Raw genomic sequence first — 54080 nt, 5'->3', positions numbered from 1 at the left:
CCCACCAACCAACATCGCGGCAACGCTGGAAAGCCTGCTACCCACAAGGTAGCAGGCTTTTTTCATGGTGCGTTCGCTTGTACGTTTGCCTGCGCCAACGCTTCCGTTCGCAAGCCTTCCCCGACATCCCGTGAAGAAATCCAAACCCGCGTCATCGCCGAAATCCTTCGACCTCAAGCAGCATTGGCATTGGGGCCGCGGCATGCGCCAGTTGCGCATTGCCGACTTCCTGAAAGACGGCCGCCTGCTCGTCCCCGGCGACCTCACGGGCGAAGGCCCGGCCACCGATGACGGCACGGGCGCGCTGCGCACCGTCGGCGGCGTGCAGGTCGGCAGCGCCGACTACGAAACCGGCCTGATGTGGGTCGGCCGCAAGCTGCGCGAAGGCGACCTGCCGAGCAAGCCCCAGGGCTGACGCGGCTACGGTGCCGTGACACGCCGGAGAAACTGCAGCGAGCGCTCCAGCGCCAGCCGCCCCGGCGCATCGTCGAGATTGAACTGGTACTCGTGCGGCAGTGCGGGCGTCTGGTCTGCGGGGAAGAACAGGCTGTCGACCTGCACGCCCTTCGCCATCAGCGTTTCAGCCATCGACCGCGACTGCCCTTCGAGCGGATCGCCGTTGCCCGCGGTGATGAACGACGGCGGAAAAGCTTCGGTCACATAACGACGCACCGACGCGGTCTCGAAGGCCGGCGCATGCTGGAAGTCCTTGCTGCCGCTATATGACCAGAACACGGTCCGCAGGAAGCTGCCGAACGCGCCGTCGAGCTTTGCCTGCGCCGCGTCGTACGCACCGCAATGCAGCAGCAAGCCGCGCAGTTGCTCGCGCGCGATGACCGGCGCAAGGCCGACGGCTTTCGCATAACTGGGCACGGCCACGGCATTCGCGACCTGCGCGACGATGTGCGCGCCCGCCGAGTCGCCGGCCAGCACGAGCCGCGTCGGGTCCACGCCGAGCCTCGCGGCCTCGCGCACGAGATAGCCCAGCGCCGAATTCACCTGCCGCACCGGCACCGGATAACCCTGGCCGGGCGCAATCGAATAACCGGCGGCCACCACGGTGAAGCCCTGCCCCGCCAGCACGCGCGCGTAGTTGGCGACGTCGCGCCGATGGCCCGAAACCCAGGCGCCGCCGTGCACCCACACGATGGTGGGCAACGGCCGGACGCCCGCCGAGGCCGGCCGGAACACATCGAGGTAGGCATCCGCATCGCCCTCGTCGTAGTGCTGGTCGAGCACCGCCGCGATACCGGGCGGCACGTGCTTTTGCAGCGACTGCGATGCGGCGTCCGAGCCCTTGCCGAAGGCGTAGCGGATCATCAGCGCCGACGGCCACGGGCTCCACTGGAACGCGGCGTAGCTCGCGACGATGAGGCCAGTGACAACGCCGAGGACCGACAGCAGGATGTTCTTGAGCTTCACGGTGCAGCGCCTGCGCCGGACGGCCCGGCGCTTCAGGGAGCGCCCCGCATTCTGCTTGCCCGCTGCAGCGTCCCGCTATGCTCGCCCCACATGCCGCCACCGCCCTGCGCTCACAGACACACGCTGCGTCGCGCCACGCGCACGTTGTGCGTGGTTCTGGCGTGGGTTGCAGCGCCCACCTTCGCATCGGCTGCCGCCGGCTGTCTTGCCACGGCCTCTCACATTCCGCCATCGCCGCGTGCCCTCGCGATGGCGGCGCTGGCCCGGCAAGAACACACCGCCTTCGGCAGCCAGACGATGGACGCCGAAGGCCGGCTCACCGAGTCCGGCTATTCGGAAGCGGAAGACACGCGCTATCCGGCCGGTGCGCTGCCCGCATGGCAACGCGTGCTGCGCTACTGGCGCGCGGTCGATCCGTCGAACGCGCGGCTGCCGTCGCTCGTGCGCTTCGGCGCGCTGCGCGCGGCCGACCGTACGTTGCTGACCGAGGCGCTGAACCAGGCCAGCGCGGCGCGCCTGCAAGGCCTGGGCGTCGGTCCGGACCAGGGGCTGGATTCGTCGGACCAGCGCGCCATCGAAACGGCCCTGCAGCGCGTCGCGGTGATCGACACGCCCTGGTCCGCTGCATTCATCAGCTGGGTCGCACGCGAGGCCGGGCTCGGCGCCGACGAGTTCGTCTTTTCCGAGGCCCACGTCGACTACGCCGGCGCCGCATGGAAGGCCGGCATCGACGAGGCGGCGGGCCGCGCAAACCCGCAGGCCCTGCGCGCCTGCGACCTGATGCGCACGTCGCCGCGCCCGGGCGATCTGGTCTGCCATGCACGCGGCGCGCGCAGTGCGTCGCTCGACCGTTTCGCCACGATCGGCGAGGCGCTCGCCGGCCGCCCCACGGGCGGCGCTGCGTTTCCGATGCACTGCGACGTGGTGGTGGGCGTGGACGATGCGGGCTTCGACGCCGTCGGCGGCAACGTGCTGCAGTCGGTCACGCTGCGGCGCCTGGCCTTCGCACCCGGCACGCGGCTGCTGGACCCGAGCTATCTGCTCGAAGGCTGCACGACGGGCAGCGCGGCGTGCGTCGATCGCCACATGAGCCGGCAGCCGTGGTCTCTGCTGCTTCAGTGGCGTTGAGAGAGGGCAAGGCGCCCCCAGGCGTCAGTCGCGGTAGTACACCTCGACAGCGCCCTTGAGCTTGATCAGCAGCGGATAGCCCTTGCGGTCCAGCGTGCGGCCGGCGGGCACCTTGATCCAGCCTTCGCTGATGCAGTATTCCTCGACGTCCAGGCGGTCCTTGCCGTTGAAGCGGATGCCGATCGGGTGCTCGAACACGGCGGGAATGTGGTGCGGGCTGCGCGGATCGGTCGAGAGGTGATCGGGCAATGCGGGCTTGGAGGTGGCTTCGTCGGTCATGGGCAAACGGGTTTCTGAATCGACCCGAATGATAGAACCTGCCGCCCTGCCCGACCCGGTGCTTCTAGCGCCGCTTCTTCCACGCCTTGGGCGGTGGCTTCGGCCCGAAGCCCAGCGCGGCCCGCGCGAGCGCGTCGGCCTCGGCGTTGCGATGGCGCGGAATCCATTGCACGCGCGCCTCGTCGAAGCCTTGCAGCAACGTGCGCGCCTCGTCGAAGAGCGGCGCCATGCGCACGATCGGCCGCACGTCGGCAGCGCCGCTCAACTGCTCGACCAGCGTACTGTTGTCGCTGTAGGCCTGCACCGCCGTAGCGCCGCGCGCCTGCAGCTCGCGCAGCGCGAGCGTCAGCGCCCGCAGCTCGGCTTCGTTGTTGCAGCCTGTCGTGTGCGTGGCCTGCGAGAAGGTGTGGCGTGTGCCGTCGGGCTGGGTGATGACGACGCCGATGCCCATGCGACCCGGGTTCGGCATGGCGCTGCCGTCGCAGTGGACGACCCACGGAAGAAGGCGCTCCGGCGCGGCAACGGTCATGAAAAAAAGAAGCGAAGGAAAGCGGCGAGCGCGCTCAGCAGTTGTTGCGCTTGATTCCCGCGAGATTGCACGGCCGCTGGCCGGGCGGCGGCCCGGGGTCGCGCGAAGGACGCGGCGGCCGGTGATGGCCGGGGCGCGGCGCACCGTAGTACGGGTCACCATCCCAGATGTAGGTCGGCCCCGGATCGATAGCAGGCGCCTCGCCCACTGGGTAGCGCGGAATGATGGCCGGCCCCGAGGGCGCAGGCGGCGGCGGTGCGGACGGCGCCGCGTAGGCGGGGCGGCGAGGCTCCGCCTCTTCGCCGGGCGCCCGTGCCGGTGCGGACGGCGGCTCGTCGATCCGCAGCTGGCGCGACTGCCTGGTGCCCGACGGGCAGGCGCCGTCGGTGTAGACGATGCGGCCGTCGGCGTCGGTGCAGCGCACCACCTCTGCCTGCACGGCCGGTGCCGCCGCGACGAGCCAGAGCAGCGAAACGAAAAGAAAAGTGGGCGAGCGCATGGAGACGCCGGTTGTAACAGTGCGCGGGCGCGCGAACAAGCGAAAGAAGAGCCGCCGCATCCGGCAGCCAGACGTTCCCTAGGCGACAGGCGCGCCCAGCGGACTTTGCCATCATCGTCCGTTCGATTGACGCCCGCCGCTGGACACACGGAGCCCCACCCATGACCTCGCCTTTCTCCACCACCGCCCTGGGCCTGTGCGGCCCGCTGCGCCAGCCGCGCCAGATGCTGGCCGACCAGACCTACGACGACCACAAGTCGATCCACGACGACGCCACGGCCGAAACCCTGGGCCTGCGCGCCGGCCCAATCGAGGGGCCGACGCACTTCAGCCAGTTCGACCCGCTGCTGTTCCACGTGTTCGGCCAGGCCTGGTTCGAGACCGGCTGCATCAGCGCCCACTACCAGAACATGGTGGTCGAGGGCGAATCGGTGCGCGCCTTTGTCGAGCTGCCCGCGCCCGGCGCCACCTTCGTTCGCCTGCGCGCCGAGAAGGCCGACGGCACGCCGGTGCTGACCGGCACCGCGTCGGTGGGCGATGCGTCGCAGCATCCGCACGAGCTGCCCCAGCGCATCGCGAAGCTGCGCCCGCCCCAGGGACCGGTCATCAACCGCGACCTGCGCGTGGGCCAGCGCGGCGCCGTCGTCGAGAATATCCGCATGGGCTTCGACCAGCACATGGGCGACCACTATCCCTTCACGCTGGCCGACAAGCTCAAGGTCATCACCGAGCCCTGCGACTGGTACACGCCCGAAGGCGGCCAGCGCTCGCCGTGGGGCCGCGCGATCATTCCGACCGAGATGATCAGCGTGCTGCTCGGCGCCACCAGCGCCGAGGCCCAACTGAGCGGCCGCAAGCCCGCGGTGGGCCTGTTCGCCGGGCAGGAGATTCGCCTCATCAAGGGCCCGCTCTTCGTCGACCAGGACTACGAGCTGGAGCGCGAGATCATCGCGCTGAGCGAGAGCGCGCGCACCGAGTCCGTGTGGATACGCACCCAGGTGTACGAGATGCCGTCGCGCACGCTCGTGGCCGAGATGATCCTCAACGGCGCGACGATGAAGGCCTCGTACCCGAACTACGAAGCTGAAGCCAAGGAACTCGGTCTGGCCTGAACGCGGTATCGGCCCGATCCGTCGGGGCAGAATCCGATCTTTTTCCGGGTGCCGTATGCCAGCTGTACTTGAAGGGGGTTGCCTCTGCGGCAAGGTCAGGTTCCGAACGACCCAGCCGCCGATGCGCACGTTCGCCTGCCATTGCACCTTCTGCCAGCGCATGACCGGCACGTCGTTCTATGCCGAGTCGCTCTTTCCGATGGACGCCGTGCAGTTCAACAACGGCGAACTGCGGCAGTACGCGCATCGCTCGGACGGCAGCCACAAGAGCGTCTTCGTTCATTTCTGCCCCTCGTGCGGCACGACGATGGGCCTGACCTTCGAACGCTGGCCCGAGGTCCGAGCCATCTCGCGCGGGTGCTACGACGATCCGAATGTGGTCGAACTCACGAGCCACATCTGGACGCGTTCTGCACAAAGCGGCGTGGCCCTGCCGGCCGATGTCGATTGCTTTGCCAGGGCGCGGGCCACGCCTGATGGTCAGCCGGAATTGGCTTCGCGGCATGGAACGCCTGTGCTGGCGCGGCACGACGATGGCGCCTGAACCTTCGCGGCGACCGGGATTCGATCACCCGCCACTCGCAGCGTTCCAGAACGCGTTCGCGGCCTTCCCCAAAAGCTCGCCATCGCGATAGAGCCTTACTTCCAGCGGCACTTCCCACTCGTTGCCCGCCGCGGCAACGAGTCGACCCTGGTTCATATCGTCGTCCACCAGCGTCTGCGGCAGCCACGCAATGCCCCTGCCGTCCAGCACCATCGTTCGAAGCACGGAAGCCAGATGCGCCGTGAAGACGGCCTGCGCGGGAACCGACTCCAGCCTGCGGCCGATCACGGCGCGCATGATGCGTCCCAGCCCTGACTCCTCCGTGTACTGGAGCATCGGGACTGCGGCGTCGCCCCGCCGCGCGAGCTGATGACGCGCGCGCCCCTCCCCGTCCGGCGCCGACACCGGAATCAGCAGATCCTCGCCGATGCGGGTCGACCTGTACGGCTCCGCATCCAGCGCCCCTTGCGCCTTGCCGTGCGCGTGGCTCAGCACGAACTGGACCTTGCTTTGCAGCATCAGTGCTTCGCAACGCTGAAGCACGTCGGACATCAGTTGCACCGGCCCGAGCGTCGTGTTCGATTCGAGGCTTCGCAACCATCGCGGCAAAAAAGTGAACGAGAGCGCATGCGTGGACGCGATGCGCAAGGTGACCGAACTGGCCTCTGCCACCTTCCTGGCGTCGCCCGGCACCCGCGCGACGCGGGCGATCAACTCCTGCGCCACGCCGGTGAACCATTCGCCGGCCTCGGTCAGCTGGGCGGGTTGCGAACGCCGGTCGAAAAGCTCGGCGCCGATCCACTCTTCCAGGGCACGAATGCGCCGGCTGAACGCGGGTTGGGAACTGTGGCGGTCCTCGGCGGCGCGCGAAAAATTTCCCGTGGCGGCCAGGGCCATGAAGTCTTCAAGCCAGATCAGATTCATGTGCGGTTCGTCCAGTGCATGAAAGCAGCGAAAAGGAGCATTGGCCCAAACATCCCGCGCGGCGGACCATCGCGGCTCTCAATCAGAAGTTCCCTGGAGCCAGTCATGAAGATCGTCGAAATCCGCGAGAAAACCATCCCCATCAGTTCGCCCATCCGCAACGCCTACATCGACTTTAGCAAGATGACGCTGAGCCTTGTCGCAGTGATCACCGACGTGGTCCGCGACGGCAAGCCGGTGGTCGGCTATGGCTTCAATTCGAACGGCCGCTACGGCCAGGGCAAGCTGATGCGCGAGCGGTTCATTCCGCGCATCCTCGAGGCCGACCCGTCTTCGCTCGTCGACGACACGGGCGACAACCTCGACCCGCACAAGATCTGGAACACCATGTTCACCAACGAGAAGCCCGGCGGCCATGGTGAACGCTCCGTGGCGATCGGCACCATCGACATGGCCGTGTGGGACGCCGTGGCAAAAATCGAAGGCAAGCCCCTCTTCCAGTTGCTGGCCGACCGCTACGGCGACGGCAAGCCGAACCGCAAGATTTTTGTCTACGCCGCGGGCGGCTACTACTACCCCGGGCAGGACCACCGGAAGCTGCAGGACGAGATGCGCAGCTACCTCGACCGCGGCTACACGGTCGTCAAGAAAAAGATCGGCGGTGCCTCGCTCGACGAAGACCTTCGGCGCATCGACTCCATCATGGAAGTGCTGCAGGACGGCCAGAAACTGTGCGTCGACGCGAACGGGCGCTTCGACCTGGAGACCGCCATCGCCTACGCCAAGGCACTGTCGCAATACGACCTGTTCTGGTACGAGGAGCCGGGCGACCCGCTGGACTTCGAACTCCAGGCGGCGCTGCGCAACTTCTACAAGAACCCGATGGCCACGGGCGAAGACCTCTTCTCGATGCAGGACGCGCGCAACCTCATCCGCTACGGCGGCATGCGCCCCGACCGCGACTGGCTGCAGTTCGACTGCGCGCTGAGCTACGGCCTCGTGGAGTACCTGCGCACGCTCGAGATGCTCAAGGAGCACGGCTGGTCGGCCAGCCGCTGCATCCCTCATGGCGGACACCAGATGTCATTGAACATCGCCGCGGGGCTCGGGCTGGGCGGCAACGAGTCCTACCCCGACCTGTTCCAGCCGTTCGGCGGATTCCCCGATGGCGTGAAGGTCGAGAACAGCCATGTGACGCTGCCTGACCTGCCCGGCATCGGCTTCGAAGGCAAGGCCGACCTGTACCGCGAGATGCAGGCGCTGTCGGCCTGACGTCCCAAAACCCAAGGAGACAAAACCATGACCCATCTTTGGCGCTGCGGCGCCGGCCTCGCCGTGCTCGGATTCGCTTCGCTGGCATGCGCCGAGTTTCCGGACAAACCCGTCACGCTGGTCGTGCCTTTTTCCGCCGGCGGGCCCAGCGACAAGATCGCCCGGGACCTGGCCGAGGCGCTTCGCAAGCCGCTGGGCCAGACCGTCATCATCGAAAACGCCGCTGGCGCGGGCGGCACGGTGGGCTCGGCCAAAGTGGCGCGCGCCGCACCGGACGGCTACACGCTGCTGGTGCATCACATCGGCATGGCCACCGCGCCGGCCCTGTACCGCAAGCTCAGCTACAAGGTGCCGGACGATTTCGAAACCCTGGGTGTCATCAACGAAGCACCTTCGGTGCTGATCGGCAAGCCGAGCCTCACTGCCAACAACTTCGCCGAGTTGCGCCAGTGGATCGCGTCGAACGGCGGCAAGGTGAACCTCGCCAACGCGGGGCTCGGTTCCGCATCGCACCTGTGCGGCCTGATGCTCCAGGGCGCACTGAAGACAAGCATGACGCCCGTGCCCTACAAAGGCACCGCGCCGGCGATGACCGACCTCATCGGCGGCCAGGTCGACGTGATGTGCGAACAGGCGACCAACGCGGTACCGCAGATCGAAGGCAAGAAGGTCAAGGTCTACGGCATCACCAGCTTGCAACGGCTGCCGCTCGCCGCGCTGAAGGACACACCGACCTTGTCGGAAGCCGGACTGAACGACTTCAACGTCCAGGTCTGGCACGGCGTGTACGCACCGCGCGGCACGCCTGCCGCCGTGCTCGCCAAGCTCAACGCCGCGCTGCGTGCCGCACTGAAAGACCCGGACCTGGTCAAGCGGGAGGAGGCGCTCGGCCTCACCGTCGTCAATGACGACCGGCTCGACCCCGGCGGCCACAGGAAGTACCTTGAAGCCGAGAAGGCCCGGTGGTCGAAGGTGATCAAGGACGCTGGCGAATACGCCGACTGATGCGACGACGCCGAGCGGGCACGTCAGGGCAAGGACATTGCGCGGAGATTCAACCAGCGCTTTTGAAAAGCATCGCGTCCGCGCAGGCCAGGCTCGACTCACATCGCTGTTGCCTGATCGCAGCGGGCCACCGCGGACGCTCTGCGAGCAGTGACAATCACCCCATGGCTCAAGGAAAACGCATTTCTTCCGACATCGGTGACGACGCGATCCACGCGATCAAGGCGTTCGGTGCTGCTGCCAAGATGGCGCGCACGACGGCTGGCGAGGGCCAGTCTGCCGCGGCCACCCGCCTGGGCGTTCACGTCCAGACGATCGCGCGCATCGAATCGGGGGAGCCGGGCGTCGCGATCGGGCACGTGCTCGGCATGCTGGCGCTCTACGGCATTTCGGCGACGCTGCAGCAACCACAGAAGCGGCCACCGGCAGACGGCAGCGAACCCGCATCCTGAATCGTCGGTTCAGTCCACGCGTTGCCGATGCCCGCATCGCGCCGCCTCACCGACCGGCCGACGCAGCGACAAAAACCGCCAGCTGCGCATCGAACGCGCGCTTGAATGCCGGCCGCGCTTCACCGCGTGCGACGTAAGCGAGCAGGTTCGGAAACTCGTTCAGCAATCTCGACGAGTTCAGCCGGCGCAGGACCATCACCATCATCAGATCGCCGGCGCTGAAGGCGCCGTCGAGCCAGTCGGCATCGCCCAGGCGGCTGGAGAGTTCGCGCAGTCGATGGCGCACGCGGTCGTCGAGGATCGGACGGCGCGCCTCGTGCCAGGGCTTGTCGCCCTCCACGTACCCGGCGCTCTCGCGCTCGACGATCGGCGGTTCCACGGTGTTGAGCGCGGCGAACAGCCAGGCGATTGCGCGGGCGCGGGCGTTCGCGTCTTTCGACAGCAAGCCGTCGTGATGCGTGGCGATGTGCAGCACGATGGCGCCCGACTCGAACAGCACCAGGTCGCCCTCTTCGTACGTGGGAATCTGGCCGAAGGGATGCAGCGCGCGGTGCGCGGGCTCCTTCATCTCGCGGAACGAGACGAGGCGAACGTTGCAGGGCTGCCCGGTTTCTTCGAGCGCCCAGCGCACGCGCATGTCGCGGGCCTGGCCCTTGCCGCGGTCGGGGGAGCTTTCAAACGCCGTGATCGTGGGAGTCATGCGAGGCCTCGGTGGGGTTGCCCGCGCATTCTCGGTGCGCCGCTCGCCGGCCGAACGGCCTGCGCGTTCTCAAGTTGCAACTTCGGTGACAACCTGCCAGGCATCACCCCCGGCAGTGCGCACCGGCTGGATGCCCCTACGACCCGTGCCCCCTCCCCCGATGCTGGAACAATGCGCCGATCTATGGATGGTCTCGATCTCATCAAAACGTTCCGCGAAGTCGCGTTCCGGCGCAGCTTCTCCCGCGCGGCCCTGTCGCTGGGCATGTCCAAGGCCACCGTCAGCCGCTATGTGGCCGAGCTCGAATCACGCAGCGGCGTGCGCCTGCTGAACCGCTCGACCCGCTCCCTGAGCCTCACCGACGCGGGCGAGGTGCTGCTGGAGCGCAGCACCGAGCTGGTGACGATGGCCGAGAACACGCTCAACGACCTGCAGGCGCACGGCTCGCATCCGCGTGGGCGCCTGCGCATGAGCGCGCCGCATGGTCTCATTGCGGGCTGGCTTTCGGACGTGATCGCGGAGTTCATCAAGCTCTACCCCGACGTGTACGTGAGCCTGAATTTCACCAACCACGACATCGACCTGATCGAGGCGGGCATCGACATCCACCTGACGGGTGGGCGCATCGACGACATGAACCTGATCGTGCGCCGGCTGGTGCGCTTCGACATGGTGGTGTGCGCGTCGCCCGCCTACTGGGCGCAGCGCGGCATTCCGCAGGTGCCCGAGGACATGGCGCGGCACGACGTGCTGAGCTATTCGCCGATGCCGACCACGCAGCTGCCTTTCGAAACCAACGGCGAGCCGCGCGAGGTGGCGGTGCACAGCCGCATGGAGGCCAACGACGCGGTCGCGCTGATCGAGCTGGCGCTGCGCGGCGTGGGCGTGGCCTACGTGCCCGAGCCACTGGCGCAGTCGCACCTGGAGCGCGGCGCGCTGGTGCCGGTGCTGCGCGACCACATGCCGCACGAGCACTGGCTGTACGCCGCCTACTCGCAGCGCCGCCACAACAGCGCGGCGATGCGCGCGATGCTCGACTTTCTCGAGAAATCGATGGGCCCCGTGCCCGAGCCCCTGCCCGCCGCCGTGCCGGTGGCGCTGCCGCCTTGCGGCACCACGGCCGCCGCCATCGCTGTACGCAGCGCACTCGTTCCCAACGGAAAGGCTCCGCCCACCCCATGACCTCGCCCGCGCTCCTGATCCGTCCACCGACACCCGAGGACTTCGCCGCCTGGAAGCCGCTCTGGGACGGCTACAACGCCTTCTACGGCCGCGAAGGGCCGACGGCTTTGCCCGACGCGATCACGCAGGCCACCTGGCAGCGCTTCTTCGATGCGTACGAGCCGGTGCATGCGCTGGTCGCCGAGCGCGACGGGCAGCTGGTGGGACTGGTGCATTACCTGTTCCACCGCAGCACGACGCGCATCGAGCCCAACTGCTACCTGCAGGACCTGTTCACGCAGTCGTCCGAACGCGGCCGTGGCGTGGGCCGCCAGCTCATCCAGGGCGTGTATGACGAGGTGCGGCGCGCGGGCACGCACCGCGTGTACTGGCAGACGCACACGACCAATGCAGCAGGCCGGATGCTCTACGACAAGGTCGCTAAGCACGAAGGCTTCATCGTCTACGCGACGATGGTCTGAAGGAACCCGCGCTGAAGATCAGTACTTGATGGTGATGCCGGCCTTCACGCCGGTGTTGGTCTTGCCGTCCGAATGCGCACCGGCCGAGAAGGAGACATCGCCTCCGCTCTTCGCACCCACCGAGTAGGTGGGCCGTTTGCCGGACGTGTCGGTACCGGCTTCGAGGGCGCTGCCGTCCGGACGCTGCACGCCGACCGTGGCGCCGTTGGTGCGGGCCGAGGTTTCGGTGGAATCGACGTGGGGCGCGATGTAGGTCGTGCCCTTCTCGTCGCTGTCGATGGGCACCTTCACAGGTTCCGCGATGGCCACCACGGCCGCTGTGCAGGCAGCGGCACCCAGGAACGCAAGAATCACTCTGTTCATGGGCCCCGATAGTGCGTGCTGGCCGTCGCGCGGACTGTGGGGATGGCCTCCCCTGCCGCGTAGGACAAGGGCGGTGGTTTCGGCGGCGCTTCAGTGCCATGGCAGGTTGAACAGGATGGCGGGCTCGGCGCGCAACGGCGCCATCGACCTCGTGCCGCCGACCGCGAAAGCGAGCCCCCCAAAGCCGCGCCAGTTGTTGCGCACGGCGATGGAAAGCCACAGCGCCATGCCCAGCGCGTGAAGGGACCGGAACAGCCAGACGAAAGTGGGGAGATTCATCGGAGCGCCTGCGGCGTTAAATATCAAAGATTATTCTTTGATATTTAAAACATCCGCGGGTCTGCTGTCAAAGTCCCTCCAGCAAGGTCGAATGCCATGAACACCGCCACCACCCCACCCGGCCCGTCACCCGACGCGCTCGAACACCTGCTGGCCGCCGGCCGCGATGGCGCCCTGCTGCGCATGAGCCTCGCGCTGGCGTACCACCGGCGCGACGACGCACCCACGGCCCTGATGCATGTCGAGAGGGCGCTCGCCTTCGACCCCGAGTTCACGGCCGCATGGCGGCTGCAGGGTCTGCTGGCGCTGGCGCTTGGCGATGCCGCGAAGGCCGAGGCCTCGTTTGCGCAGGCGCTGGAAGTGGCCCAGCGGCGCGGGGAGCTTCAGCTGGTGAAGGAACTCACCGTGCGGCTGCGGCGCCTGCGTGCAGCGCCACCGCCGCACGCAGACGCGGCTTCAGATTGAGACGGCGTTGGCGTGCGGATGCTCGAAGAGCGCACGCCTCCTTTCATCAGCGATGCGCCACACTCAGGTCAGGCGCGCGATAGACCTGTCGGCCATCCACGTAGGTCGCCACCGCGGTCAGGTTCTCGATCTCGGCTTCGGGCACCGTCAGGTAATCGGCCGACAACACCACAAAGTCAGCCAGCTTGCCAGCCTCGATCGAGCCCTTCCGCTCGGCTTCGCCGTTCAGATCCGCGTAGTTGATCGTGAACATGCGCAGCACGTCGACCCGGTTCACGCGTTCGTCGCTGCCGTAAACACCGGCGTTGACGGTGTCGCGCGTGATGAAGTGGTACATCGCCCAGAAGGGATTGACCGGCATGTTCCCCGAATCGGTGCCGCCCACGAGCTGGAAGGCGTTTTTCATGAAGGTCTTCACCGGCGTGACGTGCTCGGCGCGAGCGCGTCCCCAGTAGCTGGCCAGCACCGGCGCGGCCACGTACAAGTGCGACTGCACCGACAGGTTGAGACCCAGGGCCCGGATGCGGACAAGCTGTTCTTCGCGCACCACGAACGCATGCTCGATCGTCCAACCTCTGACGGCACCCGGCGCGGCCTTGTCAAGGTTCTCCCAGGCAGCGAGCACCTGGTCGAGTGCAGCGTCACCCACCACGTGAACGGCCACCCGGTACTTGCTGCGCGACCATTCCCGCACGACCTCCTCGTGCGCTTGTGCCGTGACCAGCGGCAGTCCGTAGAACGTGCCGCCCTTGCCGAACGGCTCGCTGTAGGGACGCGTCATGAAGCCGCCCTCGAAGCCCCCGTCGACCGAGGTCTTCGCACCCCAGATGCGGGCCCAATCGTCGCCCTCGCCCGGCGGCAACTTGGCCGCAGCGATGATGCTGCGCACCTGTTCGGCCGTGCTCACGGGCGCCATCGAATTGAGCAACAGCTGGAAGCGCAGGTTCAGCTTGCCTTGCGCCTGGAGCTGACGGATCAATGCGTAGGCGGCGGGCACATCGGTGCCGGTGAACATGCCGGGCACACGCACGCTCGTGATGCCGAGCGCATTGAGCTTGCGCTGCATTTCCTCCAAGTCGGCGCTGTCGAACTTCTTCGGCGTCGGCAGGACCATGAGCGAGCGCGCGTTGTTGATCAGCATGCCGGTGAGCTTTCCGCTGTCGTCCTTCTGGATCAAGCCGCCCGGCGGCGACACGGTGTTCTCCGTGATCTTCCACTTGGCCAGCGCCGCGCTATTGAGCACCGCCGTCAGACCGCCGCGATGCAGCACGAGCGGATGCTCGGGCGCCACGGCGTCCAGCTCGACGAGCGTAGGCATGCGCACCTCTTGCAACTGGGCCTCGTGCCAGTCGGAGTTGCTCTGGATCAATTGCCCCGACGCCGCCGCCGCCACGGCCTTGCGGAGCACGTCGAGCAGTTCGGCCATCGTGCGGGTGCCCGACAGATCGATGCCTGGCCCGCCTCCCGCGCCGTGCAGATGCCCGTCGGCCAGCCCCGGCACGACCGTGCGCCCGCCGAGGTCGATCACGCGTGTGTCGTCGCCGATGTGCTGCATCATCTCGGCGCGGCTGCCGACCTTGAGAAAGCGCCCGTCCTTGACCGCGAAGGCCTCGGCCACGCCGTTGCCCTTGTCCACCGTGAGCACCTTGGCGTTGGTATACACCGCCTGCGCAGCCGTCTCGCGCGGCAGCGAGAAGCCCGCCCCGCCACCGCCACTCCCACCGCCGCAGCCCGCCGCGGCCATCACCAACGCGGTCGCACCGATCCCCCGGCCCCACCCGGTTGTTCTGAATTTGTTCATTCGCCTTGTCTCCTTGTGTGGTGTCGCGCCTGACGCGGCGACCCGCACACCCGAGCGAAAGCCCGGCGCAGCGCCGCCTTCAAGCGAGCATTGAGCGAAGGGCCCGCATCGTTCATCGAACTGGTGCGGCCCCTCGCCTGTTCTTCTTCTCGGCGCTCGCTGTCAGCGCCTGCACGACGGCCTCGGGGGCCATCCGTTCGACATCAATCCCACGCACACGACGCGTCGAAGTGTGCGGTATTCGATGTCGACGCAATTTACTTTAGAGATGAACCATACAGACGTCAACCAGATGAATACCCGCAGGGCCCGGCGGAGAGACCCGGACGGGCTCCGCCTCAGCCCATCGCCAGCGGATTGAGCCCAGGCTCACCGACGCGCGTGAGGGTGTTGCGGTCGGTGTGATGGAAAGGCTCGGCCTGGCCCTGGATCTGCATCACGGTGTCCTGGTCGTACGACCAGGTGCCATCGGGGTTGATCTTCACCGTGATGTTCCACGCCAGCGTGGTGAAGGCGCGCTCGATGAACGGGTTCGACACGATGCCGTTCACCAGGCTGCCGCGCTCGGCGCTGAGCGTGAACTGCGTGTCGCCGGACTTCACGCGTCCGCTCGCCATGGCCACCTGCCCGCGCGGAATGGCCAGCGTGTGGAACACGGTGCCGGTGGCCGGCTCCCACAGCCAGTAGCCCACCTGGTCGTGGTACATCTTCGTGAGGCCGGGCTTGTGGATGTAGGTGTGATAGCGCAGGCCGTACAGCAGCTGCGGGCCGTTGGTCTGCGCGTCGATGGGCTGCAGCTCATAGTGCTCGACATACACCTGCGTCTTCGGGCCTTCCTTCTTCGGCTTGACGTCGACGCCCTTCATGCCCTCCCAGATGCCCGCCATGGGCCGCAGCGGGCCGAGGTTGGCGAGCGTGTCGGGGTCCGCCGGGGGTTCGGTGTAGATGTCTTCGGGAGTGGTCATGGGTTTGTCGTGGGAGAAAAAACAAGGGAAAACGTGTCGGTTCTGATTCTGCTTGAGTGCCACGATCGCCCGGCCGTCATCAGAGCGTGCCCCACACCTGCACGAGTCCGACGAGGTGCACCACCCCGTACACGAGGCACACGAGCGAGCTCCACACCCAGAAGGCGCTGAGGCGTCGCCGGTCGAACAGCCACATCGCGGCGGCGACGAGCCCGCGCAGCAGGTACACCGCGGTGATCGCGGGCAGCACCAGCGACTGCGAAGGCAACGGCTGCAGCACCCCGGCGCCCGCGAGCGCATAGGCCGCCCACACGCCCAGCATGCCGGCGATGAGCAGCGTGACGGCCACCGGGTACAGGTGGCCGGCCTGCGCGCTCACGGCCATGCGCTCGCCCGCGCCGAAGAAGCGGTACCAGGCCGGGCCGCCGAAGATGATGCACAGGTGCAGGAGGGCGGCGATGGCGCTCAGCACGGCGCCGGCGATCAGGAAGACGTTGGTGGTCACGCAGGCTTTCTCATGGAATCAGAACAGCAGCTCGCGCGCGCGGACGGCCTCGCGCTCCGGGCCGAACGCACCGAAGCGCACGGGCAGGCCGCTGAGGGCTTCCGCACGCCGGACCCAATCCGCCGCGCCGGCGACGGGGTGCGGTTCGTACAGGGGCTGGACGCCTTCGAGCAGGCGGGTCAGCGCGTGCTGGTGGTCGAGGTCGGGCGCGTCGCTCAGCGGCAGCGACGACAGTGTGCGGCCGTCGGCGTCGCGGTAGCCGGTGCACCAGCGCAGGTCGGCCTGCGCGACCGCATCGAGGTGGCTCGCAAGCAGACCGTCGAGCCGCCCGGCGGCGGCGAGCGCGTAGCGCATCAGCACGGCGTCGGGGTGGCCGCGTCGGAATGCGCCCTGCCAGCCCTCGTCGGCGTTGTGCGGCTCGGCCAGCCGCGCATCGAGCGCACGGTCGTGCGTGGGCAGCGGGCCAGCGCCGTGCCGCGTGAGGTGGCTGCGCAGCACGCCCAGGTGCTGCACGGGCGCCGCGATGCCCACGTCGCGCAACACCGCCTCGACCGCGGCGGTGGAGACGGTGCTCCAGGTGGTGTGCGGATGAAAGCCGCGCCACTCGTCGAGCAGCACGCCCTGCGCACCTTCGAACAGCAAGGTGCCCGGAAGCGCGAGCCGCGCGCCGATGGCGTCGGCGCTCGCAGGCGGCGACTGGCGCAGGCACGGTTGCACGGCGTCGAGCCAGCGCTGGGCGAGCGAGGGGTCGGCGAGCACGCTCAGCTCTTGCGCGACATTGGCCGACGAAGGCGTTGTGTTCGCGAACGCGCGGTGCAGCGCGAGGCGCAGGGCTTCGAGGTTGTCGAGCGTGCGCGCGCGGTGAACCAGATCGCCGTAGTGCAGCGCCGTTTCAGGCACTGCCAGCGCCTGGCGCACGGTCTCGCCCACGCCGACGCCGCAACTGCCGTGCGCCGCTGCGCCGCGCGCCCACTCGCGCAGGCGGCCGGCCGCCTGATGGAACGGCGTGGTCACGCGGCAGCGTGCGTCGATGAACAGGCGCGCGAACGCGTCGGGCACGCCGGCGCGCTGCAGCACCTCGGCCTCGACGCGCAGCGCGGTCGGGTGCACCACCACCGGGCTCGCCAGCACGGTCGCGACGCCCGCATGGAAACTGCCCGCACCGAACTGCGAGAACGTGTGATGGCGGCCATCGGCCAGCACCACGTTGTGGCCGGCCTGCGCGCCGCCGTTGAAGCGCACGACGGTGTGAACGTCCCAGGCGCCGCACAGGAAATCGGTGAAGCGGCCCTTGCCGCAGTCGCCGAAGCCGAGGCCGAGCAGCGAGGTGTAGCGCGTGGAGGTCAACAGCGGGCCATCAGCCGAAAAGCCGCTTCCACCACGAACTGCGCGCGCCGTCGCCCGCGACGGGCACGGCGCGGCGCGGTGCGGTCGGATCGAGCAGCGCGGCGTAGCCGTCCAGCGCGTGGAGCACGCCGCCGACGCGTTCCTTGGCCATGCCGGTGGCCGCCATCACACCGGCCAGCGCGTCGAGGCTGGGCACCGCCTTCTCGGTGAGCGCGACGATGCCGGCGGCGACCGCGCAGGCGTCGTCGGGCGAGTCCATGCAGATCACATGGTCGCCGAGCAGCTCGCGCCAGCGCGGCTCGCAGCGGCGACGGCGTTGTGCGTCGGGAATCAGGAAGAACAGGTGCGTGGTCTCGGCCGCGGCGGCGATGACTTCTTCGATGGGAATGTCCTCGTCGAGCTTCTCGCCGATGAGGCCTTCGACCTGGTGGCGCGACACGGCCGGGTACGGCAGCTCGTCGCCGGTGACGAACAGGTAGCCGCGCTTCTTGCGCTTCACCCAGCAGTCCATGTCGGTGTGCTGCGCCATGACGTAGAAGGCGAGCTCGTAGCTCTCTTCGCCGCTTCCCCCGCCGCCGCCTTCGAGGTAGCTCCAGGTGAGCCACTGGTCCATGAGATTGGCGGTCGATTCGAACTGGCCCACCTGCAGCGGCGCCTGGTCGGAAGTGGCGTCGCCGATGGCCATGAACAGCAGCTGGGGATCGGCCACGCCGCAGTCGGTCAAGAGCTTCATGAAGGTGGGCAGTTCGCGGCGTGCGAGCGTCTGCGGGATGTCGCCCATCGAGCCGGTGACGTCGAGCGCGAACGCGATGCCCAGCGAGTTCGGGTGGTCGGCGTTGTCGCGCGACTCGCGCACCTTGAGCCCCTGCGGGTTCATGAGCGGGTGGGTGGCGGTCTGCGTGAAGACCTCGCTGCCGGACTTGGTGGCGCGGTCGGCCACGATGGCCGCGTGGGCGGCATGCGAGTAATTTCCGTAACCCATGGACGTGCTCCTTCGTGCAGGAAAAAAAGTGAAAGGCTGACGGGCCGCTACCGAACCGGCGCGGGGTCGAAATGAACGAAGCGCGGCGGCCCGAAGGCCTCGCGCGAAGCGGCCGACAGTGCCTGCTCGATGCCCTGCGCGCCCAGGCGTTCGCAGGCGATGGCGTCGTCGCTGCATTCGCGCAGCAAGGCGACCAGCGGCGCGGAGGTGGCGCTGTCGGACAGCAGCGCGCGCACGCTGCGGGCCGACGCCATCAGGTCGCGCCCGATGGCGCCGCCCGACACGTCCTGCCTGGCCTGCGACCAGCCGATGAGCAGCACGCCGTGGTCGCGCGGATGCACGAGTGAGTGCGTGGGCGCGAGCGCGCGGTGCGTCCAGCCGGCGCCGTGAACAAAGGCCAGCACCTCGAGCATGCGCCGCCAGAGCCAGACGGCATGGCGCGCATCGATGCCCTGCGGGTTGGCCTGCTGCACCTCCTGCAGGCTGCCCCAGAAACCGGTCGGGTGGCGCAGCACGAGCGCCTGCCGCTCGCCGTCGCCAAGACCCTGAGCCACACCCAGGCCCAGCGGCTGCGGCAGCCGCCGCGTGAAGTAGGCCGCGCCGGGCACCGACAACGCCTGCAATGACTGCAGCACGGCGGCCTCGCGCGCCAGCACGGCGCCGCCGGCCGCGTCGCGCGCGAGCTTGATCGTCACGCGCTCGGGTAGTGCTCCGAGCCGTTCGGCGAGCAGCACCTCGCTGTGCTCGCCGTGGCCCAGCGGGGCGAGCACGCGGTAGTGCGCGCCGCGCCATTGCAGGAGGCGACCGGTGTCCGACAGCCGCGCCGCATTGGCGCGTCGCCAGGCGGCGCGAAAGCTCTCGCGCTCGACGGTTTCGGTGCCGCGCGTGATGGTGGTGCCGCAGTAGCCGCAGGTGACGGTGCGCCAGCGCGCCGCGCGCGGCAGCGGAGCCGAGCATTGGGGGCAACTCAGTGCAAGCAGCGACAGCATGGCCGCGCCCTCCTCTTCAGTTCTCTTGCGGCGCGGACGTGTCCGGCGAAGCCAGCACGCGGTCGATGCGGCGCCCTTCGAGCGCCACGATCTCGAAGCACCAGCCGGCGCACTCGATGCGCTCGCCCACGGCAGGCAGGTGGCCCGACACGGACATCAGCAGGCCAGCCACGGTGTTGTAGCGGCCGCGCTCTTCATCGGGCAGCTCGCGGATGCCCAGGCGCGCGCGCAGCTCCGACACGGGCATGAGCCCGTCGAGCTCCCACACGTCGTCGGCGCGCTGGTGGGCCCAGGCGTCGGCCTGCATGCCGGGCTGCAGCTCGCCGGTGATGGCTTCGAGCAGGTCGCGCGGCGTCATGAGGCCCTGTACCACGCCGTACTCGTCGACCACGAACACGAGTCGGCCGGCGCGCGTGCGGAACTGTTCGAGCAGCTCCATGCCGGTGAGCGTCTCGGGCACGAACACGGCGGGCGTGGCCTCCTGGCCCAGCACGCCGTGGTGCGCAGAACCCAGGCGCAACAGGTGTGCCACGCTGATCACGCCGACCACGTCGTCCAGCGAGTTGCGGCACACGGGGTACCACGAGTGCACGAGGTTCAGCGTCGCCGCGTCCGCCACCTTCTGCAGCGCCTGCGCCACGGTGTTCGACGCGTCGAGCCATTCGATGTCGGCGCGCGGGATCATGAGCGACGACAGGCGCCGGTCGTCCAGGTGGAACACGTTGCGCACCATCTGATGCTCGTGCTGCTCGATGACGCCGGCGTCCACGCCCTCTTCGAGGCTGGCCGAAATTTCTTCTTCAGTGACCGAGCGCGCGGCGTTGGCGTCGATGCGCAACAGCTTCAGCGTGGCGGCGGTGGCGCCGGCCAGCAGCCAAACGAAAGGCTTGGCGCCCTTGGCCAGCCCGCGCATGGGGCGCGCCACGAAGCGCGCCACCGGCTCGGGGTACAGCTGGCCAATGCGCTTGGGCACCAGCTCGCCGAAGATGATGGTGAAGAAGGTGATGCAGGTCACGACCAGCGCGGTCGACACGATGCTGGCGGTGGCGGCGCCCATGCCGACGCTTTCCATCCACACCGCGAGCGGACCTGCGAAGGCGGCCTCGCCGACGATGCCGCTGAGCATGCCGATGGAGGTGATGCCGATCTGCACGGTCGACAGGAACTGCGTGGGCGATTCCATCAACTTCAGCGCCGCCTCGGCGCCGGTGTCCCCCGTTTCGGCCAAGGCCGCGAGGCGTGCGCGGCGGCTGGTGGAAAGGGCCATTTCGGACATTGCGAACACCGCATTGAGGGTGGTCAGCAAGGCCAGCAGGAAGACATCCATGAACAGAGGGGGAGAATGAGGGAATGTCACTTTACTGTATCGGCGACGTCCAGGGCTGCGATGCCCCCCTGGGCCGGCTGCTCGACAAGATCGATTTTTCTCCCAGCCGCGACACGCTCGTGGTGCTCGGCGACCTGGTCAACCGGGGCCCCGATTCGGCGGCGGTGCTGCGCCGCCTGCAGGGCTACGGCGCGGCGGCGCTGAGCCTCTTGGGCAACCACGACCTGCACCTGCTGGGCGTGGCGCACGGCGTGCGCAAGCCGGGCCGCAAGGACACGGTGGCCGGGCTGCTGGCCGCTCCCGACAGCGAGGCGATGCTCGACTGGCTGCGCCAGCAGCACATGGCGCTGCACAGGCAGGTCGGCGGTGGCGACCTGCTGATGGTGCACGCCGGCGTGCTGCCGCAGTGGACGGTGGGCGAGACGCTCGCATTGGCATCAGAGGTCGAATCGGTGCTGCGCGGCCCCGCACTGGGCGACTTCCTGCACGAGATGTACGGCAACACGCCCGACCACTGGGACGACGCGCTCACGGGCCATGCGCGGCTGCGCGTGATCGTCAATGCGCTGACGCGCCTGCGCTACTGCACGCCCGAAGGCGTGATGGAGTTCGAGAGCAAGGACGGCGCGATTCCCGGCCCCGAGGGCTTCCTGCCGTGGTTCGACGTGCCGGGCCGCAAGAGCGCCGCGGCCACCGTCGCGTTCGGCCACTGGTCGACGCTGGGCTGGCTGTCGCGGCCCGACCTGCTGTCGACCGACACGGGCTGCGTGTGGGGCGGCTGCCTCAGTGCGGTGCGCTTCGGCGCGACGCTGGACCAGCGCGAGCTGATCCAGGTGACCTGCGAGCAGGCGCAGAAGCCCGGCAAAGGGGCTTGAACGACAAAGGCTCGTGCGGGCTCAGAACCCGTGCGTCATCAGCGCGTAAACCGTCTGCACGCCGGTCACGTCGTTGCCCATGGGCAGGTTCTCGTTCGCTGCGTGCTGGTTGATGTCGGCGTTCACCAGCGGAATGGTCGCAAACGGCATCTGCAGCACATCCGTGCCGGCCAGCAACCGCTTCGAGGCATCGCCAACTTCGTGCTGCAGGACGGTGGCCAGGGCATCACAGGCGAGATCACCGTGCGCGACCGGCTGCAACGCGGCGACCTTGTGGCGGCCGAGATCCGCGAGCCCGGCATCGCCGCCGGTTGGCTTCCTATGGCTCAGTTGCGCGCAGGCGCAGGAGCCGGAAACCTGATCACCCGCGGCTGCGTCGCGCCCGACGGACGCAGCAGCCCGCGCCGTGTCGCCTCGTGCACGGCTTGCGTGCGCGAATGGACCGACAGCTTGCGATAGATGCTCTTGATCTGGCTGGCGACCGTGCTGTCGGAGCGGTGCAGCGCCTCGGCCACGCGACGGTTGCTCCAGCCCTGGGCCACGAGTTCCAGTACCTTGAGTTCGCGCGGCGAGAGCAGGCCCTCATCGCAGGCTTCTTCGTGCGCCTTGTCGAGCCCGTGCGCTTCCTCGATGTCGCACACGATCTGGCGCGCCGTGCGCGCGGCCGCCCACACGTCGCCGCGCTCGACCGCCGCCATCAGGTTGGCCAGTTGCAACTGGTTGGCTTGTGCAAAGAGCCGCGCGGCGGCGTTCGCGGCCACCCCTGGGCTCAGGGTCGGCCCGTCGTCCAGTGCCGACATGGCACGCAGTTCGGCGCTTCCTTTGGACATGTCAATGCTCGCTCGGTCGGTCAACGCTCAGGGGAAAAAGAACCGGGCACTCCGACGCAATCCAGCGGGAGGCCCTGTCGCAAGCCTGAGGGCGATGCAAAAACCGGCTTGACCGTGCGTCTCAGTTCTTGGGAGAATTTTGCAAAATGTGTGAACTTTTTAACGACTAGTTAGTACTATTTGGCGAGAGCGGCTCTTCCCCCCGGCGCCGCTTCAACCCCGTCCATGACACAGCCCGCCGCCACGATCCCCGAACGCCCCCTCTCCCCGGGCGTGGCGCACAGTCACTTCGATGTGTTCACGGAGCCGCCCGACCGGCAGTTCCTGGCCTGGCGCGCGCGCGTCGGCCATGTGATGGACGCGCTGCCGTCGTCCGATGCGCTCCAGCGCCCGTTCCATGCCGCGATCGACCGCTACGACGTGGGCGGCCTCGTCTTCACCGATTGCCGCGCCGACGCGCTGGTGATGGAGCGCTCGCTGGCGCGCGTGTCGACCGACAGCGTGCGCGACTTCGCATTCCATGTGTTCGAGCACGGCCGCATGGACGACGTGCGGGTGCGCGCCGCGCCGCGCGCCCTGCGCAAGGGCGAGCCGCCGCCGGCGCCTGCGGGCACGGCCACCATCCTCGCGCTGGACATGAACCAGCCGGTGCGCCTGCGGCGCAGCGACTGCCGGGTTCACACCTTCTTCGTGCCCGGCGCGCTGGTGCAGGAGACCTTCCCCGACCCCGAGGCCCTGCACGGCCGCAGGCTCGCCTGCACCACGCCGCTGGCGCGGCTGGCGGCGGGGCACGCGATCTCGTTGGCGCACCACATCGGCGGCATGACGCCGGCGGCGGCCCAGAGTTCGGTGCGCACCGGCGCGCAACTGGTGGTGTCGGCTTTCGGCACGCAGGCCGGCTTCGAAGGCAACGCGCGCGCCGCGGCACGCGCCGCCATGTTCGACAAGGTGCGCCGCCATGTGCAGACCCACCTGCACCACACCGACCTCACGCCCGAGAGCGTGCTGGCCGCGCTGCAACTGCCGCGCCCCACGCTGTACCGCATGTTCCAGCACGAGGGTGGGCTGGGCAGCTACATCCGCAGCCTGCGATTGCGCCAGGCGGCGAGCGACCTCGTGCGCTACCCGCACGTGATGGTGACCGACATCGCCTACGGCGCGGGTTTTGGCAGCGCCTCGGACTTCAGCCGCGCCTTCCGTCGCACCTACGGCATCGCGCCGCAGGATTTCCGCGTGCAGGCGCTCGAACGACGCTTCTAGGCAATGGCGCCGAAGCCGGTGTCGAACGTGCCCTTCACGTCGAGCGGCTGCTTGATGAGCCCCACCTGCCGATAGAAATCGGCCGTGCCCTGCTGGTCGGCGATGACTTGCGCGTCGATGGGAATCCACTGCTGCTGGCGGCGCTCGAACTGCAGCTTCGCCGCCTCGGGCGGGATGCCGATGATGCGGGCGAGCGTGGCCGAGAACGCATCGACGTTGCGGTACGACCAGCGCTGCGCCTTTACCACGCGCTGCAAAAAGTCCTGCAGCACCGGCCGCTTGGCGGCGATGGCCGCATCGGTCGCCGCGAGGTAGCTCAAGCCCGGCAGCAGGCCGCGTCCGCTCACCAGCACGCGCGCATGGCGGCTGACCTCGGCGAGTGCGGTGTAGGGCTCCCAGGTGGCCCAGGCATCGACCGAGCCCTGCGTGAGCGCGAGCTTGGCGTCGGCCGGTGCGAGGAAGCGCAGGTTCACGTCCTCGGGCTTCAGGCCCGCCGCCGTGATCGCCTTGAGCGTGACGTAGTGGCCGATGGAGCCGCGGTTGGTGGCGATGCTCCTGCCCTTGAGCTCGGCCGCGTTCTTGAGTGGCGAATCGGGCCGCACCAGCACCGCCGTGCCGTACGCGTCCGAGCGGTTCGCGCCGATGGCCTTGACGCGCGTGCCGGCCGCGAGCGCGAAGATCAGCGGCGCATCGCCGATCGGGCCCGAATCGACCGCACCCGCGTTCAGCGCCTCGGCCAGCGGCGCGGCGGCCGGGAACTCCGACCACTGGATGGCATAGCCCAGGCCTTCGAGCCCGCCCGCCGCTTCGAGCAGCGCGCGCAGCCCGCCCTTCTGGTCGCCGGCCTTGAGCACCGGGCGGCCCTGGGCGCGGACGAAGGCAGGCAAGGTGGCGGTCGTGGCAGCGGCAAGGCCGCCGGCAAGCAGCTGGCGGCGCGATCGGTCGAGGTGCGAGGTCATGGTGTGTTCTCCGGTGAAGCAATGAAAAGGAAATCAGTGGATGAAGCCGCCCTTGACGAAGCGCACCGGCTCGGCGTCCATGCGGGCGATGAGCGCGCCCAGGCCATCGGGTGGCTGCACGGCGCCTTTCGCCAAGGCGGCCGACGGGCTGTCGCTGCGGCACAGCAGGTCGTCGTCGGACCAGCCCGCTTGCCCCGGCAGGCCGCGCACGCGCAGCCAGCCGTCGCGGTCGGCGATGAGCTGCATGCCCGCGAGCTGGTCGGTGCCCGCGATGAGCGCCAGCGCCTCCCACGCGGCCGGTGAATCGGCCACGCAATCGGCGGTGACGCCCGCCGCCTTCGCCCCGGGCGGCAGCAGCTGCACCGTCACCAGGCGCGGGTCTTCGCTCGGCGCAACGGCGCCTGCCACGACGCGCACACGCTGCCCGCGCCACTGCGCGAGCGAGCGGGGCGCCTGCGCGCCGCAGCGCACCGCCATGTCGGGCAGGCCGACGGGTTGCGGCCAGTGGCCCAGCGCACGCAGGCTCTGGCCCGCGCCCTGCGCCTTCATGTAGTCGATGAGTGCCCAGGCGTCGGCCGCGTCGAGCGGGCCCTCAAATCCGGGCATGGCGGCGGTGCCGTGAAGCACGCGCCAGAGCAGGTCGCCATCGGCGCGGCGCCACAGCAGCGGGCCCGTGAGGTTCGGCGGCCACACGGCCAGCGACGCGGCCAGCGGCCCTTCGCCCTTGCCGTCGGTGCCGTGGCAGTTCACGCAGTGCTGCGCGTAGAGCGCGCGCCCCTGCGCGATGGAGGCGGCCGTGAAGCCGGTCGGCGACACCTGCAAACTCGTCGGCGTCGCCGGCACCAGCACGACGTTCGCGTGGGGCCAGGGCGCGGCGATCAGCAGCATCGGCACCAGCGCGAGCAGGTACCAGCGCGGGCGCCGCCAGAGCAACGCGATCAACAGCAGCAGCAAAGCAACGCCGATGCACACCAGCGTCCACGCGAGGCTGCGCGCCTGCCCCAGGTCGATCAGCAGGTTCTCGCCCGACAGCCGGTGCGCCCACGGCCACGCCGGCTGGCCGTGCACCCTTTGCACGAGGCCGAGCGCATCGAGCACGCGCAGCAACTGCAGTTGGGCGCCCTGGAGCAGGTCGATCAGGAAATTGAGCCAGTCGGCTTCCGCCAGAGCGTTCATATCTGTTCAAGGGGGCCGCCGCGCACAGCCGCCCGAAGCGGCCGGCCCGCCCCCGGTAGGGGGTTGGCGACGCGACACGAAGTGCGCGCAGCCTGGGGGCGAGCTACATCTACCAGGTGGCGTCGAGCCCCAGGTGGCGCAGCGCTTCGTGACGGAGTTCCGCCAGCCGCGCATCGCCGCGATGCCGCGGGTACGGCAGGTCGACCACGAGTTCCGCCGCAATGCGCGCGGGCCGGTCGCTCAGCACGATCACGCGGTTGGCAAGGAACAGCGCTTCTTCCACGTCGTGCGTCACCAGCAGCGCCGAGAAGCCCGCGCGCTGCCACAGGTTGACCAGCTCGCTCTGCATCGCGATGCGCGTGAGCGAGTCGAGCTTGCCCAGCGGCTCGTCGAGCACCAGCAGTTGCGGGTCGTTGACCAGCGCGCGCGCCAGCGCCACGCGCTGCGCCATGCCGCCCGAGAGCTGGTGCGGAAAGGCTTTGGCGAAGTCGGTGAGGCCGACGAGCTTCAGCGCCTCGTCGACGCGCCCGCGCTGCGCCTTGAGCACGCCGCGCGCCTGCAGGCCGAGCGCCACGTTGTCCCACACGCTGCGCCAGGGGTAGAGCGTCGGGTCTTGAAACACGACGATGCGCGACGGGTCGGGCCGCGTGATGGGTGCGCCGTCCTGCGTGATGCGCCCGGCCGTGGCGGGCTCCAGCCCGGCCACGAGGCGCAGCAGCGTCGACTTGCCGCAGCCGCTCGGCCCGAGCAGCGCGACGAACTCGCCGGGCTTCACCGTGAGGTCGATGTCGTCGAGCACCTGCAGCGGACCCGCCGGCACGTCGAACCAGTGGCTCACGCCATGGATGTCGATCTGCGCGCCGGCCTGGCGCACGTTGGCTTCAACGGTGGCTACCATTTCACGGTCCCCTTCTGCCACGACAGCACGCGGTCGCGCACCTTGAACAGCAGCGTGATCAGGCCCGAGCACAGCAGCGCCATCACGATCAGCGCCGCGTACATGTTCGAGTACGAGGCCCAGCCCTGCGCCCACGAGAGGTAGAAGCCCAACCCGGCCTTCACGCCCATCATCTCGGCCGTCACCAGCACCGAGAACGCGGCGCCCAGCCCCATGAACAGGCCCACGAACACCTGCGGCAGCGCGGCGGGAACGGCCACGCGAAGCACCAGGAAGCGCTCGCTCGCGCCCATGGTGCGCGCCACGTCGTAGTAGTTGCGGTTGACGCCCGCCACGCCCGACCACGTCAGCACCGCGACCGGAAAGCCCGTGGCCAGCGCGATGAGGAACACGGCCGCCGCATAGCTCGACGGAAAGAAGAAGAACGCCAGCGGCAGCAGCGCCGAGGCCGGCACCGGCCCCACGAAGCGCAGCACCGGATGCACCCAGTAGCCCGCGATGCGCGACCAGCCGATGGTCACGCCCGTGAGAAAGCCCGCCAGCGCGCCCAGCACGAAGCCGTGGGCGAGCAGCCGCGCCGAGTGCGCCAGGCTTTCGCCGAGGCGGCGCCAGTCGTCGATGTAGGTTTCAACGAGGCTCTGCGGCGGCGCGAAGAACGGCGTGGGCAGCAACGCGAGCTTGGCCGTCGCGATTTCCCAGAGGGCGAACAGCACCGGCAGCGCGACCAGCCACGGCCCGGCCGGCCGCAGCGTGCGTGCGACGCGGCCCGCACGTGCGCCGAGCAGCGCCACGAGCAGCAGCGCCGCACCGATGGCGATGGCGGCGATGCCGAACTCGTCGGTGTAGGCCCAGTCGCTGAAGCCCACGGCCTTGTTGGGCCAGTAGACAGTGAGCAGGCCCAGCGCGATCCAGCCCGCGCTCGCGAGCGCGCCGGTGCGCCCGAAGCCTTCGGCGGGGCGCGCGAACACGGCGGCCGGCGCGGCCTTCTCGATGCCGGGGCGGCGCCATTGCCCCGGCGCTTGCGGTGCTTCCAGCACCTGATCAATGACGGCGCTCATGCCAACGGATCGAAAGACACATGCTCGGCGAATCGCACCGGGTCGGTGGTCTTCTTGAGCACGCCGACGCTGCGGAAATCGCGCGCGTAGAACTCCACCTCGTTGCGCAGGTTCTTGCCCAGCGGATGGTGGTTGTGCGTGAGCGTGCCCAGCAGTGCACGCAGGTCTTCGACCGGCACCTTCGGCGAATACTTGGCGAAGAGCTTGGCCGACTCGTTCGGGTTCTCGGCCACGAAGTCGGAGGCCTGCGCGATGGCGCGCACCAGCGAGGCGACCGTGGCCTTGTCCTTGCGCACCAGCTCGCCGCGCGCGCCGACGATGCAGCAGACCTTGTCCTTGTACTCGCCCGAAAGGTTGCTCGCGAGCTCGACGAAGGTGCCCTGGTTGCGTTTCTCGATGAGGTACACGTTCGGGTCGCCATCGGCGATGGCGTGGATCTCGCCCTTCTTCACCGCGATGTCGAGCAGGTCGGCCGGGTACTGGCGCCAGGTCACGTCGCGGTCGGCGTCGATGCCGTTCTTGGCCAGCAGGATCGAGAAGAAGTTCTTGCCCGGGCTGGCGATGTCCGACACGCCGATGATCTTGCCCTTGAGGCTCGCCAGGCTGGTGGCGCCCGCAGCCTTGGCGCCCACGAGGCGCACGCAGCCACCGTGCGAGCTGCCGACGATCTTCACGTCGAAGCCCGATTCGAGCGGCTTGAGCCAGCGGTGGATCATGCCCACGGCCGCGTCGGCCTTGGCGGTGGCGAGCGACTCCAGCAACTGGTCGGTGGAGCCCGTGTAGTTGATGAGGTCCACCTGCAGGCCGTTGCGCTCGAAGTAGCCGCGCTCCTGCGCCACCACCACGGGCGAGAGGCAGAAGGCCGCCGCGTTCCAGGCGAAGGTGAGCTTGCGCGCCTGCTGCGAGAAGGCCTGCGAGGCCATGAGGCTGCCCGAGGCGACCACGGCGGCGGCAGTGCCGGTGCGCAGCACGCTGCGGCGGGAAAGGGATGCGTTCATCGGGGAAAGGCTCCGGGGGTTCGTCGTCATCGTCGTCAAAGCAGGAGTTCGGGTTCGGCCTCGACCAGGCCTTCGTACAGGCTGTCGAAGGAATGGATGGCGCCTTCGGGCCCGCCGATCTGGCCGTGCGTGTGGCGCGCGGTGGCCTCGTCGATCGGCTGCGGCGTGCCTGCCGCCTCGGCCAGCAATTGCGTGTGGCAGGCGTTGTCCAGCGCGATGTACCACCACGCGGCGGCCTCCACCGTGGGGCCGGCCGTCAGGATGCCGTGGTTCTTGAGGATCGCGCCCTTCCTGTCGCCCAGCGCGCGGGCGATGCGCTCGCCCTCGCTGGTGTCGACCACCATGCCGGTGAAGTCGTCGAACAGCGCCACGTCGTCGTGGAACACGCAGCTGTCCTGCGTGAGCGTGTCGAGTTGGCGGCCCAGCGTGGACCAGGCCTTGCCGTAGGTCGAGTGCGTGTGGGCCGCGGCCACGATGTTCGGGTTGTGCTCGTGGATCGCCGCATGGATCGCGAAGGCGGCCTTGTTGAGCGGCCGGTCGCCGATGGCCGTCTCGCCCTTCGCGTTGACGAGCAGCAGGTCGGACACCTTGATGCGCGAGAAATGCACGCCCAGCGGGTTGACCCAGAAATGATCGGTCAGTTCCGGGTCGCGCGCCGTGATGTGGCCGGCCAGTCCCTGCGCAAAGCCGAAGCGTGCGAACAGGCGGAAGGCGCCGGCGAGGCGTTCCTGCCGGTGGCGGCGCTCGGCCTGCACGCTGGGACGCGGCGGGATGGGGTCGAACCAGTGCTTCTGCTGCGGGTTCGGGTTGAGCTGCAGCGGCTGGGGTGCGTGGCGGTCGATGGAAAGAACGGCACTCATGGCTCAGGCCGCCTTGCGTTGCGACTGCAGGCGCTGTGCGACGAGTTCGCGCGTGCGCGGAATCAGCACGCGGCCGTAGTCCGTCGCGTCTTCGAGCGGATCGAAGCCGCGGATCAGGAAGGTCGTCACGCCCAGGTCGTGGTAGTCGAGCAGCGCATCGGCGACCTGTTCGGGCGTGCCGACCAGCGCGGTGCTGTTCGAGCGCCCGCCGATCTCCTGCGCGACCGCTGTCCACAGCCGCTTGTCGAGCCGCGAGCCCTTCTCGGCCGCAGCCAGCAGGCGCTTGGCGCCCTCGCTCTGCTGCGGGCCGCCGCGGTTGTAGCCCTGCACCACGCGCAGGCGTTTGGTCTCGGCCAGGATGTTCTCGGCGCGCGCCCATGCGGCGTCTTCGGTCTGCGCCAGGATCGGCCGGAACGAGACCGAGAAACGCACGCTGCGCCCGTGCTTCGCAGCTTCCGCACGCACGCGCGTCGTGAGTTCGCGCGCCTGGTCGAGCGACTCGCCCCACAGCGCGTACACGTCGGCGTACTTGCCCGCGACGGGAATGGCGGCCTCCGACGCACCGCCGAAGTACACGGGCACGTGTGGTTTGCCGTTTCGCGTCTGCACCGGTTTCACTTCGGAAAAGGCGTTCTGGAAGCGGTAGTGCGCACCTTCGTGGTCGAAGGGCTTCTCGCTGGTCCACACCTTGTGCAGCACCTCGAGGTATTCGTCGGTGCGGGCGTAGCGCTGGTCGTGGTCGAGCCAGTCGCCGTCGCGCTTCTGTTCCTCGTCGGAGCCGCCCGAGATGTAGTGCACGCCGAGCCGGCCGCCGCTGAACTGGTCGAGCGACGCGAACTGCCGCGCCGCGAGCGTGGGCGCCACGAAGCCCGGGCGGTGCGCGAGCATGAAGTGGATGCGCTCGGTCACCGAGGCCGCATGGGCCACGGTGAGCGTGGCATCGGGGCTGGTGGAATGGTGCGGCACCAGCACGCGGTCGAAGCCGGCGTTCTCGTGCGCCTGGGCGAAGGCACGCACATAGTCGCGGTCGAGGGCCGGGCCCTGGGCGGGGTGGATCTCCGAGACCTTCTGGCCCTGGATCATGCCGATGAATTCAACGTCGTTCTGGCTCATGGAGGGTGTCCTCGTGGGTTCGTGCAGATGGAGGCGGCGCGGTCAATCGGCGCTGGGGCACAGCGGGGCCCGAGGTCGTGCGATGCGTGCTTTCTTCTTCTGCGTTCAGGAAGAGCCAGACCGTACCGAGGCCTGCCCCGAAAACGAACGCAGAAAAACGAATTTGGATATGCGCGATGCATCCTTCGCGCGCTGGCAGTGGACCTTTACCGTGCAGGCACCATGAGTGCACTCCCCTTGCGCCGCGCGCCGGCCGTTCCCGAAACAGACACCCCGTCCTCCGTCGATCCCGCCGTGCTGGCCCGCCTGTCGGCCCAGTTCGCATCCACGGCGGCCGATCACGACCGCAGCGGCGCCTTTCCGCGGCAGAACTTCGAGGCGCTGCAGGCACAGGGCCTGATCGGCCTCGTTGCACCTGCCACGTACGGCGGCAGCGGCGCCACGCTGGCCACGGCACGCCGCGTGATCGCGGCAATCGCGCGCGGCGAGCCCGCCACGGCGCTGATCCTCACCATGACCTACCTGCAGCACCAGGCGCTCGCACGCCGCGAGAGCCGCTGGCCCGCGCACCTGCGCGAGCGCGTGGCGCGCGATGCGGTGACGCACGGCGCGCTCATCAACGCGCTGCGCGTGGAGCCCGCGCTGGGCTCGCCGGCGCGCGGCGGCCTGCCCGGCACCCTGGCGCGGCGCACGCCCGCAGGCTGGCGCATCGACGGTCACAAGCTCTACACGACCGGCATCGAAGGCCTGTCGTGGCTCGCGGTCTGGGCGCGCACCGACGAGGCCGCGCCGCGCACCGGCGTGTTCCTGGTGCCGCGCGACGCGCCCGGCATCCGCGTGATCGCGAGCTGGGACCACCTGGGCCTGCGCGCCTCGGGCAGCCACGAGGTGGTGTTCGAAGACGTCGCCATTGCCGCCGACCACGCCGTCGACCTGCGCGCGCCGGCCGACTGGGCGCCCGGCGCCGGCAGCCAGACCGACATCGACGCCCATGCGGCGCAGCAGGCCTGGATGGTCGTGCTGCTGGGCAGCCTCTACGACGCCGTGGCGCGCGCCGCGCGCGACTGGCTGGTCGACTTCCTGAACCGGCGCGCGCCCGGCAGCCTGGGCGCGCCGCTGGCCAGCCTGCCGCGCGTGCAGGAGCAGGTGGGCGAAATCGAGGCGCTGCTGCGCACCAACCGCGTGCTGCTCGACGAGGCCGCCTCCGCGGTCGACAGCGGCCACACGCCGCCCGCCACCGACAGCGGCCTGCTCAAGCACACCGTGACCACGCACGCCATCCGCGTGGTCGAGCTGGCGCTGCAGCTGAGCGGCAACCACGGCCTCACGCGACAGAACCCGCTCGAACGCCATTACCGCGACGTGCTGTGCAGCCGCATCCACACGCCGCAGAACGACGCGATCCTGGTCGCGGCGGGGCAGCGTGCGCTGCAGGCTTCAGGAGCTGCAGCATGAGCGCGCTGCCAATTTCTCGCCGCACCTGGCTCGCGCAAGGCACCGCGCTGTCGCTGGCCGTGGCCGGCCCGCTGCGCGCGGTGGCGCAATCCCAGGCCACGCTGGTGCTCGGCGACCAGGCCGGCGGCCTGCGCTCGCTGTTCGAGGCCTCCAAGGCCCTCGACGACGCGCCCTTTGCCTACCGCTGGGCCAACTTCCAGGGCGCCGCGCCGCTGTTCGAGGCGCAGCGCAGCGCCGCCGTCGACACCGCGATGGCCGGCGACCTGCCCGTGCTCGCGGCGGCCGTCGGCAAGACGCCGCTGAAGATCGTCGCCACGCGCGTGGGCAAGGCCGAGTCGCTGGGCATCGTGGTGCAGCCCGACTCGCCGCTGCGCCGCGTGGGCGAGCTGCGTGGCCAGACGGTGGTCGTGTCGTCGGCGCGCGGCAGCATCTCGCAGTACCAGCTCTACGGCGCGCTCGAAGAGGCCGGCGTGCGGCGCGACGAGGTCACGGTGAAGTTCGTGCTGCCCACCGACGCGGCCGCCGCGTTCGCCTCGAAGCAGATCGACGCCTGGGCCATCTTCGACCCCTACTACGCCATCGCGCTGCAGCAGGGCGGGCGCATCCTGCGCGACGGGCGCGGCATCAACACGGCGCTGGGCTTCATCACCGCGAGCGAGCATTCGCTGGCCAACCCGGCCCGGCGCGCGGCCATCGTGCAGTTCCTCGAGCGGCTCGCCCGCGCGGGCGACTGGGCGCTGGCCAACCCCGAGGCCTATGCGCAGGCGTACAGCCAGCTCACGCGGTTGCCGATCGCGTCGGCGCGACTCATCACGGCGCGTGCCTCGGTGGCAGGGCGGCCGGTGAGCGAGGCCGACATCGCCGCACTACAAACTGTGGCTGACCGCTCGGCGCGTGACGGTATCCTTCCGGTGCGCGTGGACGTGCGCGCCATCACCGACACCCAACTCTGGAAACGCCCCGCATGATTACTCCGCTGCGCGATTTCGTCGGCGCCTTCGGGCGGCTGCTCGACAGCCTGCCCGACGAGCCGCGCATCCTCTCCGAAGGCGGCGCGCTGCTGCGCACGCTGGTGGCGCGCGACGACTGGCTGCCTGACGCCTTTGCCGTGGCCGACCCGACCTACTACCAGCAGTTTTTGCTGCATGCCGACAGCACCGAACGCTTCTCGGTCGTGAGCTTCGTCTGGGGACCGGGCCAGGCCACGCCGATCCACGACCACACGGTGTGGGGGCTCATCGGCATGCTGCGCGGCGCCGAGTACAGCCAGCCCTACGCGCTCGACGCCGACGGCACCGCGCGGCCCCGGGGCGAGGCGGTGCGGCTCGATGGGGGCCATGTCGAGGCCGTGTCGCCCACCGTGGGCGACCTGCACCGCGTGCACAACGCGCACGCCGACCGCGTGTCGATCAGCATCCACGTGTACGGCGCCAACATCGGCGCCGTGCGCCGCCACACCTATCCGGCCGAAGGCGGGCGCAAGCCCTTCGTCTCCGGTTACTCCAACACGCTGCTCCCCAACCTGTGGGACCGCTCCGCCGAACTCCGAAACACTGCCGCATGACGACGACCTCGACCGCCACCATCGCTTCCTTTCCCCTGCTGCCCTTTGCCGCGCTGCGCGAACGGCTGATCGCGCGCGAGGAGACCGCGCTGCTCGACGTGCGCGAGGAAGACCCGTTTGCGCAGGAGCACCCGCTGTGGGCCGCCAACCTGCCGCTGTCGCGCATCGAGATCGAAGCGTGGCGGCGCATTCCGCGGCGCGACACCTTCATCGTGCTGTACGGCGCGCACGACGGCGTCGATCTCGCCCCGCTGGCGGCACGCACCTTCGCCGCGCTCGGCTACACCAACGTGCACCTGCTCGATGGCGGCCTTGAGGGTTGGCGCGCGGCAGGCGGCGAGCTGTTCCGCGACGTGAACGTGCCGAGCAAGTCCTTCGGCGAACTGGTCGAGCACGAGCGGCACACGCCGTCGCTGTCGGCGCCCGAGGTGAAGGCGCTCATCGACAGCCGCGCCGACGTGGTCGTGCTCGACGCGCGCCGCTTCGACGAATACCAGACCATGAGCATCCCCTCGGCCACCAGCGTGCCGGGCGCGGAGCTGGTGCTGCGCGTGCGCGAGCTCGCGCCCGATCCGGCCACGCGCGTGATCGTGAACTGCGCCGGCCGCACGCGCAGCATCATCGGCACGCAATCGCTCGTGAACGCAGGCATCCCGAACCCGGTGGCAGCGCTGCGCAACGGCACCATCGGCTGGAAGCTCGCAGGCCAGGTGCTCGACCACGGCGCGGGCCGACAGGCGCCGGCTGCGGTATCGGAAGCGAACCGCGCGCAGGCGCAGGCCGATGCGCGCCGCGTGGCCGACGCCGCGGGCGTGCGCCGCATCGCCCTCGGCGCACTGGCAACGCTCGAAGCCCCGGGCCGCACCGTGTACCGCTTCGACGTGCGCACGCCCGAGGAATACACCGCTGGCCACATCCCCGGCTTCGCGAGCGCGCCCGGCGGGCAGCTCGTGCAGGAAACCGACCACCAGGTGCCGGTGCGCGGCGCACGCATCGTGCTGGCCGACGACGACGGCGTGCGCGCGTCGATGAGCGCGTCATGGCTCGCGCAGATGGGCTGGGAGGTGTACGTGCCCGATGCCGTACCAACGGCCGCTGCACTCAGCGAGACTGGCACGCCGACGTCGGCCTATCCGCCCGTCGCAGCCACGGTCGCCGAGCTCACACCCGAGGCACTGGCCGAGTTGTTGAAACGGCAGCCCGCCACCGCCGTGATCGACGTGACCACGAGCGCCAACTACGTGAAGCGCCACATCCCCGGCGCCTGGTACGCGATCCGCGCGCAGCTGGCACAGGCGATCGATAGCCACGCGATCCCGGCCGCACCGCGCTACGTGCTGACCTGCGGCAGCAGCCTGCTCGCCCGCTACGCCGCCGCGGACCTGCGCGCCCTGTTCGACGCACGCGGCCAGCAGGACGTGCAAGTGCAGGTACTCACGGGCGGCAACACCGCCTGGTTCGCCGCCGGGCTGCCAGCCGAGACCGGCGAGACCCGCCTGGCCACCGCCCGCACCGACCGCTACCGTCGGCCCTACGAAGGCACCGACGCGCCCGCCGAGGCCATGCAGGCCTACCTGGACTGGGAGTACGGGCTGGTGGCGCAGCTGGGGCGCGACGGCACGCATCACTTTCGCGTGGCCTGAGCGCGCAGAACGCAGACGAAAAAAAGCCGGGCATGCCCGGCTTTTTTGACTCTCGCTGCCGCGCAGCCCCGGCTCAACCCGGCTCGGCCGCCTTGAACAGTGCCGCGACCTTGCGCTTGCTCTTGATGTTGCTCGAGATGCCGCGTGCAGGCGCAGCCTTGGCCGACGCTTCCCAGGCCGGGGCGGCTTCGCGCTCGCCGGACTCGTAGGGCTTGTCGAAGAACGGATCGCGCGGCGCGGACGGTGCACGGTGCGGGCGGCCGCCACCGCTCATGCTGCGGCGGGCATCACCGTCGCGGCGTTCGCGCGGCTGGTCGAGCACGTCGCGCGCATCCCCGGCTTCGCCTTCTTCACGCCAGTGGCGGCGTCCGTCGTTGATGCGGCCGCGCGGGCGGTCTTCTTCGAACTCGACGGGTTCGAGCTCGATCTTCTTCTTGATCAGCTTCTCGATGTCGGCCACGAGGCGGGCATCGTTGCCGCCGCTCGCGAAGCTCACGGCCAGGCCCGAGGCGCCGGCACGGCCGGTGCGGCCGATGCGGTGCACGTAGTCTTCCGCGTTGAACGGAACGTCGAAGTTGAAGACCGCGGGCACGTCCTTGATGTCCAGGCCGCGGGCCGCGACGTCGGTGCACACCAGCAGGTCGACCTCGCCGGCCTTGAACGAGGCGAGCGCCTTCAGGCGTTCGTCCTGGCTCTTGTCGCCGTGCAGTGCGGTGGTACGCAGACCGTCGCGCTCCAGCGAGCGTGCGAGGCGCGCGCAGCCGAGCTTGCTGTTGACGAACACGAAGGCCTGCGTGATGCCGCGCTGCTTGACGATCTGCTTGAGCGCACGGCGCTTGTCGTCGTCGGAGACGCTGTAGAAGTGCTGTTCGACGGTGGAGGCCGTTTCGTTCGGCCGCGCCACTTCGATGGTGACGGGGTTCTGCAGGTAGCTGCTGGCCAGCCGCTTGATCTCGGGCGAGAACGTGGCCGAGAACAGCAGCGTGGTGCGCTGCTTGGGCAGGTAGCTCAGGATGCGCTGCAGGTCGGGCAGGAAGCCGATGTCGAGCATGCGGTCGGCCTCGTCGAGCACGACGTATTCGACCTGGTTGAGCACCGCGTTCTTGGCTTCGATGTGATCGAGCAGACGGCCCGGGGTGGCCACGAGCACTTCGACGCCCTTCTTCAGCTCCAGCGTCTGCGGCTTCATGTCGATGCCGCCGAACACGACCGTGCTGCGCAGGTTGGTGTACTTGGCGTACAGCTTGACCTGTTGCGCGACCTGGTCGGCCAGTTCACGCGTGGGCAGCAGCACCAGCGCACGCACCGGATGCCGCGCGGGCGAGGTGGAGGCGTTTTCGTGCTTGAGCATGCGCTGCAGCAAGGGCAGCGAAAACGCCGCCGTCTTGCCGGTGCCGGTCTGCGCGGCACCCATCACGTCCTGGCCTGAAAGCACCACCGGAATGGCCTCGGCCTGGATGGGCGTCATGGTCTCGTAGCCCATTTCGGCCACGGCGCGGGCCAGCGGTTCTGCCAGCGAAAGATTGGAGAAGGACATTGTCATTGAGCCCTCTATTGTCGCATTGCCGCAAAAAACGGCAGTGACAACGAAACGACAACGTCCGCAAAGCGCGAATTGCTATTTATTCAATAGCAAAAACCCCAATGAACCCGGGGCTCCCCGAAGACAATCTTTACAGATTGCGCGCGTTGAAGGTGTCGCAGGACTTCATTTCGCCCGTCTGATAGCCCGTGCCGAACCAACGCTGGCGCTGCGCACTGGAGCCGTGGGTGAAGCTGTCGGGCACCACGGCGCGGCCTGCGGAGCGCTGCAAAGCATCGTCGCCGATCTTCTGCGCGGCGTTCATGGCGGCCTCGATGTCGCCCGGGTCGAGCCACTTCTTCGACTCTTGCGAATGATGGGCCCAGACGCCCGCGAAACAGTCGGCCTGCAACTCGACGCGCACGCTGATGGCGTTGTTCTGCGCCTGGCTCAGGCGCCCGCGCATGCCGTCGACCTTGGCGGTGATGCCGATCTCGTCCTGCACGTGATGGCCGACCTCGTGCGCAATGACGTAGGCCTGCGCGAACTCGCCCGGCGCGCCGAGCTGGTTCTTCAGGGTGTCGTAGAACGCCAGGTCGATGTAGACCTTCTTGTCGCCCGGGCAGTAGAACGGCCCCATGGCCGATTGGCCGGTGCCGCAGGCCGTGGGCGTGGCGCCGCGGAACAGCACGAGCCGGGGCGCCTGGTAGGTGCCGCCGTTCTTGCGGAAGAGATCGGTCCAGACCACTTCCGTGTTCTTCAGCACGGTCGAGACGAAGGCCGCTTCGCGGTCGTTCGACGGCGGCTTGGGCGCGGGGCCTTGCTGCTGCTGCACCTGGACCGGGTCGCCGCCACCGCTGAGCAGGCTCAGCACGGTCAGCGGGTTGATGCCGAAGATCCAGCCCGCGATGAGCGCGACCGCGATGGTGCCGATGCCGATGCCGCGCCCACCGATGAAGCCGCCGCCTCCGCCGCCACCCCCGCCGTCGCGGCGGTCTTCGACGTTGTCGGATTGTTCGTTGCCTTCCCATCTCATCGCAGTCTCCTTGCCGGCTTGCTGAACGGAGTTTTGCCGGAACGTCGCAGGATGGTACTTGGCCCGGCCGCCCGGAACGTAACCGGCGGTCAGGATGCCTGTATCAGGCTGTCAGGTCTTGGGCAGGGTGACGCCGCGCTGGCCCTGGTACTTGCCGCCGCGGTCCTTGTAGCTGGTTTCGCAGACTTCGTCGCTCTCGAAGAACAGCACCTGCGCACAGCCTTCGCCCGCGTAGATCTTGGCGGGCAGCGGCGTGGTGTTGCTGAATTCGAGCGTCACGTAGCCTTCCCACTCGGGCTCGAACGGGGTCACGTTGACGATGATGCCGCAGCGCGCGTAGGTGCTCTTGCCCAGGCAGATGGTGAGCACGTTGCGCGGGATGCGGAAGTACTCGACGGTGCGCGCCAGCGCGAAGCTGTTGGGCGGGATGATGCAGTAGTCGCCGTGCATGTCGACGAAGCTCTTCTCGTCGAAGTTCTTCGGGTCGACCACGGTGCTGTGGATGTTGGTGAAGACCTTGAATTCAGGCGCGCACCGGATGTCGTAGCCGTAGCTGGAGGTGCCGTAGCTGATGATCTTGTGGCCGTTGGCCTCGCGCACCTGGCCCGGTTCGAAGGGCTCGATCATTCCTTCGTTTTCGGCCATGCGCCGGATCCATTTGTCGCTCTTGATGCTCATATGCGCTCGCTGATGCTGCTGCGGGGGAATCGGGGGCGAATTGTGGCATGGGCGCCCTGCGCGCCCTCCCCCGCGCGGATCAGCCCGCCTGTGAAATCACCGTGCGCTCGACCAGCCGGTCGTCGCCCAGCACGATCATCGCGAACAGCAGCTCTTCGAGGTTGTTGGCCAGCGAGGTCTTGCGTGCCAGCAACGGCGTGGCGGACGGGTTCAGCACCAGGAAGTCGGCCTCGCAGCCCGGCTGCAGGTTGCCGACCACGCCATCGAGCCCCAGCGAGCGCGCGGCGCCGCCGGTGTGGTGCCACCACAGCCGCGAGGGCGCGATGCTCAGGCCGGTCTTGGTCTGGCCTTCGCGGCCCACGTAGTACGCGGCCAGCATGGTGTGGAAGGGGCTGAAGCTGGTGCCGCCGCCCACGTCGCTGGCCAGGCCGTAGGGTTGCTCGAGGCGGTCGGCCGCGCCGAAGTCGAAGAAGCCGCTGCCCAGGAACAGGTTGCTCGTGGGGCTCACGGCGGCGGCCGTCCTGGTCTCGTGCATGAGCGCACGGTCGGTGTCGTCCAGGTAGATGCAATGGGCGTACACCGCGCGCTCGCGCAGCAGGCCGAAGTCGGCGTACACGTCCAGATAGGAGCGCGACTTGGGGTACAGCTCGCGCGCCCACTTCACCTCGTCGCGGTTCTCGGCCACGTGCGACTGGATCCAGGTGTCGCCGTACTTGGCGGCCAGCTCGCCGGCACCGCGCATCTGCGCGTCGGTGCTGGTCGGTGCGAAGCGCGGCGTGATGGCGTAGCCCAGGCGGTCGACGTTGTGCCACTTGCGGATCAGCGCCTCGGTGTCGACCAGGCTTTGCTCGGTGTCGTCGCGCACGCCGTCGGGCGAGTTGCGGTCCTGCAGCACCTTGCCGGTGATCATGCGCAGCTGGCGGCGCTGTGCGCTCTCGAAGAAGGCGTCGACCGAGGCGACGTGCGAGGTCGCGAAGGTCAGCGAGGTGGTCACGCCGTTGCGCAGCAGCTCGTCGAAGAACACGTCGGCCACCACGCGCGAGTGCGCAGGGTCGGCGAACCGGCTTTCGGCGGGGAAGGTGTAGTTCTCGAGCCAGGGCAGCAGGCCGGCGGCGGGCGCGCCGATGATGTCGGTCTGCGGGTAGTGCACGTGCATGTCCACGAAGCCCGGCGCCAGGATGCGGCCCGGCAGGTGCGTGGTGTGGGCGCCGGCATGGCGCTGCGACACGTCGGCATGGCTGCCGGCGTCGAGCACGCGCTGGCGGCCGGTGCTGTCGGGGGCGACGACCAGCAGGCCGTCCTCGTCGAAGACAGGCAGGCCGGCGGCGTCGAATCGCAGGAGGGAGGCGCGGTAGGCTTTTTTCATCGTGGATGCGGAGGGTAATCCAGCCCCGCACGGCGGGAATTTCCCTGCGCGTATGAGTGCTATACGCGGAACGCACTCTTCAGACGCGGGGAAAGGGAGTGGCTCTCAGCGCCTACCGTGTCACCCGCCCCTGCACGCCCTCGGCCAGCCAGTTCATCTGCAGGATCTGTTCGTCGCTCAGCTGCGCGCCCTTGGCGATCGCGACGCGGCCTTCGTTGTCGCGCACATCGGTGGTCACCGCACGGAACGGCTGCAGCTTGCCCGCCGCGATGTCCTTCTGCCGCGCCAGCACCTCGTCCTGCACGGCCTTGGGCACCTTCGTGCCGAAGTCGCCGACGCGGATCATTCCTTCCTTCACGCCGCCCCAGAGGTTGCCGCTCTTCCAGGTGCCGTCGAGCACCGCGCGGGCACGCTGCGTGTAGTAGCCGCCCCACTGGTGCGTGACCGCGACGATCTGCGCGTCGGGCGCGATCTTGCGCATGTCGGAGTGGTAGGCCACGGCCATCTTGCCGCGCTCCTGTGCGGCGGTCATCACGGCGGTGGAGCCGGTGTGGAAGGCGAGCACGTCGGCGTTCTGGTTGAACAGCGCCATCGCCGCGTCGCGCTCCTTCGGCGGATCGAACCACGCGTTGAGCCACACCACGACCACCCTGGCCTTCGGATTCACCGAGCGCATGCCGAGCGTGAACGCGTTGATGCCCTGCAGCACCTCGGGAATCGGAAAGCCCGCGACGTAGCCGGCCACGTTCGTCTTCGTCATGCGCCCGGCCGCGATGCCGGCGAGGTAGCGGCCCTCGTAGTAGCGGGCGTTGGCGGTGGCGACGTTGGGCGCGGTCTTGTAGCCGGTGATCGACTCGAACTTCACGCCGGGGAAGTCCTTCGCGACCTTCAGCGTCGGCTCCATGTAGCCGAAGCTCGGCGTGAAGATCAGCTGGCTGCCCTGCTGCGCCAGGTCGCGGATCACGCGCTCGGCATCGGCGCCCTCGGGCACGTTCTCGACGAAGACGGTGTTCACGCGGGGGCCCAGCGCCGCCTCGACGGCCTTGCGGCCCTCTTCATGCTGGCGCACCCAGCCGGCATCGGTGACCGGCGTGACGTAGACGAAGCCGATCTTCAGCGCGTCCTTGGCCAGTGGGGGCTTGGGCGGTGCGCTCTGTGAAAAGGCGGGAGATAAAAAGCAAGCGGCTGCCCACGCCAGAACGGCGCGGCCCGCGAGGTTTTTGTACATGGTGGTCCTCTACATGGCCCCGGTCGAACAAGAAACCCGCAGCCGGCCGGGACGCCCGGCTGCGGGGGGAAGATTTTAGTGCGTGGCGATCCGTCGGGCGCCGCGATGGGCCCCGCCGCGAATCGGCAGCGCGGGTTTGGCGCCCCGCGCCACACAATGGATTCGCCCCATGACGAACCCCATCACCCACACCCTCCACGCCACCCACGCGCACTGGCAGCGCAACCTCGCCGTCTGCATGTTCGGCTCCTTCACCACCATCGTGGCGATGACGCTGCTGCTGCCGTTCCTGCCGCTGTACGTCGAGCAACTGGGCGTGAAGGACCACGCCGCCATCGTGCAGTGGTCGGGTGCGGCCTACGGCGCCACCTTCTTCAGCGCGGCGCTGGTAGCGCCGCTGTGGGGCCGCCTGGCCGACCGCTACGGCCGCAAGCCGATGCTGATCCGCGCGAGCCTGGGCATGGCGGTGGCGATGGCGCTCATCGGCATGGCCGGCAACGTGTGGCAGCTGGTCGGCCTGCGTTTGCTGGCGGGCCTGCTCGGTGGCTATGCCTCGGGCTCGATGGTGCTGGTCGCCACGCAGACGCCGAAGGACCGCACCGGCTGGGCGCTGGGCACGATGTCGTCGGCCATCATGGCCGGCAACCTCGTGGGCCCGCTGGTGGGCGGCGTGCTGCCGCCGCTCATCGGCATCCGTGCGACCTTCTTCGCGGCGGGCGCGATGATCTTCGTGGCCTTTCTTGCCACCGCCTTCCTGATCCGCGAAGAGAAGAAAGCGCCCTCGGCCGCAAAGCAGAGCGACGCGCCCGACACCGGCTGGGCTGCCGTGCCCGACAAGCGCCCGCTCGTCGCGATGCTCTTCACCGGCATGCTGCTGATGCTGGCCAACATGTCGATCGAGCCGATCATCACGGTCTACGTCGCCACGCTGCTCGACGACCCGCAGCGCGTGACGATGATGGCCGGCCTCGTGATGTCGGCAGCCGCGCTCGGCAGCATCCTCTCGGCCTCGCGGCTGGGCAAGCTGGCCGACCGCGTGGGCCACTGGAGCGTGATCGTCGGATGCCTCGCGGTGTCGGCGCTGCTGCTGGTGCCGCAGGCCTTCGTCACGTCGGGATGGCAGCTGGTGGTGCTGCGCTTTCTCATGGGGCTGTCGCTCGGCGGGCTGCTGCCGTGCATCGCGAGCGTGATCCGCCACAACGCGCCCGAGCGCGTGGCCGGCAACATGCTCGGCTACTCGACCTCGGCCCAGTACACCGGCCAGGTGGCCGGCCCGCTGCTCGGCGGCTTCGTGGGCGGGCACATCGGCATGCGCGCCGTGTTCCTCGGCACCTGCGTGCTCATGGCCGCAGGCGCCGGGTGGAACTGGCTGGCGCAGCGCGCGGCGACGTCGTCCGCTACTCGCGGATCTACTCGCTGATGACGGCGCTGCGGTAGGCCTCGTCGCCCTTGATCTCGGCTTCGGAGAACGGCACCTTGAGCCACTTCCCGGCGCTGTAAGCGCGGGTGTAGTCGGCGTTGTGCGCCGAGGCCGGGTCGTCCGACTGCGAGAACGTCAGGAAGGTGTGGGCTTCCACGCCGCCTTCGGGGAACCGCACGATCTGCATGTAGCTGTTGCCGTTCGGGTTGCCGTCCATGGTGTAGCCGCCCTTGTCGAGACGGTTCTCCGAGCACGCGATGGTGAAGTAGCCCAGGCCGCCGCAGCCGCCGTACAGCGGGATCTTCTGGCCGCCTCGGGTGGCGAACAGATAGTCGCCGCGGTGCGCATCGAGGGCGAAGCCGCTGGCTTCCACGCGTGCGACAGCCGCGCCGAAGGCCTGCTGCAGGGCAGGCGCTGCGCCGGCCTTCAGGTCGCGCGGCGTGTGGATCGGATCGCTCGCACTGAAGGGCACGTTGTAGAGCGTGGCCGCGGATTGCAGCGACGCGCGGTTCCAGAACTCGTCCCAGATGTGTGCGCCGCGCGCGCCGATCGTGCCCGTGTTGTTCCAGGCCTTGAGCACCGCGCAGGCGGGGCCGGTGTCCACGTCGCGCCCGATGGCGGCGCCGCCTTGCGGATCGCTCGCCACGTTGATCGTCGGCGTCGCGCACACCATGCCCAGCGCCTGGTCCTTGAACAGTTCGGCCGTCAGCACGCGGCTGTTGAGCACCATCTGCTTGACGGTCTCGGGCGTGGCCGCCTTGCCAGCGTAGCTGTCGGTGCCGTCGATGCGCGCCTGCGCCATCAGGTTGCCCAGGCGCGTGCGGAAGCTCACGGCCTCCGTGCCCGCGGGTCCCATGATGGCCGGGTAGCCGGTCATCGGTGCCTTCGGGTTCGCGAGCCAGTAGCTGTCGTTCGAGTTCTCGACGTAGTCGTCGCGCAGCAGGCTGGGCATGCGCGAAGCGCCGAGCGCGCCCTTCTGCGCGGAGTCGGCATCGGTCTGCCAGTCGCATTCGCTCCTGGAGCCATCGAAGACCGGCACGCGCGGCAGCGACGAGCCGAGCGCTGCGCCCAGCGGCGTTGTGCAGTTGGTCACCTGGGTGGGCGACACATTGGGAATCGCACCGATGTCGGCATACCAGGCCTTGGCCGCGCCGCGTCCGACGGCCACGGTGTTGACCCACGGAATGGCCGATTCCTCGCGCTGGATGGCGATGAATTCATCGAGTGACTTCGCCTGGTTCCAGCGCAGCCAGTTCTTGAAGGTGCGGTAGTTCTCTGCGTTGATGTCGCGGATCGCGAACGCGGTGGTCTGGCTCCAGCCCAGCGCCGCGTTCAGCGGAGCCAGGTTGACCATCGGCCCGTACGCCGACTTGTAGAGCGTGCGCGTCACGGGCGCCACGCTGCCGTCGGCCTGCTTCACGTTGACGGTGAGGTTCATTGCCTGCATCTTCACGGGCTTGCCGTCGCGCATGTAGCTGGTCGGGTCGCCCGCCGCGAGTTTCAGTTCGTAGAAGCCGAAGCGCCGCGCGGTCGACACCGTGTGGCTCCACGCGATGTTGTCGTTGAAGCCGATCAGGATCACCGGGATGCCGAGGAACGAGGTGCCGCTGATGTTGAGCTGGCCCGGTATCGTGAGCTGCGCCTGGTAGAAGCGGTCGGGCCCCCGCCAGTACCAATGCGGGTTGCCGAAGAGCAGCGGACTGCCGTCGCCAGTGGCGGCCGTGCCGAAACCGATCATGTTGCTGCCCACGCCCTCCTTGCCGCCGACCTGCAGCTCGGGCAGGGGCACACTGAGCGCCGCCACCTGCAATGCCGCCTTCTTCGCGCCGCTGCGCGCAGCCATCTTGGTGGGTGCTGCCGGTGCGGGTGCGATCGCATTGGCGATATTCGGCAGGAAGTTGCTGTAGCCGCCCGCGAGGTTGGCTGCGTACATGCGGCGGTAGATGTCCTCGGCCATGATGGGCTTCACCCAGGCTTCGCTGCGGCAGGCTTCGTGCGCCGTGCCGCCGGCCTTCACGTCGCGCACGTAGCGGTTGTAGCCGGCGGCGAAGCCCTCGACCAGCTGCTTCAGGTTGTCGGGCTGGGCCGCGATCATCTTCTCGAGCACGTCGGCCGAGATCACGTGCTTGTGGAAGAAGTCGGAGTCGATGTTCTTCGGCCGCGCGATGGTGCTGCTGGCCACGAGCTGCGCATCACCGCCGAGGTACTGCGAACGCTCGCCGCGGTAGGTCAGAAACGAATCGGCCATCGTGCACAGGTCATCTTCGGCCTGCGCAAAACCGTAGCCGTAGCCCACCCCGGGCCAGTTGTCGGCCTTGATATGCGGCACGCCCAGGGCGGTGCGGCGGATCTCGGCCTTGTAGGCGTCTTCGGCCGGCGGGTTGGTGGGCGGGTTGCCGGCGCCGGGAAAGAACGGGAATCCGCCGCTGCCCCCCCCACCGCCGCCACCGCAGGCGGTGAACATGGCCGCCGTGGCCAGCGCGAGGAGGGACAGCGGCATGGCGCCGCGCGAGGATGTCTGTCTCATGGATGTCTCCGGTTGATGCTCTCTTGATGGAGCACCACCAGCTTAGGCATACAGACCTGCTGCGGCTTGAACGCAGCCGCTGTCATGCGACCGGGCGACTCAGTGCAGCGTCGCGTCGCCCCACGCGTGCGAGGCTTGCTCGTCGGCCGTCACCCGCACCTGGTTCGACAGGAAGGACGGCGACAGGCCGAAGTAGCGCTGGAAGGTGCGGCTCATGTGCGCCGCGTCGGTGAAGCCGCTGACCAGCGCCACGTCGGTCAGGGGGCGGCGCTCGGTGAACTGCTGCACCGTGCGGCGCACCTTGGTCCACAGCGCATAGCGCTTGATCGACACGCCCACCTGCTGCGCGAACAGATGCGTGAGCCGGTCGGGCGAAAGAAAGGCCAGCGCCGACAACTCGCGCAGCGAAATCTGCCCTGCGCGTGCGCGGATGGCCTGCAGCACACGCTCGATGCGCGGGTCGATGGCGGCCTGCAGCTCGGGGCTCCCGGTGATCGACGTGACCAGCTTGGAGCTCAGCCTCTGCAGGCGCCGGTCGGACAGCGCGCCATGCTGCGCCGGCGCGAAGTCGTCGCGCGCGCGGCCGAAGCGGCGCGCGTCGAGCGGCTGGATGCCGTGGCCGCCCAGGTGCCGCGAGAGCATGCGGTAGACGCTGGAGGCCGGGTCGATGTTGAGCGACAACAGCCCGCATCCGTCGACGTCGAGGCGGCGCGACACATGCGGCGCCACCAGCGCGGCGGTGCAGCGCACACGCGTGCCGTCGACCGCCTCGAGCGTGAAGGGATGGCCGCTCACCGAGGCCAGCAGCGTGGCCGACGAACGCGCCGTGAGCCCCGACTGGATCGCCGGCGTGATGTAGAGGAACCTGTCGTCCCACAGGTGCAGGGAGTTGTGCCGCGTAATGGTCATGCCGCCTCGCTTGGGTCTTGTCTCTTGCGCTTGTCTCGCGGCGGATTCTCACGCATTGCGGCCACGGCCCCGGCAAGGGCCCGCGCTCAGCGGGGGTGCCCGGCCTGCAGCTGTGCATGCGGGCGCACCGCCTCCAGCAGCAGCGTCGCCAGCCGGCTCGCCGGCGCCTCGGCGCGGGCCTGCGCGCGGTACAGCACGAGCGAGATCTGCGGCAGCGCGGGCAACGAAAGCACCGCGCGGTCGAGCGCGCGCACCTGCGCAGGCAGGCCGAACGGCGTGCGCACCGTGAGGCCCAGGCCGGCCGAGGTGGCGGCCCACAGCGCCGCCAGGCTGGCGCTGCCAAAAGCGCGGCGCCACGGCAGGCCGGCGCGGTCGAGCGCGGTGATGACGATCTCGCGCAGCGGGCACGGGGCGTCGAGCATGATGAGCGGCAGCGGCTCCTTGCTCTTGACCGCGCGAACGCCCGCACGGTGCTCGCGCTCGGTCCACCAGGGCGCATCGACGCGCTCGGGCGCGGTCGGGCCGATCCACAGCAGCGGCAGCCGCGCCACGCGCTCGGCGTAGGGCGACAGCGGCTGGTCGCCCGCGTCCCATGCCAGGGCCAGGTCGAGCTGGCCCAGTTCGAGCCGCTCGCGCAGCTCGCCGCTGCGCGCCACGCAGGCCTCGATGCGCACCTTGGGATGCGCGCGCGCAAAACGGCCGAGCACGGCCGGCAGCAGCGTCTCGCCGAAGTCTTCCTGCAGGCCCAGCCGCACCCAGCCTTGCAGGTCGACGCCGCGCAAGGCGGCGCTGGCCTCGTCGTTGAGTTCGAGCATGCGGTGCGCGTAGGCCAGCAGCGTTTCGCCGGCATCGGTGAGCGCCAGGCCGCGGCCCTCCTTGCGAAACAGCACGGTGCCGGCCTGCGCCTCCAGCTTCTTGAGCTGCGCGCTCACGGCCGAGGTCGAGCGGCCCAGCTTGTCGGCCGCCCGCGCATAGCTGCCGAGCGCCATGCCGGTGGAGAAAGTGCGCAGCACGTCGAGATCGAACATCACCTGGGTCATTGCGGGTCCTTGCGTCGGTTCTTTCATCATCCCGAATTTCAGGACGATTGGCACATTATTTTCTGATTTTCAAAACCTTTCCAGCGGCGGAAACTGCACCGCGACATGACCCATTCGCCCTCCTCTTCCCCTGTGTTTTCAGCCCGTCACCGCTGGAAGGTGCTCGCCGCTGGCGTCGCCGCCAACGCGGCCTTCTCGGTCGCCTTCAGCGGCATCCCCATGACCGCCGTGCTCATGCGCACCGGCTACCAGCTCGACAACGCCGCGCTCGGCCTGGTGCTCGGCCTCATGGGCCTGGGCATCGCCGTGAGCGAGCTGCCGTGGGGCCTGCTGACCGACCGCTGGGGCGATCGGCCCGTGCTGCTGGCCGGCCTGGGCAGCACGGCGATCGCGCTGGTCGCAATGGCGCTGTGGGCCGCGCCGGGCCATGGCCACATTCCCGGCCTTGGCCTGCTCGGTACGGGGCTGCTGCTGGTCGGCCTGCTCGGCGGCAGCGTGAATGGCGCCAGCGGGCGCGCGGTGATGACCTGGTTCGACGCCCGTGAGCGTGGCCTCGCCATGAGCATCCGCCAAACCGCGGTGCCGCTGGGCGGCGGCATCGGCGCGCTGGTGCTGCCCTTCGTGGCGCTGCATTACGGCTTTGCCGCGCTGTACGGCCTGCTCGCGCTGCTGTGCACGCTGAGCGCGGCGATGAGCTGGGCCTGGGTGCACGAGCCGCCCATCGCGTCGCAATCTAAGCCCACGGAGGCGGCCGCACCGAAGAGCAGCCCGCTGCGCGATGTGCGCGTGTGGCGCATCGTGGCCGGCATCGGCATCCTGTGCGCGCCGCAGTTCGCGGTGCTCTCCTTCGGCACCGTGTTCCTGCACGACTTCGGCCAGGTGGACCTGAGCACGATCACCGCCGCGATGGTCTTCGTGCAGGTGGGTGCGATGGCGATGCGCGTGTGGAGCGGCCGATGGACCGACCGCCGCCGCAACCGCCCGGCCTACCTGCGGGCCTGCAGCGCGCTCAGCGTGGTGCTGTTCGCGGGCCTGGCCGCGCTGGTGATGGCGGCGGGCACCGAGGCGCCGTCACCCGCGCTGCGTGGGGCGCTGATCGCGCTGCTGGCCGTGAGCGGCGTGTGCGTGTCGGCCTGGCACGGCGTGGCCTACACCGAACTGGCCACGCTGGCCGGCGCGGCGCGCGCCGGCACCGCGCTGGGCATGGCGAACACCAGCGTGTTCCTCGTGTGCTTCGTCACGCCCTTCTCGATTCCGCACCTGCTGGCGCTGCAGGGATGGCCGGTCGTGTGGCTGGCGGCCAGCGCGTGTGCGCTGGCGGCGATACCGCTGCTCGTGCCGCGGACCGCCGCGGCGAATCAGAAGGTCGCGAAGACGGCGTTGAGCCGGTCGACGTAGGCGCGCTTGGCGGCCGCGTCGATGAAGCTGCCTTCGAAGCTGTTGGCCGCGAGCTGCCACGCTTGCTGCACGCCGAGCCCGGTCGCCGCGAAGGTCTGCGTGAAGTTCTGGTTCATGTAGCCGCCGAAGTAGGCCGGGTCGTCCGAATTGACGGTGGCGACCAGCCCCGCGTCGAGCAGCGCGCCGAGGTTGTGCTGCGACAGGTCGGGGAACACGCACAGCTTGAGGTTCGACAGCGGGCACACGGTGAGCGGAATGCGGTCTTGCGCCAGCCGCTTCATCAGCGCCGGGTCTTTGGCGCTTTGCACGCCATGGTCGACGCGCTCGACCTTCAGCACGTCGAGCGCGCTCCACACGTAGGCCGGCGGGCCCTCCTCGCCCGCGTGCGCGACGAGGTGAAAGCCCAGTTCGCGGCAGCGCGCGAACACGCGCGCGAACTTCTCGGGCGGATGGCCGACCTCGCTCGAGTCGAGCCCCACGCCGATGAACTTGTCGCGGTACGGCAGCGCCTGCTCCAGCGTCTCGAAGGCGTCTTCCTCGCTCAGGTGGCGCAGGAAGCACAGGATGAGCGAGGCGCTCACGCCCAGCTGGGGCAGCGCATCGACGCAGGCGCGGTGCAGGCCGTTGACCACCGTCTTCATCGACACGCCGCGCGCCGTGTGCGTTTGCGGGTCGAAGAACATCTCGGTGTGCACCACCTGGTCGGCCGCGGCGCGCTCCAGGTAGGCCCAGGCCATGTCGTAGAAGTCCTGCTCCTTGAGCAGCACGCTCGCGCCGGCGTAGTAGATGTCGAGAAAGCTCTGCAGGTTGGTGAAGGCGTAGGCGCGGCGCAGCTCTTCCACGCTGGCATACGGGATCGAGACACCGTTTCGCTGCGCGAGCGCGAAGATCAGCTCGGGCTCGAGCGAGCCTTCGATGTGCATGTGCAGCTCGGCCTTGGGCATGGCGCGCAGCAGCTCGGGCAGGCGTTCGGCGGGAATGCGCTGCGCGAAGCTGGGGTCGAAGAGGGGGCGGCTGGAATCGGTCATGGGGTGGAGCGCTCGGGAGGCGACGTTGTGATCGCGCACAGCATAAGGGCAGACACCATCGGCGCCATCTCCGAAAGCGTATACGCTGCCCCGCCTTTTCCCCCAAACTGATCTGGGTCAAATCTGGCCGCGCAGGATGCGATAGGCTTGCACCCCGGCAGGCCCGGCATCGGGTGTGTTCCCTCCACTCCGCGCGCAGCGTGCATTCGTGCCCTGGCGCCGTCCTTGATCGACTCGCATGACCCTACAAAACGCCTTCACCCGCGAAGACCTGCTGCGCTGCAGCCGCGGCGAACTGTTCGGCCCCGGCAACGCACAGCTGCCCGCCCCGAACATGCTGATGGTGGACCGCATCACCCACATCAGCGCCGAGGGCGGTACCTACGGCAAGGGCGAACTCACGGCCGAGCTGGACATCACGCCCGACCTGTGGTTTTTCGCCTGCCACTTCGAAGGCGACCCGGTCATGCCGGGCTGCCTGGGCCTGGACGCCATGTGGCAACTGGTCGGCTTCTTCCTCGGCTGGCAGGGCCTGCCGGGCCGCGGCCGCGCGCTCGGCTCGGGCGAGGTGAAGTTCACGGGCCAGGTCTTGCCGACCGCCAAGCTCGTCACCTACAGCATCCAGATCAAGCGCGTGCTCAAGGGCAAGCTGAACCTGGCCATCGCCGACGGCTCGGTGAGCGTCGACGGCCGCCAGATCTACACCGCCGAGGGCCTGCGGGTCGGCGTGTTCACTTCCACCGACAACTTCTGAGGGCTTTGCCATGCGCCGCGTCGTCATCACCGGTCTGGGCATCGTTTCGTGCCTGGGCAACGACAAGGAGACCGTCTCCGCCAACCTGCGCGCCAGCCGCCCCGGCATCCGGTTCCAGCCGGCCTATGCCGAAATGGGCCTGCGCAGCCAGGTGGCCGGCTCCATCGACCTTCCCCTCGAAGACCTCATCGACCGCAAGCTGTATCGCTTCGTCGGCCACGCGGCGGCCTACGCCTACCTGGCCATGAAGGACGCCATCGCTGACGCCGGCCTGACCGAGGAGCAGGTGTCCAACCCGCGCACCGGCCTCATTGCCGGATCGGGCGGCGCCTCCACGCTCAACCAGATGGAAGCGCTCGACCTGCTGCGCGAAAAGGGCGTCAAGCGCGTGGGCCCCTACCGCGTGACGCGGACCATGAGCAGCACCGTGTCCGCCTGCCTGGCCACGCCCTTCAAGATCAAGGGCCTGAACTACTCCATCGCCTCGGCTTGCGCCACCAGCGCGCACTGCATCGGCAACGCCATGGAGCAGATCCAGATGGGCAAGCAGGACATCGTGTTCGCCGGCGGCGGCGAAGAAGAACACTGGACCCAGTCGTTCCTGTTCGACGCCATGGGTGCGCTGTCCACCAAGTACAACGACACGCCCGAGAAGGCCTCGCGCGCCTACGACGCCGAGCGCGACGGCTTCGTCATCGCGGGCGGCGGCGGCATGGTCGTGGTGGAGTCGCTCGACCACGCACTGGCGCGCGGCGCAAAAATCTACGCCGAGATCGTCGGCTACGGCGCCACCTCCGACGGCTACGACATGGTCGCACCCAGCGGCGAAGGCGCCGTGCGCTGCATGCAGATGGCCATGTCCACCGTCGACACGCCCATCGACTACCTGAACACCCACGGCACCTCCACGCCCGTGGGCGACGTCATGGAAATGAAGGGCGTGCGCGAAGTCTTCGGCGACAAGGCGCCGGCCATCAGCTCCACCAAGAGCCTGTCGGGCCACTCGCTGGGCGCCGCGGGCGTGCACGAGGCGATCTACTGCCTGCTGATGATGGAAGGCCGCTTCATGGCCGGCTCGGCCAACATCGAAGCGCTCGACCCCGAAGTGGCCGACATGCCGATCCTCACCGCGACGCGCGAGAACGCCACCGTCGACACGGTGATGAGCAACAGCTTCGGCTTCGGCGGCACCAACGCCACGCTGGTGCTCAAGCGCTGGAAGGACGCGTAGTCCTGCCGCCTGTCGGGCCCCGTCGCGCCCGCGACGATGGGCCCGTCGGCGCTTGGCTAGACTGGGTTTCCCCATCCACACCGCGAGGAGACCCATGGCGATCGACACCCTTTCCACCTGGCACCGGCTCGTCAAGACACGCGACGTGGCGGGCCTGGACACCCTGCTGGCCGACGACGCCGTCTTCCTCTCACCCGTGGTGCACCGGCCGCAGGTCGGCAAGGCGATCACGAAGCAGTACCTCGCCGCGGCCTTCCAGGTCTTCTTCAACGAGAGCTTCCGCTACGTGCGCGAACTCCAGGGGCCGAATGACGCGGTGCTTGAGTTCGAACTTGAACTGGATGGCATCGCGATCAACGGCGTCGACATGATGAAGTGGAACGCCCAGGGGCAGATCACCGAGTTCAAGGTGATGCTGCGTCCGCTGAAGGCGGTGAACCTGATCCACCAGAAGATGGCGGCGCAGCTGCAGGCGGCTGCGCAGTAAGCGGGCTCAGGGACAGGCCAGCTCCGTCCTGGCCACGGCGCACAGCCGCGCCTTCTCGGCCGCGGGCAACGTGAGCCCCGGCATCAGCCCGTCCAGCCTCAGCACCGCCGGGTAGAGCCGCACATCCTGCGGGTTCTTGCGGTAGGCCCGCAGCACCAGTTCCTGGCTCTTCTTTCCGCAATGCTGGCGCTGCTGGCGCGCCACCTCCTTATCGTGCGCCGAACCGTCGCCGTTGAATTCGCCGGCGAAGTGAAAACACATCTCGGCGTCGTCCACGGCCTTGCGCAGGCGCTGCTCTTCCTTCGAGAACGCCGGCGGTGCGGCGAACGACGACGACACGGCCAACAGTGCCGCACCTGCCGCCATGACCCCTTGCAGCTTCATGGTGTGAATCCTTTTCCTGAATGAAAAAAGGGCCGTCCGCAGACGACCCTTCTCGTGGCAATCGCCGAAGCGATCGATCAATGATTACTTCTTGTCGCCGCCCGGCACCTTGCCTTCGACGCCCTTGACGTAGAAGTTGACGCCCGACAGGAACTTGTCGTCGGCGACCGCGTCCTTGGCGATCAGCTCCTTGCCGTCCTGGCCGACGATCGGGCCCTTCCAGATCGAGAAGCTGCCGTCCTTCAGGCCCTTCTTCACTTCCTCGACCTTGGCCTTGGCTTCGGCCGGCACGTCTTCGGCGATCGAGACGATGTCGATCGCGCCTTCCTTCACGCCCCACCAGGTCTGGCCGGTGGTCCACTTGCCGTCCAGTGCGTCCTGCGTGGTCTTGATGTAGTACGGTGCCCAGTTGATGATGGCCGAGCCCAGGTGGGCCTTCGGGCCGTAGGCGGTCATGTCGGAGTCCCAGCCGAAGGCGCGCTTGCCCTTTTCCTGCGCGGTCTTGAGCACGGCCGGCGAGTCGGTGTTCTGGAACAGCACGTCGGCGCCGCCGTTGATGAGGGCGGTGGCGGCTTCGGTTTCCTTGGGCGGGCTGAACCACTCGTTCACCCACACGACCTTGGTCGTGATCTTCGGGTTGACCGACTGCGCGCCCAGCGTGAAGCTGTTGATGTTGCGCAGCACTTCAGGGATCGGCACCGAGCCGACCACGCCCAGCGTGTTGCTCTTGGTCATGGAGCCGGCGATCACGCCGGCCATGTATGCGCCTTCGTAGGTGCGGCTGTCGTAGGTGCGCATGTTCTCGGCGGTCTTGTAGCCGGTCGCGTGCTCGAACTTCACGTCCTTGCTGTCGTTGGCGACCTTGAGCATGGGCTCCATGTAGCCGAAGGTGGTGCCGAAGATCAGCTTGTTGCCCTGGCCCACGAAGTCGCGGAACACGCGCTCGGCGTCGGCCGACTCGGGCACGCTTTCGACGAAGGTGGTCTTGATCTTGTCGCCGAATTCCTTCTCGAGCGCCTTGCGGGCGTTGTCGTGCGCGAAGGACCAGCCGCCGTCGCCCACGGGACCGACATAGGCGAATGCGATGTTCAGCGGCGCCGCCGGTGCGGGCGCCGGGGCGGCCGCGGGGGCCGGTGCCGGCGATGCTGCGGGGGCGGCCGCCTCTTCCTTCTTGCCGCAGCCGATGAGGGCCGCCGAAGCCACCGCGGTGAGGGCGGCGAGCTTGAGCAGGGAACGCTTGTTCAGATCATTCATTGTCGAAATCCTCGGAAGAAAAGGACGGGTTGGCAAAAAAACGAGAACGCGATTATGAGCCGGGGTAGAACGGTTTCCCCATCGACGCCGGCATGTTGATGCGGATGAACGCCGGGTTGCGCGAGATCAGCGCCAGCACCACGATCGGCGCGATGTACTGGGCCATGCTGAGAAACTGCGAGGGCACGTCGACGCCGCTGCTCTGCAGATGAAAACCGAGCATCGAGACGCCGCCGAACAGGTAGGCGCCGAGCAGCACGCGAATGGGGCGCCAGGTGGCGAAGGTGGTCAGCGCCAGCGCGATCCAGCCGCGGCCGGCGACCATGCCCTCGACCCACAGCGGCGTGTACACGGTCGACAGGTACGCGCCCGCCAGCCCGCACAGCGCACCGCCTGCGATCACCGCCAGGAAGCGGATGCGCCGCACCGGGTAGCCCAGCGCATGCGCCGACTCGGGCGATTCGCCGACCGAGCGCAGCACGAGACCGGCCCGGGTGCGGTACAGGAACCAGATGAGCCCGATGGTGAGCAGCACCGCCACGTACACCATCGGGTGATGGCGGAACAGCGCGGGGCCGGCCAGCGGAATATCGGCCA

At 68.9% G+C, this 54080-nt stretch carries 58 protein-coding genes and 1 tRNA gene (2 of these 59 cut by a window edge); 23 read left to right on the top strand and 36 right to left on the bottom strand.

Annotated features, from left to right (window positions below; genetic code table 11):
- A tRNA-Lys gene (locus ASD34_RS06155) sits at positions 1-7 on the top strand; it begins 69 nt to the left of the window's first position.
- 123 nt (positions 8-130) lie between these two features.
- Positions 131-415, top strand: a complete 285-nt coding sequence (locus ASD34_RS06150) for a hypothetical protein (protein WP_157609649.1) — start codon at positions 131-133, stop codon at positions 413-415.
- A gap of 5 nt (positions 416-420) precedes the next feature.
- On the opposite strand, the gene ASD34_RS06145 is transcribed toward ASD34_RS06150, so the two are convergent.
- Positions 421-1422 carry an alpha/beta hydrolase gene (locus tag ASD34_RS06145; RefSeq protein ID WP_056574312.1) on the bottom strand — a complete coding sequence of 334 codons (1002 nt, stop codon included), beginning with the start codon at positions 1420-1422 and terminating at the stop codon, positions 421-423.
- Between the two features lie 249 nt (positions 1423-1671).
- Here ASD34_RS06145 and ASD34_RS06140 point away from each other — a divergent pair, with 249 nt between their 5' ends.
- Entirely contained in the window at positions 1672-2550 is an 879-nt protein-coding gene (locus tag ASD34_RS06140; protein ID WP_056574310.1) for a DUF2272 domain-containing protein, read from the top strand.
- A gap of 24 nt (positions 2551-2574) precedes the next feature.
- Here ASD34_RS06140 and ASD34_RS06135 read toward each other — a convergent pair whose 3' ends face one another.
- From ASD34_RS06135 to ASD34_RS06125, 3 genes are all read right to left on the bottom strand, one after another.
- Positions 2575-2829 (bottom strand): DUF3297 family protein, encoded by a 255-nt coding sequence (locus tag ASD34_RS06135; RefSeq protein WP_056574308.1) that lies wholly within the window; start codon positions 2827-2829, stop codon positions 2575-2577.
- Between the two features lie 64 nt (positions 2830-2893).
- On the bottom strand, positions 2894-3358 hold the full coding sequence (locus ASD34_RS06130) for a ribonuclease HI family protein (protein WP_056574306.1): 465 nt from the start codon (positions 3356-3358) through the stop codon (positions 2894-2896).
- A 34-nt stretch (positions 3359-3392) separates the two neighbouring features.
- Positions 3393-3857: a DUF4124 domain-containing protein gene (locus tag ASD34_RS06125; RefSeq protein WP_056574304.1), complete on the bottom strand. Its 465-nt coding sequence runs from the start codon at positions 3855-3857 to the stop codon at positions 3393-3395.
- A 161-nt stretch (positions 3858-4018) separates the two neighbouring features.
- Here ASD34_RS06125 and ASD34_RS06120 point away from each other — a divergent pair, with 161 nt between their 5' ends.
- The gene (locus ASD34_RS06120; protein WP_056574301.1) at positions 4019-4969 is read left to right on the top strand and encodes a hypothetical protein; all 951 of its coding nucleotides are present in this window, start codon (positions 4019-4021) and stop codon (positions 4967-4969) included.
- Between the two features lie 121 nt (positions 4970-5090).
- Entirely contained in the window at positions 5091-5513 is a 423-nt protein-coding gene (locus ASD34_RS06115; RefSeq protein ID WP_235509987.1) for a GFA family protein, read from the top strand.
- 24 nt (positions 5514-5537) lie between these two features.
- Here the strand turns inward: ASD34_RS06115 and ASD34_RS06110 are convergent, their stop codons facing one another.
- Positions 5538-6437 carry a LysR family transcriptional regulator gene (locus ASD34_RS06110; protein WP_056574295.1) on the bottom strand — a complete coding sequence of 300 codons (900 nt, stop codon included), beginning with the start codon at positions 6435-6437 and terminating at the stop codon, positions 5538-5540.
- A gap of 105 nt (positions 6438-6542) precedes the next feature.
- On the opposite strand from ASD34_RS06110, the gene ASD34_RS06105 reads away from it, so the two are divergent.
- The 3 genes from ASD34_RS06105 to ASD34_RS06095 all read left to right on the top strand — a co-directional run bounded on the left by ASD34_RS06105 (position 6543) and on the right by ASD34_RS06095 (position 9166).
- Entirely contained in the window at positions 6543-7709 is a 1167-nt protein-coding gene (locus ASD34_RS06105) for a mandelate racemase/muconate lactonizing enzyme family protein (protein WP_056574292.1), read from the top strand.
- Positions 7710-7736: 27 nt separating this feature from the next.
- Complete coding sequence (locus ASD34_RS06100) at positions 7737-8714, top strand: tripartite tricarboxylate transporter substrate-binding protein (RefSeq protein WP_056574289.1); 978 nt, start codon at positions 7737-7739, stop codon at positions 8712-8714.
- 164 nt (positions 8715-8878) lie between these two features.
- Positions 8879-9166, top strand: a complete 288-nt coding sequence (locus ASD34_RS06095) for a helix-turn-helix domain-containing protein (RefSeq protein WP_056574285.1) — start codon at positions 8879-8881, stop codon at positions 9164-9166.
- Positions 9167-9212: 46 nt separating this feature from the next.
- Here ASD34_RS06095 and ASD34_RS06090 read toward each other — a convergent pair whose 3' ends face one another.
- Positions 9213-9866, bottom strand: coding sequence for a glutathione S-transferase family protein (locus ASD34_RS06090; RefSeq protein WP_056574281.1), 654 nt, complete (start codon positions 9864-9866; stop codon positions 9213-9215).
- Between the two features lie 183 nt (positions 9867-10049).
- Between ASD34_RS06090 and ASD34_RS06085 the strand changes: the two genes are divergently transcribed.
- Positions 10050-11048: a LysR family transcriptional regulator gene (locus tag ASD34_RS06085; protein WP_056574278.1), complete on the top strand. Its 999-nt coding sequence runs from the start codon at positions 10050-10052 to the stop codon at positions 11046-11048.
- Entirely contained in the window at positions 11045-11509 is a 465-nt protein-coding gene (locus tag ASD34_RS06080; RefSeq protein WP_056574275.1) for a GNAT family N-acetyltransferase, read from the top strand. Before ASD34_RS06085 ends, ASD34_RS06080 begins: the two co-directional genes overlap by 4 nt.
- Before the next feature lie 18 nt (positions 11510-11527).
- Here the strand turns inward: ASD34_RS06080 and ASD34_RS06075 are convergent, their stop codons facing one another.
- Positions 11528-11872 (bottom strand): hypothetical protein, encoded by a 345-nt coding sequence (locus ASD34_RS06075; RefSeq protein ID WP_056574271.1) that lies wholly within the window; start codon positions 11870-11872, stop codon positions 11528-11530.
- Between the two features lie 90 nt (positions 11873-11962).
- The gene (locus ASD34_RS06070; protein WP_056574268.1) at positions 11963-12151 is read right to left on the bottom strand and encodes a hypothetical protein; all 189 of its coding nucleotides are present in this window, start codon (positions 12149-12151) and stop codon (positions 11963-11965) included.
- Between the two features lie 96 nt (positions 12152-12247).
- Here ASD34_RS06070 and ASD34_RS06065 point away from each other — a divergent pair, with 96 nt between their 5' ends.
- Positions 12248-12616, top strand: a complete 369-nt coding sequence (locus tag ASD34_RS06065) for a hypothetical protein (protein WP_056574265.1) — start codon at positions 12248-12250, stop codon at positions 12614-12616.
- Between the two features lie 46 nt (positions 12617-12662).
- Here the strand turns inward: ASD34_RS06065 and ASD34_RS06060 are convergent, their stop codons facing one another.
- From ASD34_RS06060 to ASD34_RS06030, 7 genes are all read right to left on the bottom strand, one after another.
- A complete protein-coding gene (locus ASD34_RS06060) occupies positions 12663-14465 on the bottom strand; it encodes an amidohydrolase (RefSeq protein WP_235509986.1) in 1803 nt (600 codons plus the stop codon).
- Positions 14466-14755: 290 nt separating this feature from the next.
- Positions 14756-15382, bottom strand: coding sequence for an FABP family protein (locus ASD34_RS06055; RefSeq protein ID WP_056574259.1), 627 nt, complete (start codon positions 15380-15382; stop codon positions 14756-14758).
- A 79-nt stretch (positions 15383-15461) separates the two neighbouring features.
- A complete protein-coding gene (locus ASD34_RS06050; RefSeq protein ID WP_056574256.1) occupies positions 15462-15887 on the bottom strand; it encodes a hypothetical protein in 426 nt (141 codons plus the stop codon).
- Positions 15888-15905: 18 nt separating this feature from the next.
- Positions 15906-17234, bottom strand: a complete 1329-nt coding sequence (locus tag ASD34_RS06045; protein ID WP_056574253.1) for an adenylosuccinate synthetase — start codon at positions 17232-17234, stop codon at positions 15906-15908.
- Positions 17235-17244: 10 nt separating this feature from the next.
- The gene (locus ASD34_RS06040; RefSeq protein ID WP_056574250.1) at positions 17245-18216 is read right to left on the bottom strand and encodes a hypothetical protein; all 972 of its coding nucleotides are present in this window, start codon (positions 18214-18216) and stop codon (positions 17245-17247) included.
- A 47-nt stretch (positions 18217-18263) separates the two neighbouring features.
- A complete protein-coding gene (locus tag ASD34_RS06035) occupies positions 18264-19205 on the bottom strand; it encodes a hypothetical protein (protein WP_056574247.1) in 942 nt (313 codons plus the stop codon).
- A gap of 16 nt (positions 19206-19221) precedes the next feature.
- Positions 19222-20532, bottom strand: coding sequence for a hemolysin family protein (locus ASD34_RS06030; protein WP_056574243.1), 1311 nt, complete (start codon positions 20530-20532; stop codon positions 19222-19224).
- Between the two features lie 23 nt (positions 20533-20555).
- On the opposite strand from ASD34_RS06030, the gene ASD34_RS06025 reads away from it, so the two are divergent.
- Positions 20556-21407, top strand: coding sequence for a symmetrical bis(5'-nucleosyl)-tetraphosphatase (locus ASD34_RS06025; RefSeq protein ID WP_056574241.1), 852 nt, complete (start codon positions 20556-20558; stop codon positions 21405-21407).
- A gap of 21 nt (positions 21408-21428) precedes the next feature.
- On the opposite strand, the gene ASD34_RS27475 is transcribed toward ASD34_RS06025, so the two are convergent.
- Entirely contained in the window at positions 21429-21668 is a 240-nt protein-coding gene (locus ASD34_RS27475) for a hypothetical protein (protein WP_056574238.1), read from the bottom strand.
- Between the two features lie 65 nt (positions 21669-21733).
- On the bottom strand, positions 21734-22237 hold the full coding sequence (locus ASD34_RS06015; protein ID WP_082548510.1) for a response regulator transcription factor: 504 nt from the start codon (positions 22235-22237) through the stop codon (positions 21734-21736).
- A gap of 225 nt (positions 22238-22462) precedes the next feature.
- Here ASD34_RS06015 and ASD34_RS06010 point away from each other — a divergent pair, with 225 nt between their 5' ends.
- The gene (locus ASD34_RS06010; RefSeq protein ID WP_056574232.1) at positions 22463-23497 is read left to right on the top strand and encodes an AraC family transcriptional regulator; all 1035 of its coding nucleotides are present in this window, start codon (positions 22463-22465) and stop codon (positions 23495-23497) included.
- On the opposite strand, the gene ASD34_RS06005 is transcribed toward ASD34_RS06010, so the two are convergent.
- The 7 genes from ASD34_RS06005 to ASD34_RS05975 all read right to left on the bottom strand — a co-directional run bounded on the left by ASD34_RS06005 (position 23494) and on the right by ASD34_RS05975 (position 30559).
- Positions 23494-24456 carry an ABC transporter substrate-binding protein gene (locus tag ASD34_RS06005; protein WP_056574229.1) on the bottom strand — a complete coding sequence of 321 codons (963 nt, stop codon included), beginning with the start codon at positions 24454-24456 and terminating at the stop codon, positions 23494-23496. The genes ASD34_RS06010 and ASD34_RS06005 overlap by 4 nt on opposite strands.
- 33 nt (positions 24457-24489) lie before the next feature.
- Positions 24490-25632, bottom strand: a complete 1143-nt coding sequence (locus tag ASD34_RS06000; protein WP_056574227.1) for a c-type cytochrome — start codon at positions 25630-25632, stop codon at positions 24490-24492.
- A 109-nt stretch (positions 25633-25741) separates the two neighbouring features.
- A complete protein-coding gene (locus tag ASD34_RS05995; RefSeq protein ID WP_056574223.1) occupies positions 25742-26530 on the bottom strand; it encodes an ABC transporter ATP-binding protein in 789 nt (262 codons plus the stop codon).
- Positions 26524-27588, bottom strand: coding sequence for an ABC transporter permease (locus tag ASD34_RS05990; protein WP_056574220.1), 1065 nt, complete (start codon positions 27586-27588; stop codon positions 26524-26526). The genes ASD34_RS05995 and ASD34_RS05990 overlap by 7 nt, the downstream gene beginning before the upstream one ends.
- On the bottom strand, positions 27585-28586 hold the full coding sequence (locus tag ASD34_RS05985; protein ID WP_056574216.1) for an ABC transporter substrate-binding protein: 1002 nt from the start codon (positions 28584-28586) through the stop codon (positions 27585-27587). The genes ASD34_RS05990 and ASD34_RS05985 overlap by 4 nt, the downstream gene beginning before the upstream one ends.
- 35 nt (positions 28587-28621) lie before the next feature.
- Positions 28622-29446, bottom strand: a complete 825-nt coding sequence (locus tag ASD34_RS05980; protein ID WP_056574214.1) for a class II aldolase/adducin family protein — start codon at positions 29444-29446, stop codon at positions 28622-28624.
- Between the two features lie 3 nt (positions 29447-29449).
- Positions 29450-30559, bottom strand: coding sequence for an LLM class flavin-dependent oxidoreductase (locus ASD34_RS05975; protein ID WP_056574210.1), 1110 nt, complete (start codon positions 30557-30559; stop codon positions 29450-29452).
- Between the two features lie 82 nt (positions 30560-30641).
- Between ASD34_RS05975 and ASD34_RS27470 the strand changes: the two genes are divergently transcribed.
- Genes ASD34_RS27470 through ASD34_RS05955 form a run of 5 tightly spaced genes read left to right on the top strand, consistent with a single transcriptional unit; the run spans position 30642 to position 35221 of the window.
- Positions 30642-30785 (top strand): hypothetical protein, encoded by a 144-nt coding sequence (locus ASD34_RS27470; RefSeq protein WP_157609647.1) that lies wholly within the window; start codon positions 30642-30644, stop codon positions 30783-30785.
- Positions 30782-32014, top strand: coding sequence for an acyl-CoA dehydrogenase family protein (locus ASD34_RS05970; protein WP_056574206.1), 1233 nt, complete (start codon positions 30782-30784; stop codon positions 32012-32014). Before ASD34_RS27470 ends, ASD34_RS05970 begins: the two co-directional genes overlap by 4 nt.
- Positions 32011-32982 (top strand): ABC transporter substrate-binding protein, encoded by a 972-nt coding sequence (locus ASD34_RS05965; RefSeq protein WP_056574203.1) that lies wholly within the window; start codon positions 32011-32013, stop codon positions 32980-32982. Before ASD34_RS05970 ends, ASD34_RS05965 begins: the two co-directional genes overlap by 4 nt.
- Positions 32979-33578: a cysteine dioxygenase gene (locus tag ASD34_RS05960; RefSeq protein ID WP_056574200.1), complete on the top strand. Its 600-nt coding sequence runs from the start codon at positions 32979-32981 to the stop codon at positions 33576-33578. Before ASD34_RS05965 ends, ASD34_RS05960 begins: the two co-directional genes overlap by 4 nt.
- Entirely contained in the window at positions 33575-35221 is a 1647-nt protein-coding gene (locus tag ASD34_RS05955) for a rhodanese-related sulfurtransferase (protein ID WP_056574197.1), read from the top strand. Before ASD34_RS05960 ends, ASD34_RS05955 begins: the two co-directional genes overlap by 4 nt.
- Positions 35222-35294: 73 nt before the next feature.
- On the opposite strand, the gene ASD34_RS05950 is transcribed toward ASD34_RS05955, so the two are convergent.
- The 5 genes from ASD34_RS05950 to ASD34_RS05930 all read right to left on the bottom strand — a co-directional run bounded on the left by ASD34_RS05950 (position 35295) and on the right by ASD34_RS05930 (position 41051).
- Complete coding sequence (locus tag ASD34_RS05950; protein ID WP_056574193.1) at positions 35295-36764, bottom strand: DEAD/DEAH box helicase; 1470 nt, start codon at positions 36762-36764, stop codon at positions 35295-35297.
- 130 nt (positions 36765-36894) lie between these two features.
- A complete protein-coding gene (locus ASD34_RS05945; RefSeq protein WP_056574190.1) occupies positions 36895-37779 on the bottom strand; it encodes a neutral zinc metallopeptidase in 885 nt (294 codons plus the stop codon).
- 111 nt (positions 37780-37890) lie between these two features.
- The gene (dcd, locus tag ASD34_RS05940) at positions 37891-38457 is read right to left on the bottom strand and encodes a dCTP deaminase (RefSeq protein ID WP_056574186.1); all 567 of its coding nucleotides are present in this window, start codon (positions 38455-38457) and stop codon (positions 37891-37893) included.
- Between the two features lie 79 nt (positions 38458-38536).
- Entirely contained in the window at positions 38537-39823 is a 1287-nt protein-coding gene (guaD, locus tag ASD34_RS05935; protein ID WP_056574183.1) for a guanine deaminase, read from the bottom strand.
- 112 nt (positions 39824-39935) lie between these two features.
- Entirely contained in the window at positions 39936-41051 is a 1116-nt protein-coding gene (locus ASD34_RS05930; protein WP_056574180.1) for a BMP family ABC transporter substrate-binding protein, read from the bottom strand.
- Between the two features lie 169 nt (positions 41052-41220).
- Here ASD34_RS05930 and ASD34_RS05925 point away from each other — a divergent pair, with 169 nt between their 5' ends.
- Complete coding sequence (locus ASD34_RS05925; protein WP_056574177.1) at positions 41221-42471, top strand: MFS transporter; 1251 nt, start codon at positions 41221-41223, stop codon at positions 42469-42471.
- Here ASD34_RS05925 and ASD34_RS05920 read toward each other — a convergent pair.
- The 3 genes from ASD34_RS05920 to ASD34_RS05910 all read right to left on the bottom strand — a co-directional run bounded on the left by ASD34_RS05920 (position 42461) and on the right by ASD34_RS05910 (position 46947).
- Entirely contained in the window at positions 42461-44998 is a 2538-nt protein-coding gene (locus tag ASD34_RS05920) for a penicillin acylase family protein (protein ID WP_056574174.1), read from the bottom strand. The two genes, ASD34_RS05925 and ASD34_RS05920, sit on opposite strands and share 11 nt — an antisense overlap.
- A gap of 99 nt (positions 44999-45097) precedes the next feature.
- Positions 45098-45907 carry a helix-turn-helix domain-containing protein gene (locus ASD34_RS05915; RefSeq protein WP_056574171.1) on the bottom strand — a complete coding sequence of 270 codons (810 nt, stop codon included), beginning with the start codon at positions 45905-45907 and terminating at the stop codon, positions 45098-45100.
- 86 nt (positions 45908-45993) lie between these two features.
- Positions 45994-46947: a LysR substrate-binding domain-containing protein gene (locus ASD34_RS05910; protein WP_056574167.1), complete on the bottom strand. Its 954-nt coding sequence runs from the start codon at positions 46945-46947 to the stop codon at positions 45994-45996.
- Between the two features lie 105 nt (positions 46948-47052).
- Here ASD34_RS05910 and ASD34_RS05905 point away from each other — a divergent pair, with 105 nt between their 5' ends.
- A complete protein-coding gene (locus ASD34_RS05905; RefSeq protein WP_056574163.1) occupies positions 47053-48345 on the top strand; it encodes an MFS transporter in 1293 nt (430 codons plus the stop codon).
- Here the strand turns inward: ASD34_RS05905 and ASD34_RS05900 are convergent.
- Positions 48306-49373 (bottom strand): adenosine deaminase, encoded by a 1068-nt coding sequence (locus ASD34_RS05900; protein WP_056574160.1) that lies wholly within the window; start codon positions 49371-49373, stop codon positions 48306-48308. The genes ASD34_RS05905 and ASD34_RS05900 overlap by 40 nt on opposite strands.
- Before the next feature lie 238 nt (positions 49374-49611).
- On the opposite strand from ASD34_RS05900, the gene fabA reads away from it, so the two are divergent.
- The 3 genes from fabA to ASD34_RS05885 all read left to right on the top strand — a co-directional run bounded on the left by fabA (position 49612) and on the right by ASD34_RS05885 (position 51845).
- On the top strand, positions 49612-50127 hold the full coding sequence (gene fabA / locus ASD34_RS05895; protein ID WP_056574156.1) for a 3-hydroxyacyl-[acyl-carrier-protein] dehydratase FabA: 516 nt from the start codon (positions 49612-49614) through the stop codon (positions 50125-50127).
- Positions 50128-50137: 10 nt separating this feature from the next.
- Positions 50138-51358 carry a beta-ketoacyl-ACP synthase I gene (gene fabB, locus ASD34_RS05890; protein WP_056574153.1) on the top strand — a complete coding sequence of 407 codons (1221 nt, stop codon included), beginning with the start codon at positions 50138-50140 and terminating at the stop codon, positions 51356-51358.
- Positions 51359-51452: 94 nt separating this feature from the next.
- The gene (locus ASD34_RS05885; RefSeq protein WP_056574149.1) at positions 51453-51845 is read left to right on the top strand and encodes a nuclear transport factor 2 family protein; all 393 of its coding nucleotides are present in this window, start codon (positions 51453-51455) and stop codon (positions 51843-51845) included.
- A gap of 6 nt (positions 51846-51851) precedes the next feature.
- On the opposite strand, the gene ASD34_RS05880 is transcribed toward ASD34_RS05885, so the two are convergent.
- The 3 genes in view from ASD34_RS05880 to ASD34_RS05870 are tightly spaced (at most 52 nt apart) and all read right to left on the bottom strand, a layout consistent with a single transcriptional unit that may run on beyond the window.
- Positions 51852-52310, bottom strand: coding sequence for a hypothetical protein (locus tag ASD34_RS05880; protein ID WP_157609646.1), 459 nt, complete (start codon positions 52308-52310; stop codon positions 51852-51854).
- A gap of 3 nt (positions 52311-52313) precedes the next feature.
- A complete protein-coding gene (locus ASD34_RS05875) occupies positions 52314-53483 on the bottom strand; it encodes a BMP family ABC transporter substrate-binding protein (protein WP_056574143.1) in 1170 nt (389 codons plus the stop codon).
- A 52-nt stretch (positions 53484-53535) separates the two neighbouring features.
- On the bottom strand, positions 53536-54080 hold the 3' portion of the coding sequence (locus ASD34_RS05870) for an ABC transporter permease (RefSeq protein ID WP_056574139.1). The gene runs 376 nt beyond the window's last position; only the last 545 of its 921 coding nucleotides appear in the window; the start codon falls outside the window, past its right edge; it ends in the stop codon at positions 53536-53538.

It is taken from the genome of Variovorax sp. Root473 (assembly GCF_001426505.1).
Classification (GTDB): domain Bacteria; phylum Pseudomonadota; class Gammaproteobacteria; order Burkholderiales; family Burkholderiaceae_C; genus Variovorax.
The sequence above is the reverse complement of the archived record's forward strand: the minus strand, read 5'-3'. Positions and strand labels throughout refer to the sequence as shown.

Coding starts and splice junctions, on each gene's coding strand:
- guaD (WP_056574183.1), bottom strand. CDS start 39,823: ATGAAAAAAGCCTACCGCGCCTCCCTCCTGCGATTCGACGCCGCCGGC.
- ASD34_RS05975 (WP_056574210.1), bottom strand. CDS start 30,559: ATGAGCCAGAACGACGTTGAATTCATCGGCATGATCCAGGGCCAGAAG.
- ASD34_RS05965 (WP_056574203.1), top strand. CDS start 32,011: ATGAGCGCGCTGCCAATTTCTCGCCGCACCTGGCTCGCGCAAGGCACC.
- dcd (WP_056574186.1), bottom strand. CDS start 38,457: ATGAGCATCAAGAGCGACAAATGGATCCGGCGCATGGCCGAAAACGAA.
- ASD34_RS06085 (WP_056574278.1), top strand. CDS start 10,050: ATGGATGGTCTCGATCTCATCAAAACGTTCCGCGAAGTCGCGTTCCGG.
- ASD34_RS05920 (WP_056574174.1), bottom strand. CDS start 44,998: ATGAGACAGACATCCTCGCGCGGCGCCATGCCGCTGTCCCTCCTCGCG.
- ASD34_RS06040 (WP_056574250.1), bottom strand. CDS start 18,216: ATGGGTTACGGAAATTACTCGCATGCCGCCCACGCGGCCATCGTGGCC.
- ASD34_RS06105 (WP_056574292.1), top strand. CDS start 6,543: ATGAAGATCGTCGAAATCCGCGAGAAAACCATCCCCATCAGTTCGCCC.
- ASD34_RS27470 (WP_157609647.1), top strand. CDS start 30,642: ATGCGTGCTTTCTTCTTCTGCGTTCAGGAAGAGCCAGACCGTACCGAG.
- ASD34_RS05875 (WP_056574143.1), bottom strand. CDS start 53,483: ATGAATGATCTGAACAAGCGTTCCCTGCTCAAGCTCGCCGCCCTCACC.
- ASD34_RS06135 (WP_056574308.1), bottom strand. CDS start 2,829: ATGACCGACGAAGCCACCTCCAAGCCCGCATTGCCCGATCACCTCTCG.
- ASD34_RS06070 (WP_056574268.1), bottom strand. CDS start 12,151: ATGAATCTCCCCACTTTCGTCTGGCTGTTCCGGTCCCTTCACGCGCTG.
- ASD34_RS06030 (WP_056574243.1), bottom strand. CDS start 20,532: ATGGATGTCTTCCTGCTGGCCTTGCTGACCACCCTCAATGCGGTGTTC.
- ASD34_RS06095 (WP_056574285.1), top strand. CDS start 8,879: ATGGCTCAAGGAAAACGCATTTCTTCCGACATCGGTGACGACGCGATC.
- ASD34_RS06120 (WP_056574301.1), top strand. CDS start 4,019: ATGACCTCGCCTTTCTCCACCACCGCCCTGGGCCTGTGCGGCCCGCTG.
- ASD34_RS06140 (WP_056574310.1), top strand. CDS start 1,672: ATGGCGGCGCTGGCCCGGCAAGAACACACCGCCTTCGGCAGCCAGACG.
- fabA (WP_056574156.1), top strand. CDS start 49,612: ATGACCCTACAAAACGCCTTCACCCGCGAAGACCTGCTGCGCTGCAGC.
- ASD34_RS05915 (WP_056574171.1), bottom strand. CDS start 45,907: ATGACCATTACGCGGCACAACTCCCTGCACCTGTGGGACGACAGGTTC.
- ASD34_RS05910 (WP_056574167.1), bottom strand. CDS start 46,947: ATGACCCAGGTGATGTTCGATCTCGACGTGCTGCGCACTTTCTCCACC.
- ASD34_RS06005 (WP_056574229.1), bottom strand. CDS start 24,456: ATGACCTCGCACCTCGACCGATCGCGCCGCCAGCTGCTTGCCGGCGGC.
- ASD34_RS05925 (WP_056574177.1), top strand. CDS start 41,221: ATGACGAACCCCATCACCCACACCCTCCACGCCACCCACGCGCACTGG.
- ASD34_RS06110 (WP_056574295.1), bottom strand. CDS start 6,437: ATGAATCTGATCTGGCTTGAAGACTTCATGGCCCTGGCCGCCACGGGA.
- ASD34_RS05885 (WP_056574149.1), top strand. CDS start 51,453: ATGGCGATCGACACCCTTTCCACCTGGCACCGGCTCGTCAAGACACGC.
- ASD34_RS05955 (WP_056574197.1), top strand. CDS start 33,575: ATGACGACGACCTCGACCGCCACCATCGCTTCCTTTCCCCTGCTGCCC.
- ASD34_RS05945 (WP_056574190.1), bottom strand. CDS start 37,779: ATGAGATGGGAAGGCAACGAACAATCCGACAACGTCGAAGACCGCCGC.
- ASD34_RS06015 (WP_082548510.1), bottom strand. CDS start 22,237: ATGTCCAAAGGAAGCGCCGAACTGCGTGCCATGTCGGCACTGGACGAC.
- ASD34_RS06055 (WP_056574259.1), bottom strand. CDS start 15,382: ATGACCACTCCCGAAGACATCTACACCGAACCCCCGGCGGACCCCGAC.
- ASD34_RS06075 (WP_056574271.1), bottom strand. CDS start 11,872: ATGAACAGAGTGATTCTTGCGTTCCTGGGTGCCGCTGCCTGCACAGCG.
- ASD34_RS05970 (WP_056574206.1), top strand. CDS start 30,782: ATGAGTGCACTCCCCTTGCGCCGCGCGCCGGCCGTTCCCGAAACAGAC.
- ASD34_RS06090 (WP_056574281.1), bottom strand. CDS start 9,866: ATGACTCCCACGATCACGGCGTTTGAAAGCTCCCCCGACCGCGGCAAG.
- ASD34_RS06000 (WP_056574227.1), bottom strand. CDS start 25,632: ATGAACGCTCTGGCGGAAGCCGACTGGCTCAATTTCCTGATCGACCTG.
- fabB (WP_056574153.1), top strand. CDS start 50,138: ATGCGCCGCGTCGTCATCACCGGTCTGGGCATCGTTTCGTGCCTGGGC.
- ASD34_RS06125 (WP_056574304.1), bottom strand. CDS start 3,857: ATGCGCTCGCCCACTTTTCTTTTCGTTTCGCTGCTCTGGCTCGTCGCG.
- ASD34_RS05950 (WP_056574193.1), bottom strand. CDS start 36,764: ATGACAATGTCCTTCTCCAATCTTTCGCTGGCAGAACCGCTGGCCCGC.
- ASD34_RS06065 (WP_056574265.1), top strand. CDS start 12,248: ATGAACACCGCCACCACCCCACCCGGCCCGTCACCCGACGCGCTCGAA.
- ASD34_RS06025 (WP_056574241.1), top strand. CDS start 20,556: ATGTCACTTTACTGTATCGGCGACGTCCAGGGCTGCGATGCCCCCCTG.
- ASD34_RS05930 (WP_056574180.1), bottom strand. CDS start 41,051: ATGTACAAAAACCTCGCGGGCCGCGCCGTTCTGGCGTGGGCAGCCGCT.
- ASD34_RS05985 (WP_056574216.1), bottom strand. CDS start 28,586: ATGAACGCATCCCTTTCCCGCCGCAGCGTGCTGCGCACCGGCACTGCC.
- ASD34_RS05980 (WP_056574214.1), bottom strand. CDS start 29,446: ATGAGTGCCGTTCTTTCCATCGACCGCCACGCACCCCAGCCGCTGCAG.
- ASD34_RS06115 (WP_235509987.1), top strand. CDS start 5,091: ATGCGCACGTTCGCCTGCCATTGCACCTTCTGCCAGCGCATGACCGGC.
- ASD34_RS06080 (WP_056574275.1), top strand. CDS start 11,045: ATGACCTCGCCCGCGCTCCTGATCCGTCCACCGACACCCGAGGACTTC.
- ASD34_RS06130 (WP_056574306.1), bottom strand. CDS start 3,358: ATGACCGTTGCCGCGCCGGAGCGCCTTCTTCCGTGGGTCGTCCACTGC.
- ASD34_RS05990 (WP_056574220.1), bottom strand. CDS start 27,588: ATGAGCGCCGTCATTGATCAGGTGCTGGAAGCACCGCAAGCGCCGGGG.
- ASD34_RS06010 (WP_056574232.1), top strand. CDS start 22,463: ATGACACAGCCCGCCGCCACGATCCCCGAACGCCCCCTCTCCCCGGGC.
- ASD34_RS06100 (WP_056574289.1), top strand. CDS start 7,737: ATGACCCATCTTTGGCGCTGCGGCGCCGGCCTCGCCGTGCTCGGATTC.
- ASD34_RS05900 (WP_056574160.1), bottom strand. CDS start 49,373: ATGACCGATTCCAGCCGCCCCCTCTTCGACCCCAGCTTCGCGCAGCGC.
- ASD34_RS05960 (WP_056574200.1), top strand. CDS start 32,979: ATGATTACTCCGCTGCGCGATTTCGTCGGCGCCTTCGGGCGGCTGCTC.
- ASD34_RS05995 (WP_056574223.1), bottom strand. CDS start 26,530: ATGGTAGCCACCGTTGAAGCCAACGTGCGCCAGGCCGGCGCGCAGATC.
- ASD34_RS05905 (WP_056574163.1), top strand. CDS start 47,053: ATGACCCATTCGCCCTCCTCTTCCCCTGTGTTTTCAGCCCGTCACCGC.
- ASD34_RS06035 (WP_056574247.1), bottom strand. CDS start 19,205: ATGCTGTCGCTGCTTGCACTGAGTTGCCCCCAATGCTCGGCTCCGCTG.